49 protein-coding genes and 1 riboswitch (1 of these 50 only partly in view) are annotated in these 56,607 nt (G+C 64.7%); of the genes, 32 read left to right on the top strand and 17 right to left on the bottom strand.

Annotation, left to right across the window (positions count from 1 at the left end; genetic code table 11):
* Positions 1-46: 46 nt before the first annotated feature.
* The 4 genes from ACQ4MJ_RS17200 to ACQ4MJ_RS17185 form a co-directional block, all read right to left on the bottom strand.
* On the bottom strand, positions 47-832 hold the full coding sequence (locus tag ACQ4MJ_RS17200; RefSeq protein ID WP_431151866.1) for an rRNA pseudouridine synthase: 786 nt from the start codon (positions 830-832) through the stop codon (positions 47-49).
* A gap of 172 nt (positions 833-1,004) precedes the next feature.
* Positions 1,005-2,687: an MBL fold metallo-hydrolase gene (locus tag ACQ4MJ_RS17195; RefSeq protein WP_431151867.1), complete on the bottom strand. Its 1,683-nt coding sequence runs from the start codon at positions 2,685-2,687 to the stop codon at positions 1,005-1,007.
* 95 nt (positions 2,688-2,782) lie between these two features.
* Positions 2,783-2,980 (bottom strand): hypothetical protein, encoded by a 198-nt coding sequence (locus ACQ4MJ_RS17190; protein WP_055399614.1) that lies wholly within the window; start codon positions 2,978-2,980, stop codon positions 2,783-2,785.
* A 126-nt stretch (positions 2,981-3,106) separates the two neighbouring features.
* The gene (locus ACQ4MJ_RS17185; protein WP_431151868.1) at positions 3,107-3,811 is read right to left on the bottom strand and encodes a glutathione S-transferase N-terminal domain-containing protein; all 705 of its coding nucleotides are present in this window, start codon (positions 3,809-3,811) and stop codon (positions 3,107-3,109) included.
* A 116-nt stretch (positions 3,812-3,927) separates the two neighbouring features.
* Here ACQ4MJ_RS17185 and dapF point away from each other — a divergent pair, with 116 nt between their 5' ends.
* The 5 genes from dapF to ACQ4MJ_RS17160 all read left to right on the top strand — a co-directional run bounded on the left by dapF (position 3,928) and on the right by ACQ4MJ_RS17160 (position 9,361).
* Positions 3,928-4,809 carry a diaminopimelate epimerase gene (gene dapF, locus ACQ4MJ_RS17180; RefSeq protein ID WP_431151869.1) on the top strand — a complete coding sequence of 294 codons (882 nt, stop codon included), beginning with the start codon at positions 3,928-3,930 and terminating at the stop codon, positions 4,807-4,809.
* On the top strand, positions 4,806-5,495 hold the full coding sequence (locus ACQ4MJ_RS17175; protein WP_055399608.1) for a DUF484 family protein: 690 nt from the start codon (positions 4,806-4,808) through the stop codon (positions 5,493-5,495). Before dapF ends, ACQ4MJ_RS17175 begins: the two co-directional genes overlap by 4 nt.
* Positions 5,496-5,540: 45 nt before the next feature.
* Positions 5,541-6,518, top strand: a complete 978-nt coding sequence (locus ACQ4MJ_RS17170; RefSeq protein ID WP_431151870.1) for a tyrosine recombinase XerC — start codon at positions 5,541-5,543, stop codon at positions 6,516-6,518.
* 192 nt (positions 6,519-6,710) lie between these two features.
* Entirely contained in the window at positions 6,711-7,382 is a 672-nt protein-coding gene (lepB, locus tag ACQ4MJ_RS17165) for a signal peptidase I (RefSeq protein ID WP_431151871.1), read from the top strand.
* A gap of 299 nt (positions 7,383-7,681) precedes the next feature.
* Complete coding sequence (locus ACQ4MJ_RS17160; protein ID WP_431173655.1) at positions 7,682-9,361, top strand: IPTL-CTERM sorting domain-containing protein; 1,680 nt, start codon at positions 7,682-7,684, stop codon at positions 9,359-9,361.
* 62 nt (positions 9,362-9,423) lie between these two features.
* On the opposite strand, the gene ACQ4MJ_RS17155 is transcribed toward ACQ4MJ_RS17160, so the two are convergent.
* From ACQ4MJ_RS17155 to ACQ4MJ_RS17135, 5 genes are read right to left on the bottom strand one after another with little or no spacing between them, the layout of a single operon-like run.
* Positions 9,424-11,193 (bottom strand): sensor histidine kinase, encoded by a 1,770-nt coding sequence (locus tag ACQ4MJ_RS17155; protein WP_431151872.1) that lies wholly within the window; start codon positions 11,191-11,193, stop codon positions 9,424-9,426.
* Positions 11,190-13,685, bottom strand: a complete 2,496-nt coding sequence (locus tag ACQ4MJ_RS17150) for a PAS domain-containing sensor histidine kinase (RefSeq protein ID WP_431151873.1) — start codon at positions 13,683-13,685, stop codon at positions 11,190-11,192. Before ACQ4MJ_RS17150 ends, ACQ4MJ_RS17155 begins: the two co-directional genes overlap by 4 nt.
* Before the next feature lie 10 nt (positions 13,686-13,695).
* Entirely contained in the window at positions 13,696-14,499 is an 804-nt protein-coding gene (locus ACQ4MJ_RS17145) for an ABC transporter substrate-binding protein (protein ID WP_431151874.1), read from the bottom strand.
* Positions 14,496-15,263, bottom strand: coding sequence for an HD-GYP domain-containing protein (locus ACQ4MJ_RS17140; RefSeq protein WP_431151875.1), 768 nt, complete (start codon positions 15,261-15,263; stop codon positions 14,496-14,498). Before ACQ4MJ_RS17140 ends, ACQ4MJ_RS17145 begins: the two co-directional genes overlap by 4 nt.
* Entirely contained in the window at positions 15,260-15,646 is a 387-nt protein-coding gene (locus ACQ4MJ_RS17135) for a response regulator transcription factor (RefSeq protein ID WP_055399596.1), read from the bottom strand. The genes ACQ4MJ_RS17140 and ACQ4MJ_RS17135 overlap by 4 nt, the downstream gene beginning before the upstream one ends.
* Before the next feature lie 76 nt (positions 15,647-15,722).
* On the opposite strand from ACQ4MJ_RS17135, the gene ACQ4MJ_RS17130 reads away from it, so the two are divergent.
* Both ACQ4MJ_RS17130 and ACQ4MJ_RS17125 read left to right on the top strand, forming a co-directional pair.
* Positions 15,723-16,448 (top strand): response regulator, encoded by a 726-nt coding sequence (locus ACQ4MJ_RS17130; RefSeq protein ID WP_431151876.1) that lies wholly within the window; start codon positions 15,723-15,725, stop codon positions 16,446-16,448.
* The gene (locus tag ACQ4MJ_RS17125; protein ID WP_431151877.1) at positions 16,445-17,182 is read left to right on the top strand and encodes a response regulator; all 738 of its coding nucleotides are present in this window, start codon (positions 16,445-16,447) and stop codon (positions 17,180-17,182) included. Before ACQ4MJ_RS17130 ends, ACQ4MJ_RS17125 begins: the two co-directional genes overlap by 4 nt.
* A 393-nt stretch (positions 17,183-17,575) precedes the next feature.
* On the opposite strand, the gene istB is transcribed toward ACQ4MJ_RS17125, so the two are convergent.
* The 4 genes from istB to ACQ4MJ_RS17105 all read right to left on the bottom strand — a co-directional run bounded on the left by istB (position 17,576) and on the right by ACQ4MJ_RS17105 (position 22,326).
* On the bottom strand, positions 17,576-18,361 hold the full coding sequence (gene istB, locus ACQ4MJ_RS17120) for an IS21-like element helper ATPase IstB (protein WP_024815605.1): 786 nt from the start codon (positions 18,359-18,361) through the stop codon (positions 17,576-17,578).
* The gene (gene istA / locus ACQ4MJ_RS17115; RefSeq protein WP_056637686.1) at positions 18,354-19,880 is read right to left on the bottom strand and encodes an IS21 family transposase; all 1,527 of its coding nucleotides are present in this window, start codon (positions 19,878-19,880) and stop codon (positions 18,354-18,356) included. The genes istB and istA overlap by 8 nt, the downstream gene beginning before the upstream one ends.
* Before the next feature lie 159 nt (positions 19,881-20,039).
* Positions 20,040-21,824: a methyl-accepting chemotaxis protein gene (locus ACQ4MJ_RS17110; RefSeq protein WP_431151878.1), complete on the bottom strand. Its 1,785-nt coding sequence runs from the start codon at positions 21,822-21,824 to the stop codon at positions 20,040-20,042.
* A gap of 49 nt (positions 21,825-21,873) precedes the next feature.
* On the bottom strand, positions 21,874-22,326 hold the full coding sequence (locus ACQ4MJ_RS17105) for a chemotaxis protein CheW (RefSeq protein WP_228897342.1): 453 nt from the start codon (positions 22,324-22,326) through the stop codon (positions 21,874-21,876).
* Between the two features lie 45 nt (positions 22,327-22,371).
* On the opposite strand from ACQ4MJ_RS17105, the gene ACQ4MJ_RS17100 reads away from it, so the two are divergent.
* A complete protein-coding gene (locus ACQ4MJ_RS17100) occupies positions 22,372-22,584 on the top strand; it encodes a hypothetical protein (protein ID WP_431151879.1) in 213 nt (70 codons plus the stop codon).
* An 18-nt stretch (positions 22,585-22,602) separates the two neighbouring features.
* The gene (locus ACQ4MJ_RS17095) at positions 22,603-23,838 is read left to right on the top strand and encodes a class I SAM-dependent rRNA methyltransferase (protein ID WP_431151880.1); all 1,236 of its coding nucleotides are present in this window, start codon (positions 22,603-22,605) and stop codon (positions 23,836-23,838) included.
* 43 nt (positions 23,839-23,881) lie between these two features.
* Here the strand turns inward: ACQ4MJ_RS17095 and ACQ4MJ_RS17090 are convergent, their stop codons facing one another.
* The 3 genes from ACQ4MJ_RS17090 to ACQ4MJ_RS17080 all read right to left on the bottom strand — a co-directional run bounded on the left by ACQ4MJ_RS17090 (position 23,882) and on the right by ACQ4MJ_RS17080 (position 28,089).
* Positions 23,882-25,987: an acetoacetate--CoA ligase gene (locus ACQ4MJ_RS17090; protein ID WP_431151881.1), complete on the bottom strand. Its 2,106-nt coding sequence runs from the start codon at positions 25,985-25,987 to the stop codon at positions 23,882-23,884.
* Positions 25,988-26,007: 20 nt separating this feature from the next.
* Positions 26,008-26,991, bottom strand: coding sequence for a Bug family tripartite tricarboxylate transporter substrate binding protein (locus ACQ4MJ_RS17085; protein ID WP_431151882.1), 984 nt, complete (start codon positions 26,989-26,991; stop codon positions 26,008-26,010).
* 174 nt (positions 26,992-27,165) lie between these two features.
* Positions 27,166-28,089, bottom strand: coding sequence for a helix-turn-helix domain-containing protein (locus ACQ4MJ_RS17080; protein ID WP_431151883.1), 924 nt, complete (start codon positions 28,087-28,089; stop codon positions 27,166-27,168).
* 220 nt (positions 28,090-28,309) lie between these two features.
* On the opposite strand from ACQ4MJ_RS17080, the gene ACQ4MJ_RS17075 reads away from it, so the two are divergent.
* The 20 genes from ACQ4MJ_RS17075 (at position 28,310) to ftsZ (ending at position 52,644) form a co-directional block, all read left to right on the top strand.
* Complete coding sequence (locus tag ACQ4MJ_RS17075) at positions 28,310-29,371, top strand: CobW family GTP-binding protein (protein ID WP_055399582.1); 1,062 nt, start codon at positions 28,310-28,312, stop codon at positions 29,369-29,371.
* A gap of 181 nt (positions 29,372-29,552) precedes the next feature.
* Complete coding sequence (gene dksA, locus ACQ4MJ_RS17070) at positions 29,553-30,350, top strand: RNA polymerase-binding protein DksA (protein WP_082437502.1); 798 nt, start codon at positions 29,553-29,555, stop codon at positions 30,348-30,350.
* Between the two features lie 42 nt (positions 30,351-30,392).
* Positions 30,393-32,156 carry an STAS domain-containing protein gene (locus ACQ4MJ_RS17065; protein WP_218298804.1) on the top strand — a complete coding sequence of 588 codons (1,764 nt, stop codon included), beginning with the start codon at positions 30,393-30,395 and terminating at the stop codon, positions 32,154-32,156.
* A gap of 181 nt (positions 32,157-32,337) precedes the next feature.
* On the top strand, positions 32,338-32,904 hold the full coding sequence (hslV, locus tag ACQ4MJ_RS17060) for an ATP-dependent protease subunit HslV (RefSeq protein WP_055399580.1): 567 nt from the start codon (positions 32,338-32,340) through the stop codon (positions 32,902-32,904).
* A 107-nt stretch (positions 32,905-33,011) separates the two neighbouring features.
* Entirely contained in the window at positions 33,012-34,337 is a 1,326-nt protein-coding gene (gene hslU, locus ACQ4MJ_RS17055; protein ID WP_431151884.1) for an ATP-dependent protease ATPase subunit HslU, read from the top strand.
* Between the two features lie 253 nt (positions 34,338-34,590).
* The gene (gene mraZ / locus ACQ4MJ_RS17050; RefSeq protein ID WP_008903734.1) at positions 34,591-35,019 is read left to right on the top strand and encodes a division/cell wall cluster transcriptional repressor MraZ; all 429 of its coding nucleotides are present in this window, start codon (positions 34,591-34,593) and stop codon (positions 35,017-35,019) included.
* 8 nt (positions 35,020-35,027) lie between these two features.
* Complete coding sequence (gene rsmH, locus ACQ4MJ_RS17045) at positions 35,028-35,954, top strand: 16S rRNA (cytosine(1402)-N(4))-methyltransferase RsmH (RefSeq protein ID WP_055399576.1); 927 nt, start codon at positions 35,028-35,030, stop codon at positions 35,952-35,954.
* A gap of 1 nt (position 35,955) precedes the next feature.
* Positions 35,956-36,276 (top strand): cell division protein FtsL, encoded by a 321-nt coding sequence (gene ftsL / locus ACQ4MJ_RS17040; RefSeq protein ID WP_055399574.1) that lies wholly within the window; start codon positions 35,956-35,958, stop codon positions 36,274-36,276.
* A complete protein-coding gene (locus ACQ4MJ_RS17035) occupies positions 36,273-38,018 on the top strand; it encodes a peptidoglycan D,D-transpeptidase FtsI family protein (RefSeq protein WP_176888333.1) in 1,746 nt (581 codons plus the stop codon). The genes ftsL and ACQ4MJ_RS17035 overlap by 4 nt, the downstream gene beginning before the upstream one ends.
* Positions 38,015-39,520, top strand: a complete 1,506-nt coding sequence (locus ACQ4MJ_RS17030; protein ID WP_431151885.1) for a UDP-N-acetylmuramoyl-L-alanyl-D-glutamate--2,6-diaminopimelate ligase — start codon at positions 38,015-38,017, stop codon at positions 39,518-39,520. The genes ACQ4MJ_RS17035 and ACQ4MJ_RS17030 overlap by 4 nt, the downstream gene beginning before the upstream one ends.
* Positions 39,517-40,980, top strand: coding sequence for a UDP-N-acetylmuramoyl-tripeptide--D-alanyl-D-alanine ligase (locus tag ACQ4MJ_RS17025; RefSeq protein ID WP_431151886.1), 1,464 nt, complete (start codon positions 39,517-39,519; stop codon positions 40,978-40,980). The genes ACQ4MJ_RS17030 and ACQ4MJ_RS17025 overlap by 4 nt, the downstream gene beginning before the upstream one ends.
* 51 nt (positions 40,981-41,031) lie before the next feature.
* Complete coding sequence (mraY, locus tag ACQ4MJ_RS17020; protein ID WP_121507542.1) at positions 41,032-42,210, top strand: phospho-N-acetylmuramoyl-pentapeptide-transferase; 1,179 nt, start codon at positions 41,032-41,034, stop codon at positions 42,208-42,210.
* A 290-nt stretch (positions 42,211-42,500) separates the two neighbouring features.
* Positions 42,501-44,267 carry a UDP-N-acetylmuramoyl-L-alanine--D-glutamate ligase gene (gene murD / locus ACQ4MJ_RS17015; RefSeq protein ID WP_431153054.1) on the top strand — a complete coding sequence of 589 codons (1,767 nt, stop codon included), beginning with the start codon at positions 42,501-42,503 and terminating at the stop codon, positions 44,265-44,267.
* Positions 44,264-45,538 carry a putative lipid II flippase FtsW gene (gene ftsW / locus ACQ4MJ_RS17010; RefSeq protein WP_055399564.1) on the top strand — a complete coding sequence of 425 codons (1,275 nt, stop codon included), beginning with the start codon at positions 44,264-44,266 and terminating at the stop codon, positions 45,536-45,538. The genes murD and ftsW overlap by 4 nt, the downstream gene beginning before the upstream one ends.
* Entirely contained in the window at positions 45,535-46,599 is a 1,065-nt protein-coding gene (gene murG, locus ACQ4MJ_RS17005; RefSeq protein WP_431151887.1) for an undecaprenyldiphospho-muramoylpentapeptide beta-N-acetylglucosaminyltransferase, read from the top strand. Before ftsW ends, murG begins: the two co-directional genes overlap by 4 nt.
* Positions 46,596-48,029, top strand: a complete 1,434-nt coding sequence (gene murC / locus ACQ4MJ_RS17000; RefSeq protein ID WP_431151888.1) for a UDP-N-acetylmuramate--L-alanine ligase — start codon at positions 46,596-46,598, stop codon at positions 48,027-48,029. The genes murG and murC overlap by 4 nt, the downstream gene beginning before the upstream one ends.
* Positions 48,026-49,015, top strand: coding sequence for a D-alanine--D-alanine ligase (locus ACQ4MJ_RS16995; RefSeq protein WP_055399558.1), 990 nt, complete (start codon positions 48,026-48,028; stop codon positions 49,013-49,015). The genes murC and ACQ4MJ_RS16995 overlap by 4 nt, the downstream gene beginning before the upstream one ends.
* Positions 49,015-49,830 carry a cell division protein FtsQ/DivIB gene (locus ACQ4MJ_RS16990; RefSeq protein ID WP_431151889.1) on the top strand — a complete coding sequence of 272 codons (816 nt, stop codon included), beginning with the start codon at positions 49,015-49,017 and terminating at the stop codon, positions 49,828-49,830. Before ACQ4MJ_RS16995 ends, ACQ4MJ_RS16990 begins: the two co-directional genes overlap by 1 nt.
* Before the next feature lie 107 nt (positions 49,831-49,937).
* A complete protein-coding gene (ftsA, locus tag ACQ4MJ_RS16985) occupies positions 49,938-51,167 on the top strand; it encodes a cell division protein FtsA (protein WP_008903721.1) in 1,230 nt (409 codons plus the stop codon).
* A gap of 235 nt (positions 51,168-51,402) precedes the next feature.
* Entirely contained in the window at positions 51,403-52,644 is a 1,242-nt protein-coding gene (ftsZ, locus tag ACQ4MJ_RS16980; RefSeq protein WP_431151890.1) for a cell division protein FtsZ, read from the top strand.
* Positions 52,645-52,766: 122 nt separating this feature from the next.
* Here the strand turns inward: ftsZ and ACQ4MJ_RS16975 are convergent, their stop codons facing one another.
* Positions 52,767-54,554: a methyl-accepting chemotaxis protein gene (locus ACQ4MJ_RS16975; protein WP_431151891.1), complete on the bottom strand. Its 1,788-nt coding sequence runs from the start codon at positions 54,552-54,554 to the stop codon at positions 52,767-52,769.
* A 215-nt stretch (positions 54,555-54,769) separates the two neighbouring features.
* Between ACQ4MJ_RS16975 and lpxC the strand changes: the two genes are divergently transcribed.
* From lpxC to thiC, 3 genes are all read left to right on the top strand, one after another.
* Positions 54,770-55,693, top strand: a complete 924-nt coding sequence (lpxC, locus tag ACQ4MJ_RS16970) for a UDP-3-O-acyl-N-acetylglucosamine deacetylase (RefSeq protein ID WP_121422316.1) — start codon at positions 54,770-54,772, stop codon at positions 55,691-55,693.
* Positions 55,694-55,700: 7 nt separating this feature from the next.
* The gene (locus tag ACQ4MJ_RS16965) at positions 55,701-55,877 is read left to right on the top strand and encodes a hypothetical protein (RefSeq protein WP_176888338.1); all 177 of its coding nucleotides are present in this window, start codon (positions 55,701-55,703) and stop codon (positions 55,875-55,877) included.
* A 42-nt stretch (positions 55,878-55,919) separates the two neighbouring features.
* Positions 55,920-56,043, top strand: a riboswitch (TPP riboswitch).
* 115 nt (positions 56,044-56,158) lie between these two features.
* Positions 56,159-56,607: the beginning of a phosphomethylpyrimidine synthase ThiC gene (gene thiC, locus ACQ4MJ_RS16960; protein ID WP_431151892.1), read on the top strand. The gene runs 1,444 nt beyond the window's last position; 449 of the gene's 1,893 nt are visible here — the first part of the coding sequence; its start codon is at positions 56,159-56,161; its stop codon lies beyond the right edge, outside the window.

Here is a 56,607-nt window from a genome sequence, read left to right as displayed (position 1 = left end):
GGCGTCCCCCCGGGGGGGACGGCGCCGAAGGCGACTCAGGGGGGATTCAAAATCTTTCCCAAGGCTGCAAATACCGCCACTGCCCTTCAGGCACCTTCGCCAGCGGCACGCGGCCGATGCGGATGCGCTTCAAGGCCACCACGGCCAGGCCCACGGCCTCGCACATGGCCGGGATCTGGCCGGGGCGGATGCCCTTGAGGGCAAAGCGCAGCTTGGTCTCGTTTTGCCAGCTCACCTTGATGGGCGGCAGCGGGCGGTCGTTGAACGAGAGGCCGTGGCACAGGCGCTGCAGCCCGTTCGGTGCAATGTCGCCTTTCACCTCCACGATGCATTCCTGCTCCAGCGACTCGATGTCTTCCGCCAGCTTGCGCGCGATGCGCTTGTCCTGCGTATAGACCACCAAGCCACTGGCCTCGGTGGGCAGCGGGGTGAAACATTCCAGCTGCTTGAAGTGGCGCTGCAGCACGCGGATGCCTGAGGCGTCCTCAGGCAGGTGGGATGCCGGGCCCAGCAGGGTGGTGGCCGCAGTGGCGCCCTGGCTGCGGCTGGCGTGGGCCGCCTGCCCGGCGGGCAGACCCAGGCCCGCTTCAAACCCCACTGGCTTGTGTAGCAGCAAGGTCACCGGGGTCAACTCCAGCAGGCTGGCGTCTGGCGCCACCGTCACGGCCTGGTCGGGGCGCACGCGTGCGCCGGGGGCTTCCACCACCTGGCCGTCCACGCTCACAAAGCCGCCTTCGACGAACTGCTCGGCCGTGCTGCGCGAGCAGTTCAGTTGGTCGGCCACACGCTTGGCCAGGCGGATGTGGGAGGGGTCGGGGTTCTTGTCGGTCATGGGGTGAGGAAGGTAGGCATTCGCCTATGGGAATCGAAGGGACAAATGCGTGATTGTCGGCGGTGCCTTCAATACGGGTGCTGCCGCATGCCAGTGCCTTGGTGGAACAGGCTTTGCCGGGCCACTGGTGGCGTCCCCCTGAGGGGGAAGGCGCGTAGCGACTCAGGGGGCATCAATTGTTCCCGGGCTGTTGTGCTCGAATGCGCTCCACATGCGCCAGGAGCGAGCGCTGCGCAACGGGCCACATGCGCGGCGGCACGTCGGCGTAGGCGTGCCGCACCCAGTCTTCCATGCTGCCCTGGGGCAGCGCCTGCATGGCGGCCAGCACCTTGGCCTCGCGTGCCAGGCGGTGGGACTTGAGCTTGGCGATGGCGCCACGGGCATTGCCCAGAACATAACCGTGCGCAGGCAGGATGAACTCCACGCCATGCTCGGCGCACACGGCGTCGAGCTTGTCCAGCGAATCGAGGTAGTCGGCCATGTTGCCGTCAGGTGGGTCCACCACCGTGGTGCTGCCGTTCAGGATATGGTCGCCGCTGAAGAGCAGGGCGTCTTCCACCAGCAGCAGGCACAGGTGGTTGGCGGCGTGGCCCGGGGTGTGGATGACCTGCAAAGTATGGGTAATATTGCCCTCTGGCGCTTGTCCATCAAGCGCGAGTAGCTCATTATTTTGTAGCGATCTGTCGGGTGTGAATGTGCTGGCCGTGCGCGCGGTGGGCGCCGAGGGCAGGCCCAGGATGGGGGGCCGGGCTTTGCCCGCCTGCACACACAGTGCCTGCAGCGGCGCGGCGCCCGGCGAGTGGTCGGGGTGCGAATGGGTGCACGCGATCATGCGGATGTCACCGCCCGCGGCGCGCCAGAGCTTGTCTAGGTGTTCGGGGTCTGCCGGGCCGGGGTCGATGGCGATGTAACCCGTGGCCGGGTCGCCCACCAGGTAGCTGTTGGTGCCGGGGCCGGTCATCACGCCGGGGTTGGGGGCGGTCAACCGCTGTACGTTGCGCAGCAGCGGCACGGGGCGCTCGGTTTGCCAGTCCAGCGGATGCACGATCTGGCCGTCGGGGCACACCAGGGCCAGTTCGCCGTAGGGCTGGTCGCTTTCCATGTACCGCGCTTCCTTGCCCGCCAGCGTGCCCGCGCGCGGGCAACTGGTCCACAGGGGCAGCTCGTGGGCCAGCATGTCAAACACGGCCTGGGTGGTGGCAAACGTGGCCAGCCGCTGCAGTGTGCGGATGGTCGGAAAGATCATGAAGAACTGCCCCGCCTCATGCCGCGCCAGCGCATCGGCCGGGCGCACCCAGACGGGCTCGAACTGCTCGGCCTCGTCAGCCACAGGCTCCTGGCCCTCGGGCATGCGAGCGACGAGAAATGGCACGTCGAAGCGGCGCGGCAGGTCGCGGTCGGTGATCCAGTGGGCCAGCATGAAAACGCTGTCGGCCGCCAGCCGCAGGCCGCGCGCGGTGCATTGCGCCACAAACGGCTGGTGGCGGTCGATGGCGGCGATGTCCTGCGCATCGGCCATCAACCCCTTGCGGGGGCCGTCGGCATGGCGGGCCAGCAGCACACCCAGTTCTTCAAAACTCTCACGGATGGCGGCGATGGCCTGGGTGAGGTGCAGATCGCTTTGTGTGGGGCGGCGGTCGGCGGCGGTGTGTGATTGCGCATCCAGCGCATCGATGCCCCCGCCCGGGAACACATAGGCACCCGGTGCAAAGCTGGCCTTGTCGGAGCGCCGGGTCATGAGGACTTCGATGCCTCCCGCATTGCCGGGTGCATCGCGCAGCAGCAGCACAGTGGCGGCCAGGCGGGTGGCTACAGGTTCGCGGTAGGGGTGCAGTTGTTGGCTGGTGCGGGGCATCGGGCCATTATCGAGGGGAGGCGCGCCGTGTGCACACGTCCCACTTCGGTACGGCCCATGGGCCGTACTACGGCGGATGTGCTGGGTTTGACCACTCAGCGCAACGCCCGCAGCTGCTGCAGGCGCAGCAGCACCGCATCAATGACGGCGTTGGCGCCTTCCACGTCGCAGCTCCACAGCATCTCCAGCAGTTCGATCAGCGCGATGGCGTTGGTCTCCTGCAGTGCCGCCTGGGCAGCTGCCTGAAGGTTGTGCGCGCCCAGATCGTCCAGAACGTTGACGGTTAATCCCATGAGGTACTCCCTGTTTTTTTAAGGAGGTCCATCGTAGGTGCGCGGCGGCCGTGCGGCGGGCTGGTCGGCATGATCAATATCAAGGGCGGGCGAGAAAGAAAGCGACAGTGCGCACCCCCTCCTCGCTCAACCGCGTGCCGGAATTGCCAGACCCCTGATCACCGGAGGGCGTGCCACAAACACGTCCAGCACGCGCTGCACGTCGGTGAACTGGCCAAACTCCACGAGGTCGCCCGCGCCGTAGAAACCAATCAGGTTGCGCACCCAGGGCAGGATGGCGATGTCGGCAATGGTGTACTGGTCGCCCATCACCCACTGGCGGCCTGTCAGGCGCTGGTTCAGCACGCCCAGCAGGCGCTTGGATTCGGCCACGTAGCGGTCACGCGGGCGCTTGTCTTCATAGTCCTTGCCCGCAAACTTGTGGAAGAAGCCGAGCTGGCCGAACATCGGGCCCAGGCCGCCCATCTGCCACATCACCCACTGGATGGTTTCGTAGCGCGCAGCGGCCTCCTGCGGGATCAGCTGGCCGGTTTTCTCGGCCAAGTACAACAGGATGGCGCCGGATTCGAACAATGCCAGCGGCTGGCCGTCCGGGCCGTTGGGGTCCAGGATGGCGGGGATCTTGTTGTTGGGGTTGAGCGACAGGAACTCGGGCGAGGTCTGGTCGTTGGTGTCAAAGCTCACCAGGTGGGGTTCATAAGGCAGGCCCAGCTCTTCGAGCGCAATCGACACCTTCACGCCGTTGGGCGTGGGCAGCGAATACAGCTGGAGGCGGTCGGGGTGCTGGGAGGGCCATTTGTGGGTGATGGCGAAGGCGGAAAGATCGGGCATCAAAGAGTCCTTGGCGGGTGGCAGCCAGTGCGGCGCCCAAAGAGCGCAAGCCTAATGGGGCCGTGAAACCGGCGCTGCCTGAGGTTATTGGCGGCCCACCGACGATAATCTGACGGATGCAGATTCGCTTTACCAAAATGCAGGGCGCGGGCAACGATTTCGTGGTGCTCGACGAAACGCAGGGCCGCCTGGGGCTCAGCACCGCCCAATACCGTTTTCTGGCCGACCGCCACTTCGGCGTGGGGGCCGACCAGATCCTCACCGTGCGTCCTTCGCCCGCTGACGGTATCGACTTCGAATACGTGATCCACAACGCCGATGGCGGGGAGGTGGAGCAGTGTGGCAACGGCGCCCGCTGCTTTGCGCGCTTTGTGCACGACAAAGGCCTGTCGGGCAAAGACACCCTGCGGGTGCAGACCCAAAGCGGCGTGATTGCCCCCCGTCTCACGCCCGATGGCCGTGTCACCGTGGACATGGGTCGCCCGCAGTTCGATCCCGCGCAGGTACCGTTCGATGCCAGCGGCCTGAGCCCTGTAGAGCAAGGATCAGGGAAAAAATGGCCTCTAGCGCTGGATGGTAAAGCGCTAGCAGCTACTGTTTTGATAGCAGTTGTCTCCATGGGCAACCCCCACGCCGTGCAACTGGTGGACAACGTGGATACCGCCCCCGTCGCCGAAGCGGGCCCTTTGATCGAGCGCCACGCGCGTTTTCCGCAGCGCGTGAACGCAGGCTTTTTGCAGATCGTGGACCGTACCCACGTGCGGCTGCGCGTGTTCGAGCGCGGTGCTGGTGAGACCCTGGCCTGCGGCACGGGCGCCTGCGCCGCCGTGTCGGCCGGCATCCGCCTCGGCCTGCTCGATAACGAGGTGCATGTGGACACGCGCGGCGGCCGCCTCACCATTGCCTGGAGCGGTGCCGACACCGATTCCGTTTTCATGACAGGCCCCGCCACCACGGTGTTCGAAGGCCAGATCGATATTCCTGACACCCTCCTATGACGTCCCACATCCCACCGATCACCGAAGACGACATCGCCCAGTTCCTCACCAACACGCCGGGCTTTTTCGAACGCCATGCCGAGGTGCTGGCTAGCGTGCAGATCACCAGCCCCCACGGCGCGCGCGCCGTGAGCCTGCAGGAGCGCCAGGCCGAAATGCTGCGTGAAAAGATCAAGGGCCTGGAGCAGCGCATCATGGAAATGGTGCGTAACAGCACCGAAAACGCTGCCATTGCCAACAAGGTCCACCAATGGACCGGCAGCCTGCTGCAGGTGCGCGACCCGTTCGACCTGCCCCAGGCCGTGGTGGATGGTGTGCGCACCCTTTTCGACGTGCCCCAGGCGGCGGTCCGCGTGTGGGAGGTGGCCGCGCCGTACATCGACGCCGACTTCACCCAGGGCGCCAGCGAAGACGCCCGCGCGTTCGCCTCGTCGCTCACCATGCCGTTCTGCGGCCCCAACCTGGGTTTCGAGCCCGCCGCCTGGCTGGCCAACGAGGCGGGCGAGCCCGCCCAGTCGCTGGCTCTGCTGCCGCTGCGCGCAGGCGCCATCGACAGCGCCACGCCCGCCTTTGGCCTGCTGGTGCTGGGCTCGCAAGACCCGCAGCGTTTTGATGCCACGATGGGCACCGAATTTCTGTCGCGCATGGCAGAACTCGCCAGCGCCGCATTGCTTCGTCTGAAGTAGCCAGACGGCCAGCGGCCGCTCTGCGGCGGCTCAGCCACGGTCACCATGTCTGACACGCCCACTGCGCCCACCACGCTCGACCCCCACGTCCTGCGCTACCTGGAGCACGTGCGCGTCGAAAAGCGGCTGGCAGCGCGCACGCTCACGCTCTACACCCTGGACCTTGAAAAGCTCGCGCAGTTTGCGGCGGCGGTCAGCGTGCCGCTGCTGCAGCTGCAGACCGCACACATCCGCCGTTTTGTCGCGCAGATGCACAGCGGCGGGCGCAGCGGGCGCGGCATTGCGCTCATCCTCTCGGGCTGGCGCGGTTTTTTCATCTGGGCTGGGCGGCAGGGGCTGATTCCGCACAACCCGGTGCAGGACGTGCGCGCCCCCAAGGCGCCCAAGCCACTGCCCAAGGCGCTGGGCGTCGATGACGCCGTCCGGCTGGCCGAATTCGACAACACCGGCGCCGACCCCTGGCTGGAGGCGCGCGATGCGGCGATGGTCGAGCTGCTCTACGGCTGCGGCCTGCGCGTGGGTGAACTGGCGGGGCTCGACGCCATCCCCAATGCCGACACCCAGCGCCAGGGCCGGGGCTGGGTCGATCTGCAAGCGGGTGAGGCCCATGTGTTCGGCAAAGGCAGCAAGCGCCGCAGCGTGCCCGTGGGGCGCGCGGCCACCGCAGCGCTGCAGACTTGGCTGCTACTGCGGGCCACGCCCTTCGGCGGTGAAGGATCGGCGAGGCTTGACACCGCACTGTTCGTCGGCCAGCGCGGCAAGCGGCTCACGGCACAGTCGATCTGGTTGCGCCTGCGCCAGCGCAGCCAGCAGGCGGGGCTGACCACGCCGGTGCACCCGCACATGCTGCGCCACTCCTTTGCCAGCCACCTGCTGCAAAGCAGCGGCGACCTGCGTGCGGTGCAGGAGCTGCTGGGCCACGCCAACATCACGACCACGCAGGTCTACACGCGCCTCGATTTTCAGCACCTGGCCAAGGTGTATGACGCGGCGCATCCCCGAGCTAGAAAAAAGCCCCCCTGAGCGGCTGCGCTGCTTCCCCCAAGGGGGACGCACCTGGTGGCCCGGCAAAGCCGGTTCCACGGGTGCACTGGAATTGGCTGCGCTCAAAGCAAGCGTTGGGGGAGATCCGCAATGGCCGGTCTCACGGAACCAAGTTGCAACAGGGCGCATCCGAGCAGAGCGCTTGCTTTGAAGCTACTTGGAGTTGTCGTCATGCTGCTGAAATGGATCAAATCGAACCGTGGGTTCATCGTGCTGCTGCTGTGTTTCGGCATCTTCCGCACGGCGGTGGCCGACTGGAACCCCATCCCTTCGGGGTCCATGCGCCCCACGCTGCTCGAAGGCGACGTCGTTTTTGTCAACCGCCTGGCCTACGATCTGAAGCTGCCGCTGACCAATGTGGTGCTCGCCCGCCTGGGCGAGCCCGAGCGGGGCGATGTGGTCACCTTCTCGTCGCCGCGCGATGGCACGCGGCTCATCAAGCGCATTGCGGCGTTGCCCGGCGACACTGTGGAAATGCGCGACGAGGTGCTGTACCTCAACGGCGAGGCGGCGCGCTATGACGCGCCCGAGGCGGTGACCGAAACCCTGCTGGAATGGGGCGCCCAGGTGCCAGCCACCCGCTGGACGGAGCACCTGCAGGGCCACGAGCGCCGTGTGCAGTGGCTGCAGGGCGTGACCGCGCACCGCAGCTTCGGCCCGGTGACGGTGCCCGAGGGCGAATACCTGGTGCTGGGCGACAACCGCGACAACAGCGCCGACTCACGCTACATCGGGTTTGTGCCGCGCCACCTGCTCATCGGCCAGGCGCGCCGGGTGCTGGTGTCGGCCGACATCCTTGACAATTGGGCCCCGCGCCTGGGGCGTTTCGGTCACGCGCTTTGATTCGGCGTGAGCGCTGAACCGCGTTGTGCGGTGGGCGCTGAGAGGCATCGTGGCCACGTCCGCTACTCGGGCAGCGCTTCACTTTCGCCTTGATTGGTCGCATGCAAGCATGGGGTAGAGCTCGCTGGAGGCGTGAGGGACGGGGGCTGCTGACCCCGCATTCAGAGGGAATAACTCTGGAGCTTGCGGCCGCCTTAGGTAGCAGATTGTCAACAAGTGTTGCATTTTGGTGGCTATTGTCGCTTTGCGTAACGCCTCCCCCTATGATCGCGGCCACACTTTTGAGCCTGCCCCGATCTATGCGCTTCCCCGGTTCTCTGCTGCGTCCCCCGACCTTGTCTGCCGTGCTGATGGGTGCGGCTTCTTTGCTGAGCGGCTTTAACGCTGGCGCTCAGACTCTGGACGTATACCTTTCACCGCCCGGTGAACAGAACACGACGCGATCGGGCGCCATTGTTGAAACCTTCTCGGATGCAGCGGGGGCAATTGGTGCGACGGGGAGTTTTGCCATCGGGGCTTGGACGGGTGCCACCGGGGGTGTCAACCGCACTGCGGCTGACCAGTATGGTGGCGCAGATGGGACAGGGAACTACCTTGCTATAGGAAACGGCAACCAAGTCACCATCACCCTGATTGGCGACCGGAAGTACGTTGGATTCTGGTGGTCGGCGGGCAACGCCGGCAACACCATCGAGTTCTATGACGACACCAACACCTTGTTGGCGCAGTTCACGACGAACTCGCTGACAACGCTGCTGGGTGGGGGCGGCAACATCACGGCGATCGATGGCAATTCGTACGCCAAGGCGGACTACTTTGGCAACCCCAATCCGCCTGCGGGTCGCAATACAGGAGAGCCCTATGGCTACATCAACCTGTTGCTGCGGGGGGCCAGCGTCAATTTCAGAACCATCGTTGTCCGCCACGCTGGAGGAGGGGGCTTCGAGCTGGACAACCTGGCCGTGACCGATGCAGCCACGGTGCCAGGCACCTGGGTGGATGTTGGAACCGTGACGGTGACCTTGCCGCCTGGAGCCATCGGCGCTGTGGACGACACGGCCACCACCCCGTTCAACACCCCTGTGCCGGGCAATGTGGCCACCAACGACACGACCGTGGCTGGCTCCACTTTTGCCGTGGTTGCGACACCCGCCAACGGCTCTGTGGTGCTCGATCCATCCACGGGGGCCTACACCTACACGCCGCAACCTGGTTTTTCAGGCCAGGATACGTTCACCTATCAACAGTGCAAGCCAGCACCTGATCAGGCAACCTGCGTCCCCGCTACGGTCACAGTGACCGTCGGCCCGAATGCGGTAGATGACAATGCAGGCCCCGCCACCCAAGGGGTGCCGTTCAATGCTTCGGTCACGGGCAATGATTCCGCCCCGGTGGGTTCCACGTACGCGGTGCTCGCGAGCACCGCCAACGGCACCCTGAATCTGAACAGCGCGACGGGTGCCTATACCTACACGCCGAATGCTGGCTTCAGCGGGACCGACACATTCACCTACCGGGTGTGCCTGCCTGCTCCGAACGCGGCTCTTTGTGACGATGCGACGGTGCAAATCTCGGTGGTTGCGCAGGTGCCCCCCGTGGCCCTGTCCGTGTCCGTTGCGGGCGTGCCGACCATTGGGCAACCCGCCACAGGCAACTACACCTACACGGACGCCAATGCAGACGTGCAGGGTGCGTCCACCTTCCGCTGGGTGCGTAGCCCCAGCAACAGCGTGGCGGCAGGAACGAATGTCGCCACAACGATGGGGTATACCCCGGTGGCAGGCGATATGGGCAACTTCCTGTTTTTCTGTGTGACGCCAGTGGCCGCTACCGGGGCCACGCCGGGTCTGGAAGTGTGTTCGCCGGCAAGCCAGATCGGGTTTGCGTCACCCATTCCTACGCTGTCCCAGTGGGGGATGATCATTTTGTCGATTCTGATGGGCTGTTTCACCACGGCCTTTGCACGCCGTCGCCGCTGATGCATAACCAATGAACTACTGCGGTGTCGGTGTATCGGCCCCGCAGTGGTAAGCAATGCGGCTTATACGAACGGCGGGGCGGCTTTCGGCGGAATTTGCAGAGGCAGCGACAGCGTAAATGTGGAGCCCTCGCCCACCCGGGACTTGACGGTTAACGTGCCGCCCAGCAGTTGGGCAAGCGCACGAGACAGCGACAGCCCCAGTCCGGTGCCCCCGTGTTGGTAGCTGACGCGGGCGTGGCCCTGGCTGAACTTTTCGAAAATGACCTCGTGCAGGTTTTCCGGGATACCCGGGCCTGTGTCTGTGACATGGAACTGCACATGGTGACCGTCTGCGCTGGTATCCACGGCCAGGCACACGGTGCCCGACGGGGTGAATTTGATGGCATTGGACAAGAGATTGTTCAGGATCTGCTTGAGCTTGAGGCGGTCGGTTAGCAGAGAGTTCGGGACGTTGGCGGCCGTGGTCGCCGTGAGCGCCAGCGATTTGGCCACGGCACTGACACGGAACAGCTCGATCACATCGTGCAGCAGACCGGGCAGTTCCACGGACTCGGGGTGCGTTGGCATGGCACCCGCTTCAATTCGCGCCAGATCGAGGATTTCCGTCAGCAGAGCGTTCAGGTGTTCTGCGCCCTGGCGGATAAGGCTCGATTGCTCCCGGGTCTGTGGATCGTTGCTGCGCAGCTCCATGAGTTCAGCAAAGCCGCGGATGCTCGTCAGCGGAGTACGCAGCTCGTGCGACATGGCGGCCAGGAATTCGCTTTTGGCCTGGTTGGCGCGTTGGGCTTCGGCCTCGCTGCGGGTCAGGGCCGCGTGGCTGACCGCCAGCCTGCGTATGCTTCCCAGAAATACGGCGACAAAGGCCACAACCGCCAGGCTCAACAGTGCCGTCAACCACAGGATCGTGTCGCGTGTGGTGCGCCAGCGGGCGAAAGAGTGTTCTTCTGAGGTGCCGCTGAGTACGGCAAGCGGGTAACTTCCGACACGGCTGAAACCAATAATGCGCAGTCTGGCGTCGGACGATGGCGACAACATGGCCCCGCTGTCCTGGCTGCGCAGTGCTTGCAGGAGGGGCGCGGGCAGTTGCATCCCAACCTCTGTGCTGACACCTCCCAACACGCGCACACGGATCACTCCGTCAAGCCCCGCAAGTCCCACACCGCCGTCGCTGCCCAGTTGCACGCCCCGGTACACGTCGGCGAAATGGCGTGGATTGAGTGACGCCACCACCACCCCCAGGACGCGCCCATCCGCGGCCGTGACTTTGCGTGAGAGCTGGATGGTCGATACCCCCGACACCTTGCCCAGCAGGGACTTGCTGATGAAAAGGCCGTTGTGCAGCATGCCAGAGCTGGGCGGGGCCGCTTCGGCGGGCAGCAAGTGCACCCGGATATGGTCGCGGTCCATCAGGCTCACATGGTTGCTGCGCGAGCCGTCGGGGTCGAGGTTGCTGCCCTGAAAGCGGCCATCAGGGCCCACGAAGGACAACTGCGTCAGGATGTGCGGCACCATGCCGGTTTCATTGGCGATGGTTGCCAGGTCCTCGCCGTTGAGTGGTCCGTCTTCGGCGGTATGCTGCAAACGCCACATGGCCTGGTCCACCGTGTCCAGGATGCGCAGCGTGTGCTCCTTCAGTGCCAGGGCGGTGTTGGTGTTCTGGCGCATCTCGGCGTCCAGGGTTTCCTTCCACTGCCAGCGCAGCATGGCGGCCATAGTGGCCCAGGCACCCAGCAGCACTACAGCGCTGAAAACGCAGGCCACCACAAAGTACATCAGCGCCGGGCTGCTGCGCCAGTCGGAGGATTGGGGCTTGCTGGGCTTCCTGTTCATGTGAGCGGGGCTGGCATCGTGTCCGTGTAGCCTGCGGTGAGCAGCATGATATGGAAGATGGTACCGCCGTCGGGCCCGTTGGTGGCATGGATGCGCCCCCCATGTGCTTCGACGATCTTGCGGCATATCGCCAGGCCCAGGCCCGTTCCGCCGGAGCCATCGCGCGTCTTGCTCGATTGCACGAAGGCCTGGAACACGGTCTCCAGCTCTGCGGGAGGTATGCCCGGGCCTTGATCGCGCACCTGAATGTGGATGCTGTGGTCGTCCGAGACTCCGGCGGTGATGTCGATGATGCTGTCTTCGGGCGAGAACTTGATGGCGTTGCTCAAGACATTGCGCACCACTTGCTGAAAGCGCGATGGATCCACTTTGGCGATCAAAGGCATGCGGCCCAGTCGCAAGCCCAGGCCCAGGCGTTTGCGGTCCAGCAGCAACTCCATCTCTGCCGCCACTTCCTCGATGAGATCGCGCACGTCGGCGCGCTCGAATTGGAAGGCTCCAACCGTGCTCTCGATCTTTGCGATGTCGAGCAGGTCATTGACCAGCACCAGCATGCGCTGGCCCGCGTCGTGGATGTCGCTGAACATGGACGCCAGCTTGGATTGATGGCGGCCCCGCGCCAGTCCGAGTTCGGAGAAGCCCAGGATGGATTGCAGGGGCGTGCGCAACTCGTGGCTGATGTTGGCCACAAATTCCGACTTGGAGCGCGACGCCTCTTCGGCCAGATCGCGTGCGGCCCGGAATTCCGTGATGTCCATCTTGGCGGTCAGGATGCCGATGGGCTGCTTGCCATTGGTGGTGACGAGCACCTTGGTGACCTGCACGTCCCGGAAGCTACCATCGGGCCGGCGCATGCGCTCTTCGTAGCGTACACGACCGCCCTCGCGCAACAGTTGTTCTTGGTGTGCGCAGTACGCCTGCGCCTCCTGCGTGGGCAGAAAGTCGATGTTGCGCATCCCCAGGACGCTTTTGCGCGACAGCCCCATGAAACTTTCCCAGGCCTGATTGACCGAGAGAAGACGTCCTTCAGTGTCGGTCATGCAGATGGGCAACGGGTTGCATTCGAGCACCTGGCTTGTGAGGGCCAGCTGCTCTTGCAGGCTTTGCTGGGCGGCCAGCAGGGCTGTCACATCCACCGCGCTGCCCGCAAAGCCGCGCAACTGACCCGACCGGTCACGCAGCGGAACCACCGAGATGTCCAGCGCGCGCGTTTCTCCAGCGGGCCCCGTGAGGCGGACCTGCGCCATGCGCACGCCCGGGGGCTGGGTGGCGTCGAACAGGGCATCCACGCCATCGCGGCACTCGGGGTGGACGACGTCCCGCAGACGCTGGCCTCGGGCCATTTCAGCGGGCTGGTTGGTAATGGCATGCCAGCGGGGATTGACGAACCGGATGGTCCCTTGGGCATCGGTGCGGAAGATCAGCTCCTGAACACTTCGGAACAGGACCGACAGCTCTTGTTCGCGCCGTGCGGTTTCTTGCTGGGCCTCATCGCGTTCACGTTGCGCAACTTCTTTTGCGCGGGCATTGCGCCAGGACGCATGCGTGAGAAGTCCTATCAGCGCCAAGGCCACCCCCATGAACAGCAGCGGTCCTCGCATTGCGTCCAGCCACTGCTGGGTCGTGGCTTCATAGGGTTGCTCTACAAAAGCCACCAGAGGCTGGTTATTGGAGCTGCGCCAGGCGCCCAGGCTACGGGCCTGAAAGGTTTGCAGCGGGCCGTAAGTTCCTTTGTGCGCAGGCAGCAAACCCTGGAACAAAGGGTGGGTGCCCAGGCTGCTTCCAAGATTCAAGGTGTCGTTGCCCACCTGGGTGAGCAAGGTCCCGTTGTCCAATGCCAGCATGACCTGTGTGCCAGGGTGGCCTGCCTCCATCAACTGCCGCTGGTAGGTGGCCAGGGCGTCGGGATTGATCTGTGCCACCAACGTCACCACAGCGTTCGATGGCAGGCGAACCAGGCGCACCATGGGAATGTAGCCAAGGCCAGCTGGCACGGTTGCATTGCGCATATCTTGGGTGAGTGTGCGGCCATGCACCCAGGCTCCAATGACCACCCGCTCATCGGTCGCTGGTGAAGGAGGCAGGCGCTGCAGATCCACCCGGCCACCCCGGTCCGAGGCGGTCGTGGAGGCCAGCACCAGCCCTTCGGAGCTGACGATGGCGATGCTGCGCAGAAAAGGCAGGCCTTGCAAGCGGTAAGACTGCTGTGCTTCGAGCTGCGCGGGAGTGTGGTTTTCGGTGGTCAGGTTTTTCGCAAGGCTGTCGAGGGTGAGCTTGGTGTTGTCGAAAACCTGGCTGGCGTGCGACTCCATGACGCTGGCCAGTAATTCGAGCTGCTTGCGGTCCTGAGCTTCTGTGCGGCGGAACTCCAGCCACATCAGCGATGCGGTGCCGATGAGTACGGCCAGCATGAGAAGCGTGCCCCCGAAGAGCGCCCTGCTGCTGGCAACTTCCAGCAAGCTGAGCTTGGCAAAGGGAATAGATCGTTTCATGGCAGGGGCATCAGTTCAGAAGGATGCTTTCGAGTCCGTGGCGCCGTGCCGCCGTTTCCAGGCGGCCGTCCTGCCGAATCCGGGCGACAAAAGCGTTGAGCACGGCTCGCCATTCGACGTCGCCCGGTTTGCTGGCATGGGCGTAGGGGAGCGTATAGAACGGCTTGGGGGGTGCCACCAGTGCGGCCCATTCCGTGCTTTCGATCAGTGCGCGACCGTAGGGGTAATCGGTCATGAAGACGTCCACGCGGCCGGCAATGAGTTCACGTTCCCGTGTCTGCGGCAGGTGGATGGAGACGAGACCTGCATGCTTGAGGCGTTGCCGCATGACGGGCTCCATGAACGTTCCGGCCTGCACGCCTACCTGCACGCCCGGCTGGTCGATGTCACTCCATTGCCGCACGATGCGGCTGGTGCGTGTGGTTACGGCATAGATGTCGCTTTGCAGATAGGGCGTGGAAAACTGGAGTTGTTCCATGCGCTGGGGCAGCATGGCGATGCCGAACATCGCTACATCGCAGGTGTTCGCCTGCAGGTCCTGCACCAAGGTGACAAAGGACGAGTCCACGAAGCGCAGCTTGACGCGCAGATCAGACGCCAGTGCCGTAGCCAGATCGATGTCCAGGCCGCTGAGCTGGCCGGAGCGCGGGTCCCGAAACGAGATGCGCTGGTACGCGGGCCAGATGCAGACCCTGACTTCACCCCGGGCCTGAACGCGGTCCTGAACCTCACCTGCTGTGGCGCCCCAGGAGGCCAGAGCGGTAGCCAGGAGCATGAGCACCGCAGCCTGCACTCGGTATGTACGGAAGATCATGGTGCCTCCTGCTTGCGGTTGATCAGGTCGGCGAAGGTCATGCGCCCGACCGTGACTTGCTCACGCAAGGCCGAAATGGCGGCGCTGTTGCGCAGGAAGCAGTCCACGATATCCGGGTCGAAGGCTTTGCCCCGTTCGGCCAGGAGCATCTCCAGCGCTTTTTCGTGGCTGAAGGCCGGGCGGTAGACGCGGTCCATGGTCAGGGCGTCGTAGAAGTCCACGATGGTCACAATGCGCCCCGACAGGGGGATGGCTTGGCCTGCCAACTGGTTCGGGTAACCCTTGCCATCCCAGCGTTCATGGTGTGCAAGCGCAATTTCGGCGGCCACCTGGAACAGCGCGATGCGCGATTTTCCCAGGATGTCTGCCCCGATGGCAGGGTGCCGGTTCATGATCATGCGCTCCTGAGGCGTGAAGGCACCAGGTTTCTTCAGCACGTCGTCAGGAATGCCGATCTTGCCAATGTCATGCATGGGGGCCGCCTTGCGCAGCATCAGGGCGTAGTCCTTGGACTCGCCCAGAAAAAGTGCCAGGGCCTCGGCCAGGAATCCGATGCGCACGATGTGGATGCCTGTGTCATCGTCTTTGTATTCCGCCGCCATGGACAGCAGAAACAGTGCCTCATGGTGGGCGCGGGCCACTTCCTGCAACGCCTCGTTGCGTTCCTGGTACATGCGCCCCAGATCGAAGACGATCTTCTCCATCTGGTCGGCCGCCGCAGGGCTGAACTGGGTATTTTCGCGTGCAGCTGCAACCATGCTCATGGCGCCTCGCCGGGGGTTGTGCCCAGGTGGTTGATGGTTTCGATCAGTTTGAGGGGGCTGAAGGGCTTGAGCAGATAGGCGTCGGCCCCGGCCATCATCCCCGCCTCGATATCCTGGCTTTGCCCGCGAGCCGTCAGCAGCACCACCCAGGGTTTGCCCAGCGATGGGTCGCTTTTGACAAGGCGGCACAGATCGAGTCCGTCCATGCTTCCGGGCATCATGATGTCCAGCAACAGTAACTGGGGGCGCAGCGTTCGCACGGCCTCCAGGCCCTCGTCGGCGTTGACGGCTTCATGGATGTCGTGGTCTTCGAACTCCAGGGTCATGCGGATCAGTCGGCGGATATCCGCATGGTCTTCGATGATCAGAATGCGTTTGTTCATGGTTGGGCACTTGCTGTAACTAGTTTTATCAATTTTATCATAAAAGTGATTTCTCGAAGTGATAAAATTCGCCACTATGGAACTCAGTCTTCTCTCTTCGCTGCCGGTGGATTGCAGTACCCGTGATGTGGCGCGGGTGCTGGGTATGGCGGTTCGTTCTGTTCAGCTGATGGTGGACCGGGGTGAGCTGGAGGCCTGGAAAACACCAGGAGGTCATCGGCGCATCGCGAAGGCATCGGTCGAGCGCTGGCTGGCCCAGCGGCAGGGTCAGGGCCAGCCCGTTGTACCGGTTGCCGAAGTTGCCGTGTCTGGTGCGGTGGTAGCGCCAGACGATGGGGTGGTTAAAGCTGCACCCAGGCGCGCCGAGCAGGTCGGCGCTTCTCGCGAACCAGTGGGTACACACGGCCAGCGGGTGTTGCTGATCGAGGATTCCGCACATTTCCAGACCCTGGTGAAGCTGTTGATGGCGCACGATTTCCCGCAAGTGGAACTGCATGTGGCAGACGACGGCATCGTTGGCTTGGCGATGGCGGGCGAACTGCAGCCGGATGTGCTGATTGTGGACATCCTTCTTCCTGGCATTGATGGCGCAACGCTGATTGCGCGTCTGCGCTCGCATCCCCAGTTCCAGCGCAGCCGTCTGATCGTTGTGACCTCGCTCGACGAAGAGCAGCGCAGTCCCTACGCCTTTGCGCTGGCCGGGCTGCCTGTGGTGCACAAGCCCCGCTTGGTGCAGGAGCTGCCTGCGTTGCTGACGGGGTTCCTGCGTCCTGTGGCCGAGAAGGCCCGAGCGCCGTCGTGACGCAGCCGCGCGTGCTGTTGGTAGAGGACGATCCGTCAGTGCGCCGGTTTGTCCAGATGGCGCTCGATCCCCTCGGCGTGAATCTGGTGCCATGCGCCACTCTCGCCGAGGCGAAGCAGGCGCTGACCACCGAAGTGGCACCCCTGGTCCTCACGGATCTGACCCTGCCCGATGGCTCCGGCCTTGATCTACTGGTTTGGATGCAGACAAATCTTTCGCCTCAGGGAGTGGCCTGCCGCACCGTGGTGTTCAGTGGTGGGATTGACCCAGCCACGCAGCGCAGGTTGGAGTCGCTCAACGTCTGGCGCGTTCTGCACAAACCCGCCTCCGTGGGGGCGCTGATGGCTTGTGTTTCTGAGACTCTGGCCAGCCTCGACTTGGGGGCTCAGGCCGATTCCGCCGTCGTCACCGTTGCTCAACACAATCCAGTGGCCGATTTTTTCGGCGGCAACCGAGCGCTTTACGAAGCTTATCGACAGGCATGCCTGGCCCGGTTTCCTCAAGATGTGATGGAAGGCGATCTGGCCGTGGCGGCGCAAGATGCACAGGCGCTGCGGCGCGTGGCGCACAACCTCAAGTCAGTGTTGACGATGCTGGGTGAGGCGCCAGCTGCCCAGTGTGCGCGAAGCACCGAGGAGTGGGCTGCAGGGGGCCATTCTGACCTTATGCAACAGGGATGGCGACAGTTGCGGCAGCAGGTGCTGCGTGTGGTTTCTGTTCAAGGCGAAAGTTGAATTCTTTGCATCTCGCAAACGGCAGCCTATTGCCGGTACGTGGATCATTTCACAGCTTCTGAACAATAGAAAAACCACCCGAAGGTGGTGATTCCAAGGGGACTTCAACAGCTGACGCCTGGCGTCTGGCGTCTGGCCTTGAGGCTGTCGGGCTTGGAGTGTCGATAGCGAAAGTTGCCCCTGGGGGGGGGGCAATGTTGGCGCCGATTCAAAATTGAGCCACCGTGCCGATTGAATTTTGAGCCAGGGCTAATGGCCAACCTGTGAAGGTCGGCTGTGGATAAGTGTAGTGCCTTGGGTCGGTTTTGGTCTCCTTGGTGATCGAGCTCGGTGGTCGTCCGTTGAGGGTAAGCCGCGCAGGGCGAAGCCCGTAGCGGCTTGCCCTTGAGCCGCTCAGAACGGCTCAGCCTTCTTGGCCTGTTCGCGTGCCTTGATGCGTTTCTTGGCCACGGCTGTGCTGTGCATGAACCTGTGGGACTCGTTGCCCGTCTCGACGATGTGGCAGTGGTGCGTGAGTCGATCCAGCAGTGCCGTGGTCATCTTGGCATCGCCGAACACGCTGGACCATTCCTTGAAGTCCAGGTTGGTGGTGATCATCACGCTGGTCTGCTCGTAGAGCTTGCTCAGCAGGTGGAACAGCAAGGCGCCGCCTGCCTGGCTGAAGGGCAGGTAGCCCAGCTCATCAAGGATGACCAGGTCCATGCGCTGCAAGCTCGCTGCGATGCGGCCTGCCTTGCCTTGGGCCTTCTCCTGCTCCAGTGCGTTGACCAGGTCCACCGTGGAGTAAAACCGCACGCGTGAGCCATGGCGCGTGATGCCCGCCACGCCGATGGCCGTGGCCAGATGCGTCTTGCCCGTGCCGGGGCCACCCACCAGCACCACGTTGTGCGCCTGCTCGGTGAACGCCATGCTGGCCAACTGCTCGATGAGCTTTTTGTCCACGGGCGAGCATTCGAAGTCGAAGCCCGCCAGGTCGCGGTGCACGGGGAACTTCGCCGTGTGCATCTGGTAGCTCACTGAGCGCATGGCTCTGTCCGTGACTTCCGCTTGCAGCAGGTGCTCCAGCAGCCAGCGCGAGCTCTCCAGCGTGGCGTGGCCGCCTTGCTTGACCAGGTCCTCCCAGGCCCCGGCCATGCCGTACAGGCGCAGCTCTTTGAACTCCTTGTCCAGCTCACGCATGATCGGCCTCCTGCATGTCGCTGCCAGCGCGCAGGCTGTCATAGCGCGCCGTGTCGGCCAGGGGTGTCTGGCTCACTTGCAGGTTGGTCGCAACCGTCTCGGGCAGGGGCTGCGCTTGCAGGCGGCCGAGCACGTTGATGACGTGCTCGGTGCTCACCCGCCCCGATGGCGGCGCACTCTCCAGGGCCAACTCCACCGCCACCAGCACGGCGTCCAGCCCTTGCTTGGGCACCTCGGCCAGTACCTGCGCCATCACCCTGTCGCCCCCCTCCTGGTGCAGCAAGCCTTTGCGCATGCGCTGCAATGGCTCGGGCAGGTCTGCAAAGGGCGCGCCGTTGCGCAGCGCGCCCGGCTTGCGCTCGATCAGCGGCACGTAATGCTGCCAGTCGTAGCGGGTCTGGTTGCGATCGCTCAGGCGCTCGTGCGTGGCCACCATAGCATCGCCGGCCACCACCACGATCTGCGCCGGGTACAGGTGTGTGCTGACCATTTGCCCCGCCCATTCGCAGGGCACCGAGTAGCGGTTGCGCGCCACCGTCACCAGGCAGGTGCTGCTCACCTTGGCCGGGTTCTCAACATAGCCATCAAAGGCCACCGGCATCGGCATCAGGTGGCTTTGCTCCAGCTCCAGCATCTCGGCGATGCTGAACGCTTTGTGCTGCGGGTGGCGCAGCTCTCGCCACAGAGCCCGGCAGCGCTCGCCCAGCCACGCATTGAGCTCGGTAAAGCTGCCAAAGCGCCGTTGCCCCGCCTCCACCCAGATGCGACGGCGGCTGTCTTGCACATCCTTCTCCACGCGCCCCTTCTCCCAGCCGCTGGCACGGTTGCAAAAATCAGGGTCGAACAGATAGTGCGCGCACATGGCTGCAAAGCGCGCATTGACCACGCGGCCTTTGCCCTTCTTGACTTTGTCGACCGCCGTCTTCATGTTGTCGTAGATGCCACGGCGTGCCACGCCACCCAGCGCTGCAAAGCTGCGGGTGTGCGCATCGAACAGCATCTCGTGGCCTTGGCTGGGGTAGGCCACCAGCCAGAAGGCCCCACTGGCACACAGCTTCATGTGCGAGACCTGCATGCGGTAGTACACCCCGCCCACCAGCAAGCCGTCTTCGCTCCAGTCGAACTGGAAGGCCTCGCCAAGCTCGAAAGTCAATGGCACGAAGGCCTTGCAGGCCGCCTGTTGGCCTTCACCTTGGCGCCACTTGCGGATGAAGTCCGTCACCCGCGTGTAGCCACCTTCGTAGCCCGCTGCCTTGATCTGCGTGAACAAGGCCTTGGCCGTGCGCCGCTCCTTCTTGGGCCGCTTGGCATCGGCCTTCAAGGCTTGCTTGAGCTCCGCCTCGTGCGCCGACAGCTTGGTCGCCTTCGCCGCCTCCCGGCGGTACTTGGGCTCGACCGGCTGCGCCTCGTCCAGCCACTTGGCCACCGTGTTGCGCGACAGGCCCGTGGCCCTCGATATCTCCCGCTTCGTCTTCTTGTCCCGGCGGTGCATCCGCCGTATCTTGCCAATCATGTCCATGGTGATCACCCTCTTCATTCCCTTGCTGCACAAAACAGCAGGGTAGGTAAAACACCTGGCTCAGTTTTAGGTCGGCATCACACCAAAAAGTGGCTCAGTTTTCGGTCGGCGTCAACAGGGGGCAACTTGCAACAGACGTTTTCCAAGTCCGGCGGGTTCCTAGAAGTTTTCCCACTCTTTCTCTGCATGTGGAGCGGCAGTCACGAGTTTTGCCGAAGGCAGATGCGCCACGCCCGATTTCGCCATTGCGACACTTCGGACAGCCGCCTTGATGGCGGAGGTCGCTGATCGCTGGTTTGGGGCTTTCCGGGCCATCGGCGGCCGTGAAGCGTATGTGGTGGATGTGCTGAGCGCTCCTTGTGCGGGCACCAACGCAGGGCGCTCTTCCAAAGCCAAGGGCGAAATCTTGAAGGAGGAAACCACGTTGACCAGCTCCGCTGCCTGGGTGTTGAGGCTGCTGGCTGCTGCTGCCATTTCCTCCACCAGTGCCGCGTTCTGCTGGGTGGCCTGGTCCATCTGGGTGACGGCTTCGTTCACCTGGTCCACGCCCTGGCTCTGCTCGGAACTGGCTGCGCTGATCTCCGCCATGATGTCGGTAACGCGGCCAATCGCCGAGACCACATCGCTCATGGTCTGGCCTGCCCGGTCCACGAGGGCGGAGCCGGCTTCTACCCGCTCCACGCTGGCGCCGATCAACACTTTGATTTCGCGCGCGGCGTCTGCGGATCGGCTTGCCAGGTTGCGAACCTCGCTCGCAACCACTGCAAAGCCACGGCCTTGTTCACCCGCTCGGGCGGCCTCCACGGCGGCGTTCAGGGCCAGGATGTTCGTCTGGAAGGCGATGCCGTCAATGACACCGATGATGTCCGAGATCTTGCGGGAGCTGTCGTTGATGTCTTTCATCGTGCGGACCACGTCTGCGACAACCTCGCCGCCTTGGCTTGCCACGTTCGACGCGTTCTGCGCGAGCTGATTGGCTTGCCGGGCGTTCTCGGCGTTCTGGCGAACCGTCGAATTCAGCTCCTCCATCGATGCTGCGGTTTCTTCCAGTGCACTGGCCTGGTTTTCGGTGCGTGCCGAGAGATCGCTGTTGCCCGCCGATATCTCCGCGCTGGCAGTGGCCACGCTGTCGGAGCCTTGGCGTACCTGCGAGACAACCTGTGTCAGCGATGTCTGCATGTCGGAGAGCGCTTGCAGCAGCGGACTGAATTCATCGTTGGCGTTGTCAATGACCTCTCCGGTCAGGTCGCCATCGCGCACGCGGGCTGCGATCACTTGCGCTTCTGACACCCGGCGCTGAAGGACGCTGCCGACATACCAGGAAAACACCATCAAACCGGCTGCAATCGCCGCGACGGCTGCCACCAGGCTGTAAAGCGTTTGTTTCGCATCTGACTCGATCTTTCCAATGCTCTCGGTCAGCGATGTGTTCTGGCGCTGCTTTTGTTGGCTCAGCATCTCGAGCACCACGTTCCGGGCAGGAATCGTCTTGGCGACCAGAAAGTCGAAGCCTTCTTCCTTGTTACCTTGCTCAATCAACTGGATGTTTTGCCCTGCGATCTGCCAGAACGTGCCCAGCGCCTGAACGAGTGCAGCGTACTCAGTCTTTTCGGTCGTGGTGACAGCAGTTTTTTCCAGTGCCAACTGGTCGGTGTCGATCAGCTTCTTTTTCTCCGCAATGTCTGCCAAGGTGGCCTTCACGTCGCTGGGTGTCCTGACCAGCAGCGCATGGCGCAACTGGAGAGATGATCGTGTGACGTTGAGCTCCATGGCTGCCAGCCGCAACTGGTGGGGAACGGACTCTGTGGCGACTTTTCGGGTTTGGGCGGTGACCTCGGAGAGGTTGAACCATGCGAGAAGCGCGACCAGGGTCAGGCCACTGATGAGTGCGAAGGACAGCAGGTGCAGGCGTTTCGCAATGCCGAATGCTCTGAAGAAGTTCATAGGGATTCCGTGTAGGTGTGTTTGTGTTTCGTGGCAATGCGACAGCGTGTCATTGCACGGTGAGGGGCGATGGCAACGAGGGTGCCAAGAGCTTTTCGATGTCGAGCAGGATGAGCATCCGGTCATCGACCGATCCGATGGCCAGCAGGTGGTCCCGATCCACGTCCATGTCGAGTGCGGGGACAGGGCGCAATTGCTCTCTCTCCAGCGTGAGCACATCAGACACGCCATCCACCACAACGCCCACGACGCGCTGACCAATGTTGAGCACGATCACCACGGTCAGATGGTCATAGCGAGCCTCTGGCAAGCCCAGTTTCAGGCGCAGGTCGATGATGGGCACGATCACGCCGCGCAGGTTGACCACGCCCTTCAGGTCGGCGGCGGCATTGGCGATGGTGGTGGGCTTTTCGTACGAACGGATCTCCTGCACCCGCAGGATATCTACGCCGTACTCCTCGTTGCCGATCTTGAATGCCAGGAACTCGCGAAGATCGGTCAAGACCGTTGGGGCTGCATCAGGGATAGAACCCAGGCTGGATAGGGTGTGAAGATTCGCTGGCATGTCTTTTTGATAAAAATGATAGTTTTGCGAATTCTAAGAAGATTTAATCACATTTGTCAAATAAATGATTTCAAAAATGATAAATATGCTTTCATCACCAGCGCTGTGGTGCGTTCTTCTGTGCAAATGGGCGGGCTTGCTGCGTGGTCCGCGCATGCTGTTTTTCAAGGGATGATGGTTAGACAGCAGCGGTGAGCCCGCACAATCCGGGGCATGAAAACCCTTCGCCTTCGCCCTGGCAAAGAGCGCTCGCTCCTGCGCCGCCACCCCTGGATCTTCGAATCGGCCATTGCCAAGGGCGGTGGCGACAGCGGCGAGACCGTGCGCGTGGAGTCGCACGAGGGCCAGTTCCTGGCCTGGGCCGCCTTCAGCCCCAGCTCGCGCATTCGCGCACGGGTCTGGAGCTTTGATGAGGCGCAACGCATTGATGCTCCGTTTTTCATAGCTTCCTGCGCACGCTCCATCATCGCCAGAGCCCGATTTGACTTGCAAAGCGACGGTGTGCGCCTGGTGCACGGCGAATCCGATGGCTTGCCTGGCCTCATCGTGGACCGCTATGGCGACACGCTGGTGGCGCAGTTCACCAGCGCCGGCACCGAGCGCTGGAAAGGCGTGATCGCGGACGCGTTGCTGCGCGAGACAGGCTTGACCAAGCTGTACGAGCGCTCGGATGCCAGCGTGCGTTCGCTGGAGGGCCTGGAGCCCGCCACGGGCTGGCTGCGCGGCGGGCCCACGGGCACGCCGGGCGACGGCGAAGGCCCGCCGCTCGAGCTCACCATCCACGAACACCAGTGGAATTTGACGCTGAACATCGCCGAGGGCCACAAGACGGGCTTCTATCTGGACCAGCGCGACAGCCGCAAGCGTTTTGCCGACTACACCCAGCGCCTGGGCTTCAAGCATGTGCTCAACTGCTTTTGCTACACCGGCGGCTTCAGCGTGGCAGCACTGGCGGGCATGCGTGCAGCGGGCACCGTAGCCGACGGGCACGTGACCTCCATCGATTCTTCGGGCCCGGCCCTGGAACGCGCCCGCGCCCACGTGGCGCTCAACGGGTTCGATCCGAACCGGGCCACCTTCCTCGATGCCGATGTGAACGCCTCGCTGCGCCAGTTCCTCAAGGAAGGCCAGCGCTTTGACGCCATCATTCTCGACCCGCCCAAGTTCGCCCCCACGGCGGCCCACGCCGAGCGGGCCGCTCGGGCCTACAAGGACATCAACCGGCTGGCGTTGCAACTGCTGACCCCGGGCGGGGTGCTGTTTACCTTCTCGTGTTCGGGCGGCATCAGCGCCGACCTGTTCCACAAGATCGTGGCGTCGGCGGGCGCGGATGCAGGGGTGGACGGCTACATCCTGGAGCGCCTGGGCGGCGCGCCCGACCACCCGATGACCCTGGAATTCCCGGAAGGGGAGTACCTCAAGGGCCTGGTGGTGATGCGGAAATCTTGATGTTTTTGGCCTCTAGCGCTTATCTCTTATGCGCTACTAGCTATTAAATTGATAGCTCATCTGGTGCAGTGCGTGCCAGGTAGTCTGAGGCGAACTGCACAAACCAGTCGATGCTCTCGGGCTGCGCCAGCGCGTCGCGGTTGAGCACCCGCTCGGCCGGGTGACCCAGAAGCAGCTTTTTGATGGGCAGCTCCAGCTTCTTGCCTGTCACGGTCTTGGGGATGACCGGCACCTGCAGGATTTCGTCGGGCACGTGGCGCACCGACAGCGCGGTGCGCAGCGCCTGGCGGATGCGCTGGCGCAGCGGCTCGTCGAGTGTGGTGCCTGCGCGCAACTGCACGAATAGCGCCAGGTAGGACGGGCGGCCCAGGTATTCCAGATCCGTCACCAGGCTGTCGAGCACGTCGTCCAGCCCCTCGACCACGCGGTACAGCTCGGCCGTGCCCATGCGCACGCCCTGGCGGTTGATGGTGGCATCCGAGCGGCCGTAGATGATGCCGCCCACAGCCTCGGGCCGGGCCACCAATCGCAGCCAGTCGCCCTGGCGCCACACGGGGCGCTGCTCGGCGTCGTAGAAGGTGTCGAAGTAGCTCTCCTTGTAGCGTGTGCCGTCGGCGTCGCCCCAGAAGTACAGCGGCATCGACGGAATGGGCCGGGTACAGACCAGCTCGCCCACCTCGTCGATGACCGGCTGGCCCGCGTCGTTCCAGGCCTGCACGCTGGCGCCCAGCGCACGGCATTGCATCTCGCCCAGGTGCACGGGCAGCGTGGGCAGGCCCACCAGGAAACCCCCTGCGATGTCGGTGCCGCCAGAGACCACGTTGAGCCAGAAGTCGTCCTTGACATCGTAGTAGAGCCAGCGGTAGGCCTCGGGCGACAACGGTGATCCGGTGGAGCACACGGTGTGCAGGGCCGACAGATCTGCCACCTGCCGGGGCACCACACCGGCCTTCAGGCAGGCGTGGTGGATGGCGGCTCCCACGCCGAAGGTGGTCACGCGAAGGCGGCTTACCAGGCGCCACAGATAGGCCCAGTCGGGGTCGGCGCCCCCGCCGGCCGCACCGGTGACGGAGCCGTCGTATAGCACGATGGTGGCGCCGCCCAGCAGTCCCATCACATGCGCGTTCCACACCATCCACGAGGTGTTGACCGCCCACAGCACCCGGTCGCCGGGGTGCAGGTCGTTGTGCAGCACCATGGCCACCAGGCTGTTGGCCAGCACGCCACCGTGGCCGTGCACGATGGCCTTGGGCAGGCCCGTGGTGCCGGATGAATACAGCGTCCACAGCGGGTGGTCGGGTGCGAGTGCGAGCGGCTCAAGCGGTGCGTTGCCCGCCACGGCATCGGCCCAGTGCACCACGGTGCGCGCCTGCGCCTGCGCGGGGGGCGCAGGCGCCGGGTCGAGGCAGGGTACCCAGACCACGTGGCTCACCGTGGGCAATTGGTCCAGGATGTCGCCCAGCGCAGCGCGGCGGTCAAACGGTTTGCCCGCGTAACGGTAGCCATCCACCGCGACCAGCACCTTGGGCTCGATCTGGCGGTAGCGATCGCTCACGCTTACGGGGCCCATGTCGGGCGCACACAGTGCCCACACCGCACCAATGCTGGCGGCCGCGAGGAAGGCCACCACCGCTTGCGGGATGTTGGGCAGGTAGCCCACCACGCGGTCGCCCGGCTGCACGCCCAATGTGCGCAGCGTGTGCGCCAGCGCGCCCACCTGGCGGCGCAGCTCGGGCCACGAGATTTCACCCGCGCCACCGGACTCGTCCTCGAACACGATGGCCGGTGTATGGGGCTGCGTGCCTCCGGGCGTGTGGCGCAAAAGGGTGTCCACCAGGTTCAGCCGCGCGCCTTCGAACCATTGGGTGGCGGGCATGGGGTCGTCCGAGCGCATGCGGCGCGGGGCTTGCGCCATGGGCACGTCGAAGAAGGCCAGCAGCGCGCTCCAGAACGCTTCGGGTTCGTCCACCGACCACTGCCACAGGGCTTCGTAGCCGTCAAAGCGCAGGCCGCGTTCGCGCGCAAGCAAGGCCTCGAAGGCCGTGATGAGAGCGCGTTCGCGGCGGGCAGCGCTGGGTTGCCAGAGCGGGATGTCCGGGGTTTCGGTGGAGGCTGAGGCTGTCTGGGGCAAGGCTGTCAGGGTGGTCATGAAACGGTTCTTTCGCCTTCTCAGGTGTCCGCTGTGAAGCCGATGTTCTTGACGTGCACGCGCCACTGCTCGAACTCGGCACGCAGCCGCGTGGCCAGCTCTTGCGGCGTGGACGAGCGCGCCGTCATGCCGAACTCCGCCAGGCCGCGCACAAAGTCCGGCTGCGCCACGGCAGCGCGCACGGCATCGGTCACGCGCTGCACGGTGGCAGCGGGCGTGCGCGCGGGCACGAACACTCCGAACCACTCGGTCATGTCCAGCGCAAAGCCCTGCTCGCGGTAGGTGGGCAGATCGGGGGCGAAGCTGCTGCGCTCGGTGCCCGAGACCGCCAGCAAGCGCAGGCGGCCGGACTTGAGGTGCGGCAGGTAGCTGCCCAGCACCGTCGAATACGCTGCCACCTGGCCGCCCATCAGGTCCTGCAGCCCAGGCGCATCGCCCCGGTAGGCGACGTGGGTGAACTCCATGCCCGCCATCTTGCCCAGCACGCTGCCCACCAGGTGGGGCGTGGAGCCTGCGGCTGGCGAGCCGAAGTGGGCCTTGCCGGGGTTGGCCTTGGCCCAGGCGACAAAATCCTGCAGCGTGCGCACGCTGTCAGGCACGGCGGGGCCGATCGCCAGCGCGAACGGGAAGGTGCAGACCATGGACGTGGGGGCCACGTCTTCCACCGCGTAGGGGAGCTTGCTGTAGGTGTGCGGGTAGACGCTGAACGGAGCGGGCGGCGAGAGCAGCAGCGTGGTGCCGTCGGGCGCGGCGTCCTTGAGCGCGCTGACGGCAATCTGGGTGCCCGCGCCGGGCTTGTTCTCCACGAGCACGTTGGCGGCATAGGTGCCGCGCAGCCTCTCGGCCAGGCGCCGGGCTACGTTGTCGGTGCTGCCCCCGGGCGGAAAACCCACCAGCAGGCGGGCCAGCTCGGGTGTTTGTTGTGCCTGTGCGGCAGAGAAGATGCCGGTGCCCAGCGCGGCCAAGCCGGTGAGTTGGACAGCGAACTGTCGGCGGGTTGTCATGGGTTGTCTCCTGGGTTTTTGGTGTGCCACCGCGGTGGTGCGGTGCCACTGTGCCGCAGGGGCGCCTTGGCTGCTTTCCAATTGCTGCGGTGGGTATCGCAAAGCTGCGGACCTAGGGGAAAACCTGGGCGTCGCGCGGTAGGGTGATACCTACCTCCAGGGCGACCGGGCGCGCTACGAACGGCGGTAGTCCGAAGGTGTTACGCCCCAGTGGCGGCGAAACGCGTGGCTGAAGTGGGCCGCCGAGGGGTGGCCGGTGAGCAAGGCGATCTCCAGCAGGGGCTTGCGCGTATCGCGCACCAGCCGTGCGGCCAGCTCCATGCGCTGAAAGTGCACCCAGGCGTGGGGCGTGGCGCCAAACGACATTTTGAAGGCGCGCGCAAAGTGAAACGGGCTGAGCCCCGCGATGTCCGCCAGGCGTGCCACCGGCCAGGGTTCGTGCAAGCCGGCCATCACGGCCTCGGTCAGCTGGCGCATCTGCCGCGAGGTGAGTGTGGCGCCGGTGCGCGGGCGCTCGCCGGGCAGTGCGTAGTTTTCCACGAGGTGGATGGCAATGCCCATCGCGATGTGTTCGCCAAACGCGGGTTGCAGTGAGGCGTTGTTGTCCAGCGACGCCAGAAGCAGGTCGGCAAAGGCCGCGAGCACCGGGTCCTTGCGGCCAAAACACTGGCCCAGCGCCACATCGCCGCCTGCGGCACGCTGCAGCCAGGCGGGGGCCAGGTCGATGTGGATGTTGTCGCGAACAGCCGAGCTGCGCCAAAAACTCGGGGTATCGCCGGGCAGGATCACCGCCTCTCCACGCTGCCACAGCGTCTGCCCCACCTGGTCTCCATGGCGCTGCAGCAGCCGGGTGGGGGTGCCCCTGCGCACGAGGATGACGCAGTTGCTGTGGGCGGGCACATACAGGTCGCCTACGGGGCCGACTTGGTGCCACACCGTCAGGCCCTGCCAGGGGCGCCCGGCGCTGGAGCGGTGAACGTGGTCCGGCAGCGCCTGCCAGGGGTGGTCCAGGCGGTTGTCCGCCAGTGCCTGCCAGCGCACTGTGTCAAAACCTTCGATGGCAAGCGGAATGTGGCGGGCGGTTAGAGGCGGCGTCATGGTGAGGTTGGGCAATGGAGTGCCACCAGCGGCCTATCGTAGAGGGTTCCAGGTTCTGGGTACCTGTGTTTCCCGTCGGGCTGGGCGATGGTCGGACCGCGCTCTGGTGTGGCCAGGTGCCAGCAGGGGCTTGACAGCCTCGGTACACTGAAAAACATGCCCCTGGGTGGGGCACTGCGCCATGCAGCGCAAGTATTTGATTCCCTTGAAAGACAGATTTATGGCACTGATCCCCGTCACTATCCTCACCGGCTTCCTGGGCTCGGGCAAAACCACGCTGCTCAAGCGCCTGCTCTCCGAAGCCCATGGCCAGAAGATCGCCGTGATCGAGAACGAATTCGGCGAAGAGAACATTGACAACGACATCCTCGTGACCGAGTCCAAGGAGCAGATCGTGCAGATGAGCAACGGCTGCATCTGCTGCACCATCCGCGAAGACCTGCGCGAGACGCTGCAGCTACTGGCCGCCAAAAAGCGCAAGAACCTGCTGGAGTTCGACCGCATCGTGATCGAGACCACCGGCGTGGCTGACCCGGGGCCGGTGGCGCAAACCTTCTTCATGGACGAAGAAATTGCCGAGACCTACCTCATCGACTCCATCATCACCCTGGTGGACGCCAAGCACGCACCCCAGCAGCTCAATGACCGCCAGGAGGCGCGCCGCCAGGTGGGTTTTGCGGACCAGATATTCCTGTCCAAGACCGACCTAGTGTCCAAGGACGAGACCGAGGCGCTGATCCATCGCCTCAAGCACATGAACCCGCGCGCGCCCATCAAGGCCGTGCATTTTGGCGAGGTACCGCTCAAAGAGGTGTTGGACCTGCGCGGCTTCAACCTCAATGCCAAGCTGGATATCGACCCAGACTTCCTGAAGGAAGAAGGGGACGGGCACGACCACCATGATCATGACCACGAACATGGCGAGCACTGCAGCCACCCCTCGCACCAGCATGAACATGGCCATGGTCACCACCATCACCACGACGATGATGTGAAGAGTTTTGTGTACCGCTCCGACCGGCCGTTCGACCCGGCCAAGCTGGAGGACTTCCTGGGGGCCATCGTGAATATTTACGGCCCGCGCATGCTGCGCTACAAAGGTGTGCTTAATATGAAGGGCACTGAACGCAAGGTGATCTTCCAGGGGGTGCACCAGCTCATGGGAAGCGATCTGGGCCCCCAATGGGCCGAGGGTGAGACGCGCACGAGCAAGATGGTCTTTATTGGCATTGACCTGCCCAAGGACATCTTCCTGCAGGGGCTGGAACAAAGCCTGGTCTGACCCTCACCGGGGCCTGTGCCGCCCAGGGGAGAACGGCGTGTTTGTGTTGTATCTGCAACGTTTTCGTTTGCGTCAGCCCAGGTCGATACAATCGCGCCCCGGTAAAACCCCGGAAGGCTTGCCACCCGCCCTTGGCTGCGAATGCAGCTAGGGCCCGCCCGTACTGCGAGGAGACCAGGAAGTGAAAGCCGACACCAGCAAATCCAAGGGGGCCACCAAGGCAACCCCTGCCGCGGCGAAAAGCGCCGCCGCCCCAGCGGCACCCAAAGTTGCTGCGAAGGCCACTGCCAAGGCTGCTGCGGCGCCCAAGGTGGCCGCACCCCCCGCCGTGGCGGCTCCTGCTCCGGCACCCGTGCTGCAAGCAGGCTCGCAGGTACCCGTGCGCACAACCCGGCCTTCTTCACGATTGGCCCAATTGACCGTACCATCCATGGCACAGACAGTGGCTTCGACCGCTGCCAAAGCCAGTTATCTACATACCATGCCCACGACCGCGCAAGCACAGCCTACATATACGGCTGCCAAAAAAGACCCCAAGCTGGCGAACAACTGGAAAACCAAGTCCGCCGCTGAGTTGACCGATGCCGAAGTCATGGCCATGCCTGACGACGAGTACATGAACGACAAGCAGATGGCCTTCTTCCGACTGAAGCTGGTGCAGCTCAAGCAGGAGATCCACAACAGCGCTGGTGAAACCACCGAACACCTTCGTGAAGACACCGTGGTGGTGCCCGATCCGGCCGACCGCGCGACGATCGAAGAGGAACATGCCCTGGAGCTGCGCACCCGCGACCGCGAGCGCAAGCTGCTCAAGAAGATCGAGCAGTCCATTGCCCGCATCGACGCAGGTGACTATGGCTATTGCGACGAAACCGGCGAACCCATTGGTGTGGGCCGCCTGATCGCGCGTCCTACTGCCACGTTGTCCCTCGAAGCACAACAGCGCCGCGAACTCAAGCAGAAGATGTTTGGTGATTGACCGGGCCGTCTGGCCTGATCAACCCCAAGCGCACCCTGAGCCATGAGCAAGGAAGAAACCACCCCCGGAGGCCTGCTGTCGAAGGTGGTTCGGTTCGTGAAGAACCCGACGGTGAACTGGACCGAGCTGGACTCCATCCAGGACGACCGGGAGAGCCAGTACAGCAAGCAGATGCTCAAGGAGATGATCGAGCGCAAGCGCCGCAACGATTTCGTGCGGCGCCGCGAGTTCGATCAGTTGCGCAAGCTGCGTCAGCGCGAGGTGCTGCAAGGCCAGCGTGTGGAAGACGCCGCAGGGCGCCCCTCGTTCTTTCAGAGCAGCATGGCTTCGCCCGACGAGCGGGCCGTCACGCTCAAGAAGATCGACGAGATCGAAGCGCAGATGTCGCAGCAGTGGTGGAAGAGTAAGCAAGGTGCAGAGGCTCCCACGCAACCCGGCGCCATGCCTGTTGCTGCCGACGCAGCTGCGTCCTCTGATTCCGCCCACGCAAGGGCGTATGCGCCCACGGCACCCGGCAGCCTGCCAGCGCCCCTCGAAAACAAGGCCGGTGTCCAGCCGCTGTTTGCCGATGACAGCATGGCGATTGGCCGGTTTGGCGGCACCGATGCGCAAATGCTCGCGGGCGCAGGTCCTGGCGAAGCGTCCTTCAGCCTTGCGGCAGCTACTGCGGTAACGCCAGCGCCCGCATCCGAACCGGAGGAATTCGTGCACGAACCCGATTTAGAAGAAGCTGCCATCCGGTTTGCCAATGGCGACCATGCCGGGGCTGAGTCCGGCCTGCTCGATGTGCTGGCCCAGCACCAGCAGGATGCGCCCGACGACCAGCTCGAAATCTGGATGACACTGTTCGACCTGTACCGTGCAACGGGCCAGCACGACCGGTTTGACACCCTGGCCATCGACTTCGCCGCCCAGTACAGCCGCTCCGCTCCGCTGTGGTTTTCCATGCCCGAGCAATTGGGCATGGCACCACCCGCCGCAGCAGCTGCGCCTGGAACGGCTGCAGCCGCACCGGCAGGCGCGGTGCGCCGCGATTTCAGCTGGAACGCGCCGCCCACGCTGGCTGTGTCTTCGGTGGCCGCACTCCAGGCCTCGCTGGCACGCGCCGCGTCGCCCTGGACCCTGTCCTGGGCCCGCTTGGGCGCTATCGATGACGCTGCCGTGCCTTTGCTGGCGGACCAGTTCACCCAGTGGGCCGAGCGTGATGTTCAGCTGGTGTTCTCCGGGGTAGAAAAGCTCAACGCCCTGCTGGATGCCAAAACCCAGTCTGGCGACCGCGCCACCAGCCCCGAGTGGTGGCGCCTGCGCATGGCGGCACTGCGGCTCATGGGCAAGCCGGATGAGTTCGAGCTGGTTGCGCTGGATTACTGCGTGACCTACGAGGTCTCTCCGCCGTCGTGGGCGTCGCCGCGCTGCGGGTATTCGGACAACGAAGGTGTGTCTTCGGGCTCGGCGCCTCTGGCGGCCGACAGTGACTTCATGGCCTCCGACCTGGGTGAGTTGTCCGCCCCCGCTCCGCTGGAGGCGGGCCCCGTGGCGCAGCTCAGCGGCTATATCGATGGTGATGCCACGCCATTGCTGGAGCCTTTCCAGGCCTTCCTGCGCCCGGGTGTGCCGCTGACCATTGCCTGCGACAAGCTCATTCGTGTGGACTTCGCGGCTGCGGGCTCGGTGCTCAACTGGGCGGCCGAGCAGCAGGGCCATGGCCATGTGATCCAGTTCCAGAACCTGCAGCGGCTGGTGGCAATTTTCTTCAACGTGATCGGTATCAACGAGCACGCTTGGGTGGTACCCAGAAAGAACTGAAACCTCCATGGGGCGCACCACCAGTGCGGCGGAGCAACCCTTGCGCGTCGGCTGGGTGCGGGCCGTGATCGTTGCATAGTTTTTGGGTGGGCTGCAGGGCCACAGATTCGGTGGCTGCTCGTGGCAGTTAGCGTTCGGCTTCGCCTTGAAAGCGCTGCCCGTGCCCTCAACTGCCGCAGCTATGGACTCATCAAACGACAACCACCCGGTGTTCCACGGCACCACCATCCTGAGCGTACGCCGCCAGACGCCCCAGGGCGTTCAAGTGGCCATTGGCGGGGATGGCCAGGTCACCCTGGGCAACATCGTGGTCAAGGGCACGGCGCGCAAGGTGCGCAAGCTGCACCACGGCAAGGTGCTGGCCGGTTTTGCGGGCGCCACGGCCGATGCCTTCACCCTGTTTGAGCGCTTTGAAGCCAAGCTCGAAAAACACCAGGGCCACCTGGTGCGGGCAGCCATTGAACTCACCAAGGACTGGCGCACCGATCGCGTGCTGCGCCGCCTCGAAGCCATGCTCGCCGTGGCCGATCTGGAGGCCTCGCTCATCATCACCGGCAATGGCGACGTGCTGGAGCCCGAGCAGGGCATCGTGGCCATTGGATCGGGCGGGGCCTACGCGCACTCGGCCGCCAAGGCGTTGCTCAACCACACCGACCTCTCTGCGCAGGACATCGTCAAGAAGTCGCTGGAGATTGCCGGCGAGTTGTGCATCTACACCAACATGAACCACACCATCGAGACCTTGTAGGTCGGGTGTTTTTTGCAGGGCGGTCTTGACCGCATTTGATGCGTTTTTGATAGCTGCTAGCGCTTGATAGATAAGCGATAGAGCCCAATTTGACTGGAATTTTCGCCATGTCGTCCATGACCCCCCAGGAAATCGTCTCCGAGCTGGACCACCATATCGTGGGCCAGGCTAGCGCCAAGCGTGCCGTGGCCATTGCGCTGCGCAACCGCTGGCGCCGCCAGCAGGTCGAAGGCAGCCTGCGCCAGGAGATCACACCCAAGAACATCCTCATGATCGGCCCCACCGGCGTGGGCAAGACCGAGATTGCGCGCCGCCTCGCCAAGCTGGCCGATGCGCCCTTCATCAAGGTCGAAGCCACCAAGTTCACGGAGGTCGGCTATGTCGGCAAGGACGTGGATTCCATCATCCGCGACCTGGCGGAGATGGCCGTCAAGCAGACGCGCGAATCCGAGATGAAAAAGGTGCGCGCCCGCGCCGAAGATGCTGCCGAGGAGCGCATCCTGGACGTGCTGATTCCCCCGGCCCGCGCAGCCGCAGGCACCGAGCCCACGGCTGACAACACGGCCCGCCAAGTCTTTCGCAAGAAACTGCGCGAAGGCGCGCTGGCCGACAAGGAGATCGAGATCGATGTCGCCGAAGGCCGCCCGCAACTCGAAATCATGGGCCCCCAGGGCATGGAAGAAATGGCCGAGCAGTTGCGTGGCATGTTCAGCCAGATGGGCCAGGACAAACGCAAAACCCGCAAGCTCAAGATCGCTGAGGCCCTGAAGCTCATCACCGACGAAGAGGCCGGAAAGCTGGTCAACGAGGAAGAGATCAAGACCCGCGCCGTTGCCAATGCCGAGCAGAACGGCATCGTCTTCATCGATGAGATCGACAAGGTGGCCGCGCGCCAGGAAACCAGTGGTGCCGACGTGTCGCGCCAGGGCGTGCAGCGCGACCTGCTGCCGCTGGTGGAGGGCACCACGGTGTCCACCAAGTACGGCATGATCAAGACGGACCACATCCTGTTCATCGCGTCCGGGGCGTTCCACCTGTCCAAGCCCAGCGACCTGATCCCGGAGCTGCAGGGGCGCTTCCCCATCCGGGTCGAGCTGGAGTCGCTGTCGGTGAAGGACTTCGAGGCCATCCTCACGCAGACCCATGCGTCCCTGGTCAAGCAGTACCAGGCCCTGCTGGCCACCGAAGGCGTCACGCTCGAATTTGCGCCCGAGGGCATCACGCGCCTGGCGCACATCGCCTTTGATGTGAACGAACGCACCGAAAACATCGGTGCACGCCGCCTGTCCACGGTGATGGAGCGCTTGCTGGACGAGGTGAGTTTTGATGCGACCCGCCTATCGGGTCAGACCATCACCATTGACGCTGCCTATGTGGACGCCCGCCTGCAGACACTGAGCCAGGACGAGGACCTTTCGCGCTACATCCTGTGACCACTCGGTCAAGCCTTGAGAGGTCACTTTCATAGGCCTCTCTAAGTGCTTATTTTTCAACGACTTTTGGCTTTTTAATCTCTGCAAAGTCGCGTCTAAGTCGTTGATTTCATTACAAAAGTTTGTTGGGCACCCTCTTGTTCGGTGTGCTTTTCCTGCTACAGTGCAAAAAAGTGCAATTAAGTGGTGAAAAGTGCCCTCAAGGTCCATTGCACGGACCCCCGAGGCGCAAAACCGAATTGGAAATCTGTCCGTGTTTCAAGGTGCCTCGTCGCTGAGTCTCGATGCGAAGGGTCGGCTGTCTGTGCCGACCCGGCATCGTGACGTCTTGGCGGCCACGGCATCCGGTCAGCTCACCATCACCAAACACCCGCACGGCTGCCTGATGGTGTTTCCCCGCCCCGAGTGGGAGAAGTTCCGCGAGCGCATTGCCCAGCTGCCCATGTCCGCCCAGTGGTGGAAGCGCATTTTTCTGGGCAACGCCATGGATGTGGACATGGACGCCACGGGCCGCGTGCTGGTTTCGCCCGAGCTGCGTGAAGCAGCCGGTATCTCCAAAGACACCATGCTGTTGGGCATGGGCAACCATTTCGAACTTTGGGACAAGGCCACCTACGACGAGCAGGAGGCCAAGGCCATGCAGGGCGAGATGCCGGATGTCTTCAAGGACTTTTCCTTCTAAGGCGCGCTGTGACATCCCCCCTGCAACACACCACCGTCCTGCTCAATGAGGCCGTGGATTCTCTCTTGGGCGGCGCAAGCCCTGAGCCTGCGGGCACCTGGGTCGATGCGACCTTTGGGCGCGGTGGGCACTCTCGCCTCATCCTCCTTCGGCTGGGGCCGCAGGGGCGCCTTGTGGCCTTCGACAAGGACCCCGAAGCCATCGCCGAAGCAACGCGCATCACCGATGCGCGTTTTTCCATTCGGCACGAGGGTTTCCGCCATCTGGCCGATCTGCCGCCCGCCAGTGCTGCGGGCGTGCTGATGGACCTGGGGGTGAGCTCGCCCCAGATCGACAGCCCCGAGCGGGGCTTCAGTTTCCGTTTTGACGGCCCGCTGGACATGCGCATGGATACCACGCGCGGCGAAAGCGTGGCCGATTGGTTGGCCACGGCCGAAGTTGGTCAGATTGCGGAGGTGATACGTGACTACGGTGAAGAACGGTTTGCTGGCCCCATTGCAAAGGCGATTGTTGCTCGGCGCGAAGAACGGGGTCCTCTTTCAACCACCGCAGAACTTGCCGATCTCGTGGCTGGCGCGGTCAAAACCCGCGAAGCGGGCCAGAACCCTGCAACGCGCACATTTCAAGCTCTTCGGATTTTCATCAACGCCGAGCTTGAAGAGCTGCAACAGGCGCTAGAGGCCAGCCTCTCGGTGCTGCAGCCGGGCGGGCGGCTGGTAGTCATCAGCTTTCACTCGCTCGAAGACCGCATCGTCAAACAGTTCATCGCCAAACACTCCAAGGAGGTCTACGACCGCCGTGCGCCGTTTGCCGCACCCCAGGCCATGAAGCTCATCGCGCTGGACCGCATCAAGCCCAGTGCTGCCGAAGTGGCCGCCAACCCCCGCTCACGCAGCGCCATCATGCGCGTGGCCGAGCGCACGGCGGTCGTCTGACATGACCAGGCTCAACGTGGTCCTGTTGCTGGCGGTGCTGGCCAGCGCGATCTATCTGGTGCACACCCAGTATGAATCGCGCCGCCTGTTCACCGAGCTGGACCGCGCTGTGGCCGAGGCCCGTCGTCTGGAAACCGAGCACCAGCGCCTGCAGGTGGAAAAGCGCGCCCAGGCCACGCCGCTGCGGGTGGAGAAGATCGCGCGTGCCCAGCTGAACATGCGCACGGCCACGCCGGCCATCACGCAGTATGTATCTGACCCACAGGGTGTTGCGGCGGCGGCTGCAGCGGCCGCATCGCAACCGGCAGGGGTGCAGCCATGAGCCGCAGCGTGCTCTACACCTCCAGCCCGCTGCTGGCCAGCAAGACACCGGTCTGGCGCAGCAAGTTCATCGTGGCGATGATTGCGCTGGGTTTTCTGGGGCTGGCGGGGCGCGCTGCCTATGTGCAGGTGTTTGGCAACGCGTTTTTTCAGCGCCAGGGCGAAGTGCGTTTTGCGCGCACGCTGGAGCTGCCCGCCAACCGCGGCAAGATTGTGGACCGCAACGGATTGATCCTCGCCTCCAGCGTGCCGGCGGCCAGCATCTGGGCCATCCCTGAAGACGTGGACCAGGACAGGCCCGAGGTGCGCGCCAAGCTCAAGCAGTTGGCCAAACTGCTCGACATGCCGCAGGCCGAGCTGCAGAAAAAGCTGGCGGATGAAGACAAGACCTTTGTCTGGATCAAGCGCCAGCTCGACTGGGATGTGGGCCAGCAGATTGCTGCGCTCGACATCAAGGGCATCTACCAGCGCAAGGAATACAAACGCCAGTACCCCGAGGGTGAAGCCGCTGCGCACGTGGTGGGCTTCACCAACGTGGAAGACCATGGCCAGGAAGGCATGGAACTGGCGTTCGACAAGGAGCTCGCGGGCAAGCCGGGCTCGCGCCGCGTGATCAAGGACCGCCTGGGCCGCGTGGTCGAAAGCGTGGGCGAAACCGTGCCGCCGGTCGATGGCAAGGACATGCAGCTGTCCATCGACAGCAAGGTGCAGTTCTTTGCCTACCAGAAGCTGCGCGACCAGGTGGCCGCGCACAAGGCCAAGGCGGGCAGTGTGGTGGTGCTCGATGCGCACACAGGCGAGCTGCTGGCGCTGGCCAACTACCCGAGCTACGTGCCCGACAGGCGCCAGAACCTCACGGGCGAACAGCTGCGCAACCGCGCACTGACCGACGTGTTCGAGCCCGGTTCGACCATGAAGCCCTTCACCATCGGCCTGGCACTGGAGACGGGCCGCGTGCGTCCCGAAACCATCGTGGACACCACACCGGGGCGCATCAACATTACCGGCTCCACCATCTCCGACACGCACAACTACGGTGTGCTGACGGTGGAAGGCGTGATCCAGAAGTCCAGCAACGTGGGCACCACCAAGCTGGCCATGCAGATGCCTGCACGCGAAATGTGGGAGACCTTCTCAGCCGCTGGTTTTGGCCAGAAGCCGCAACTGCATTTCCCCGGTGTGGTGACGGGTCGTCTGCGCCCGTACAAGACCTGGCGCCCGGTGGAGCAGGCCACCATGTCGTATGGCTACGGCCTGTCGGCCAGCCTGTTCCAGATGGCGCGCTCGTACACGGTGTTTGCCAACGGTGGCCGGGTGATTCCCGCCACCATGCTCAAGACGGCCGAGCCCGCCGTGGGCGTGCCGGTATTTTCCGAGCGCACGGCCGACCAGGTGCGCAAGATGCTGCAGATGGCTGCAGGCCCTGGTGGCACCGGCCAGAAGGCCCAGACCGTGGGCTACTCGGTGGGCGGCAAGTCGGGCACGGCGCGCAAGCAGGTGGGCAAGAACTACGCTTCGGGCAAGTACCGCGCGTGGTTCACCGGCATGGCGCCCATCGACAAGCCCCGCATCATCGTGGCCGTGATGATTGACGAGCCCAGCAATGGCGTGTTCTACGGCGGTGCCGTGGCTGCACCGGTGTTCAGCGAAGTCGTGCAGCAGACGCTGCGCATGATGGGCGTGCAGCCCGACATGGCGGTCAAGCCACAGATCGTGGCCAACGCGGTGGAGGAATCGCTATGACGACGGTGCCTTTGCTCCAATCGGTGCACGATGCCGTGGCCTGGCTGCGCGAGCGGGTGACCGGCACCCTGCAGACCGACAGCCGCCAGATCCGTCCCGGCGATGGTTTCATCGCCTGGCCTGGTGCCGCTACCGACGGCCGCGCCCACATCGGGGATGCGCTGTCGCGCGGCGCTGTGGCTTGCCTGGTGGAGCACGAGGGTGTCGAGGCCTTTGCGCTGCAAGGTTTGCCCGTGGCGGCACTCCATGGCCTGAAGGCCGCCACCGGCCTGATTGCGGCCGACTGGTTCGACCAGCCCACTCAGCGCTTGGACGTGCTGGCCGTGACGGGCACCAACGGCAAGACCAGCACCAGCTGGTGGCTGGCCGAAGCCCTCAATGTGCTATCAAAAAATGAGCTTACTGCGCAAGGTGGATGCGCGCTGGTAGGCACTTTGGGCATGGGAACGCCACCGGCACTCACCAGCACGGGCATGACCACCCCCGACCCGGTGCGCTTGCAGCGCGCGTTCCAACAGTTCGCCGATGCGGGCCGCACGGCCTGCGCCATTGAGGCCTCTTCCATCGGCCTGGCCGAGCACCGCATGGCAGGCACGCGCATCCGTGTTGCCTTGTTCACCAACTTCACGCAGGACCATCTGGACTACCACCCCGGCATGGCGGCCTACTGGCAGGCCAAGAGCGTGCTCTTTGACTGGCCGGGCCTGCAGGCTGCGGTGGTCAACATCGACGATGCACGCGGCGCCGAGCTGCATGCCACGTTGGCAGACCGGCTGCTGGACCTGTGGAGTGTGTCCGTCACCGGCCCCGCCCGTCTGGCGGCGCGCGACATCAGCATGGGCGAAGGCGGGCTGCGCTTCACCGTGGCCGAAGGTGTGCACACGCATGTGCTGCAGACCCGTGTGATCGGGCAGTACAACGTCTCCAACCTGCTGGGCGTGCTGGCCGGGCTGCGCGCGCTGGGCGTGCCGCTGCAGCACGCGCTGTATGCCTGCGCCCAGCTTTCCCCGGTGCCGGGCCGCATGGAGCAGATCCACCACCCTGGCCAACCCCTTGTGGCCGTGGACTATGCCCATACGCCCGATGCGCTGGACAAGGCGTTGCAAGCCCTTCGCCCGATCGCGCAGGAGCGCGGCGGCCAGCTCTGGTGCGTTTTTGGCTGTGGCGGCGACCGCGACGCAGGCAAGCGCCCGCTGATGGGCGCGGTGGCGCAGCACCATGCCGACCGGGTGGTGGTGACCAGCGACAACCCGCGCAGCGAAGACCCTGCGGCCATCCTGCACCAGATTCTGCAAGGCACCATTGCTGGCAACACCGTGCAGGCCGAGCCCGACCGCGCCGCCGCTATTGCGCTGGCCATTGCCGAGGCAGCGCCCGCCGATGTGGTGCTGATCGCCGGCAAGGGCCACGAAGACACCCAGGAGACGGCCGGTGTGCGCCTGCCGTTCTCCGACATGGCCCATGCGCAGACCGCGCTGCAGGCCCGAGGAGCCCGTCCATGACCGCCACCCCTGGGGTGATGATGACCCTGGCGCAGGCGTTTGCGCTGCTTCAGCCGCGCATTCCCGCCGCCCGCCTGGTGGGCGATGGCTCTACGCCGCTCGCACGCGTGCACACCGACACGCGCACGCTGCAGGCGGGCGACCTGTTTGTGGCGCTCAAGGGCGAGCGGTTTGACGCCAATGCGTTCTTACCCGACGCCCGCGCTGGTGGCGCCGCCGCTGCCATCGCCCATGGCGGCCTTGCCGCCGCAGGCTTGCCCGGCATCGAGGTGCCGGACAGCCTGGCAGCGCTGGGCGCGCTGGCTGCAGCGTGGCGGGCGCAGTTCAGCCTTCCGTTGGTCGGCGTGACGGGCAGCAACGGCAAAACCACGGTGACGCAGATGATTGCGTCCATCCTGCGCGCCTGGAAGGGTGACGCTGCCTTTGCCACGCAGGGCAATTTCAACAACGACATCGGCGTGCCGCTGATGCTTTTGCGCCTGCAGGCCAGCCACGCCGCCGCCGTGATCGAAATGGGCATGAACCACCCGGGCGAGATCGCCACGCTGGCCGCCATGGCGCAGCCCACGGTGGCGCTGGTCAACAACGCGCAGCGTGAGCACCTGGAGTTCATGCACACGGTGGAAGCCGTGGCCCGCGAGAACGGCTCGGTGTTCGCCAGTCTGCCTTCCGACGGTGTGGCCGTGTTCCCTGCGGGGGATGCCTACACGGGCCTCTGGCGCTCGTTGGCGGCAGGGCGCCGCGTTGTCACTTTTGGCGACGGTGGCGATGTGGCCTGCACGCGGGCTGCGTGGGGCCAGGGCGCTTGGGCCGTCACACTGGCCACGCCACAAGGCGAAGTGGCCACCCACCTGCACATTGCGGGGCGCCACAACGTGATCAATGCACTGGCAGCCGCTGCCTGCACGCTGGCGGCGGGGGCGCCCCTGGCCGCCATCGCCCAAGGGCTGAATGACTTTGTGCCAGTCAAGGGCCGCTCGCGCGCTTTCAGCGTGCACTGCGCGGGCTGCGACATCACCGTGGTGGACGACACCTACAACGCCAACCCCGACTCCATGCGTGCCGCCATCGACGTGCTGGCCGAGCTGCCCGGCCCGCAACTGCTGGTGCTGGGCGACATGGGCGAGGTGGGCGACCAGGGCCCGCAGTTCCACGCCGAGGCCGGTGCCCATGCGCGTGCGGCAGGCATCCCCCTGCTGTTCGCGCTGGGCGCGCAGTCGGTGCACGCCGCCACGGCCTATGGAGGTGCCCGGCATTTCAACGATATGAGTGCGCTGCTGGTGGCAGTGCGCGATGCCCTGTCCACCGTGGGCAGTGTGCTGGTCAAGGGATCGAGATTCATGAAGATGGAACAGGTGGTGGAGGCGATTGCCGCCACTGCAGCCGCCGCAGCGCAGCCGCAAGAACAACAACAAAAGCAGAACCGGGCACTGGAGGGACACCATGGCGCAACACTCTAAAGTCACCCGTGTGGTGGCGGCACCCAAGGCCGTGCGAGCGGGGGAGGCCACATGCTGCTGATGTTGTCGCAATGGCTGCAGGGTCTGTCGCCCGAGTTCGGCTTTTTCCGCGTGTTCCAGTACCTCACGTTCCGCGCGGTGATGGCCGCCATGACGGCGCTGCTCATCGGCCTGATTGCGGGCCCCAAGGTGATCCGTGTGCTCACCTCGCTCAAGATCGGCCAGCCCATCCGGGGCTATGCCATGCAGACGCACCTGTCCAAGAGCGGAACGCCCACGATGGGTGGCGTGCTGATCCTGCTGTCGATTGCGATTTCCACGTTGTTGTGGTTCGACCTGTCCAACCGCTTTGTGTGGATCGTGCTCATCGTCACGCTGGGTTTTGGCGCCATCGGCTGGGTGGACGACTGGCGCAAGGTGGTCAACAAGGACCCCGAAGGCATGCGCTCGCGCGAGAAGTATTTCTGGCAGTCGGTGATCGGCTTGATTGCTGCGCTGTATCTGGTGTTCAGCATTTCCGAAAGCTCCAACGCCAAGGTGTGGGAGCTGTTCGTGGGCTGGGTGCAGTCGGGCTTCTCGCTGGACCTGCCGCCCAAGGCAGGCTTGCAACTGCCGTTTTTCAAGGAGATCAGCTACCCGCTGGGCGTGCTGGGCTTCGTGATCCTGACCTACCTCGTCATCGTCGGCTCCAGCAATGCCGTGAACCTGACAGACGGCCTGGACGGCCTGGCCATCATGCCGGTGGTGATGGTGGGTTCGGCCCTGGGCGTGTTTGCCTATGTCACGGGCAGCTCGGTGTACTCCAAGTACCTGTTTTTCCCGCACATTCCGGGAGCGGGCGAACTGTTGATCTTCTGCGCCGCCATGGCGGGGGCGGGCCTTGCCTTCCTGTGGTTCAACGCGCATCCAGCCCAGGTGTTCATGGGCGACGTGGGCGCACTGGCGCTGGGTGCTGCGCTGGGCACCATCGCCATCATCGTGCGGCAGGAAATCGTGCTGGCCATCATGGGCGGCATCTTCGTGGTTGAAGCACTGTCGGTGATGCTGCAGGTGACCTGGTTCAAGTTCACCAAGAAGCGCTACGGAGAAGGCCGCCGCCTGCTCAAGATGGCGCCCCTGCACCACCACTTTGAAAAGAGCGGCTGGAAGGAAACGCAGGTGGTCGTGCGCTTCTGGATCATCACCATGCTGCTGTGCCTCATCGGCCTGTCCACCTTGAAACTGCGATGAACGCTGACGAGCCTCTCATCCGCCCCACGCCCGCCGAACCCGGGGCGCCCGATGCCGCGCGGCCGTTGGCAGGGCCGGGCGCGGACGCCGACGTGAACGCGCCCGCCGGTGACGACTTTTTTGCACCGGACCCCACGGAAACTGTCGATACCGATACCGATACCGATACCGATACCGATACCGATACCGATACCGAGGCGCTGAACACCGATGCGCAGCAGCCCAGCGTGGGCATTGCGGCTGAGCCGTCGTCCCGAGCTGGCGAACCCGTCGCCGCAGTGCCGCCTGAAATGGCCGCGCCGGACGTAACCCCTGCGGCCGGGAACGCACCCGCCAAGGGCCATAACTGGGACCCTGAAGCCGTGCCCGCCATCTCGGCTGCCAAGGCTGCCGCCGATTTCGTGGCGCAGATCTTTGCCGACGTATCGGCGCCCGAGGCCGCGCCCGTCGAGCACAGTGTCGACGTTGAAGGCGTTGACGCCCCGGGTGCATCCGGCGCAGAGGCCGAGCCGCAGGTCGCGCCGCGCGAAGCCATGGCCCAACTGCTGCAAGGTCAGAACATCCTTATCCTGGGGCTGGGCGCCTCGGGCCTGGCCATGGCCCGCTGGTGCGTGCGCTGCGGGGCCGAGGTCACCGTGGCCGACACCCGCGCTGCGCCGCCACAGCTGCCCCTGCTGCAGCAGGAGCTGCCCCAGGTGCGTTTTGTCGCCGGTGCCTTTGATGCCAGCCTGGTGGAAGGCCAAGGCCTGAACGCGGTCTACCGTTCTCCCGGTTTGAGTCCTGAGGCAATAGCTCCTGTTTTGATAGCTGCTGGTGCTTGTGGAATAAGCGCTGGGGGCGAACTAAGTTTGTATTCCATGGCGCTGAACGCGCTGCGGGCATCCCACGGCTACGCACCGGCGGTGCTGGCGATCACCGGTACCAACGGCAAAACCACGGTCACATCGCTCACGGGCCAGCTCGTGGAGCGTTCGGGCAAGAGCGTGGCCGTGGCTGGCAACATCGGCCCTACGCTGCTCGATACCCTGGCGGGCCACATCGACGCGGGCACGCTGCCCGAGGTGTGGGTGCTGGAGTTGTCGAGCTTCCAGCTCGATGGTGTGACCAACTTTGAGCCCACTGCGGCGACCGTGCTCAACATCACGCAGGACCACCTGGACTGGCACGGTGACATGGCGGCCTACGCGGCGGCCAAGGCGCGCATCTTTGGCCAGACGGGGCTCATGATTTTGAACCGCGAAGACGTGGCCGTGATGCAGATGCTGCCGCCTCCGGTCAAGGTCAAGCTGCAAAAGCCCCAGGTGCGTGAGCACCTGACCTTTGGCGCCGACATGCCCCGGCGCCCCGGCGACTTTGGCATTGAGGTCGTGAGCGGCATGCCCTGGCTGGTACGCGCGATGGACGCGGATGAAACCCGCAAGCGCGGCCGCAACGAAGTGGCGGAAGACCTGCACATCCAGCGCCTGATGCCCGCCGATGCGCTGCGCATCCGGGGTCGTCACAACGCGGTGAACGCGCTGGCTGCGCTGGCCCTGGCCTCGGCCGCAGGCTGCACCTTGGCCCCGCTGCTGTACGGGCTGCGCGAATACCGGGGTGAGCCGCACCGTGTGGAGCCCGTGGCCATCATCAACGGCATTGAGTACTTTGACGACAGCAAGGGCACCAACGTGGGTGCCACGGTGGCGGCCCTTACGGGCCTGGGCGCAGAGCGCCGCATCGTGGTCATCCTGGGTGGCGAAGGCAAGGGGCAGGACTTCTCGCCGCTCGCAGCGCCGGTGTCGCGCTATGCGCGCGCTGCGGTGCTCATCGGGCGCGATGCGCCACAGATCCGCGCTGCGCTGCAGGACTGCGGTGTGGTACTGCTGGATGCCGAGACGTTGCCTCAGGCGGTGGCTCTGGCCACGCAGCGGGCCCATGCGGGCGATGCCGTGCTGATGTCGCCCGCCTGCGCCAGCTTTGACATGTTCAAGGACTACGAACATCGCGCACAGGTCTTCTGCGACGCGGTGCGCACGCTGGCAGACGATGCCGGGCAATCCCTGGAGGGCATGGCATGACGGCCGATGTGCGCAACTCCACATTGCTGCAGCGGGTGACCGGCTGGTTTGGCGGCCTGCCCGGCAAGGCGGCCGACGTATTGCCGGTGCGCGTGGGTGGCACCGAGTACCGCCAGTCGTCGAGCACACCGGCCAGCGTGCTGGGCTTCGACCAGGCCCTGCTGTGGGTGGTGGTCGCGTTGCTGGCCTGGGGGCTGGTGATGGTGTATTCGGCCTCGATTGCCATGCCGGACAACCCGCGTTTTGCCAACTATGCCTCCACCCATTTTCTGACCCGCCACGCGATGTATCTGGTGATCGGGTTTGTGGTGGCCTTGCTGGCCTTCCAGGTGCCGATGGCGCTGTGGGAGCGTGCGGCGCCGTGGTTGTTCGTGGTCGCATTGCTGCTGCTGATCGCGGTGCTGATCCCCGGCGTGGGCAAGGTCGTCAACGGTGCGCGGCGCTGGTTGTCCATCGGACCCATTGGCTTTCAGCCCTCTGAAGTGGCCAAGTTTGCCGTGCTCATCTATGCGGCCGACTACATGGTGCGCAAGATGGAAGTGAAGGAGCGGTTTTTCCGCGCCGTGCTGCCCATGGGCGCTGCCGTGGGCATTGTGGGCGTGCTGCTGCTGGCCGAACCCGACATGGGCGCGTTCATGGTGGTGGCGGTCATCGCCATGGGCATTCTGTTTCTGGGGGGCGTCAACGCCCGCATGTTCTTTCTCATCGCCGGGGTGCTGGTGGCGGCTTTTGGCGTGATGATCGCCAGCTCGCCTTGGCGCCGCGAACGCGTGTTTGCCTACCTCGACCCCTTCAGCGAGGAGCACGCTCTGGGCAAGGGCTACCAGCTCTCGCACTCGCTCATCGCCATCGGGCGCGGCGAGATTTTTGGTGTGGGCCTGGGCGGCAGCGTGGAAAAGCTGCACTGGCTGCCCGAAGCGCACACCGACTTTTTGCTCGCCGTGATCGGCGAGGAGTTTGGCCTGGTGGGCGTGGTCACGCTCATCGTGCTGTTCTTGTGGATGACGCGCCGCATCATGCACATCGGCCGCCAGGCGATTGCCCTGGACCGCGTGTTCGCTGGATTGGTGGCGCAGGGCGTGGCGATCTGGATCGGCTTTCAGGCCTTCATCAACATGGGCGTGAACCTGGGCGCGTTGCCCACCAAGGGGCTCACGCTGCCGTTGATGAGCTTTGGGGGGTCTGCGATTTTGATGAACCTGGTGGCGCTTGCGGTGGTATTGCGGGTCGACTACGAGAACAAGCTCCTCATGAGAGGGGGCCGCGTATGAGCGCGCAGAAGACTGCTCTGATCATGGCCGGTGGCACCGGTGGCCACATCTTTCCGGGCCTTGCGGTGGCCGAAGAGCTGCGCACGCGTGGCTGGCGTGTGCACTGGCTGGGCGCGCCCGGCAGCATGGAGGCGCGCATCGTGCCCACGCACGGCTTCGCCCTCGAACTGATTGACTTCTCGGGCGTGCGCGGCAAAGGCATCGTGACGCTGGCCCTGCTGCCGCTGCGCCTGTTGCGTGCCTTCTGGCAAGCCCTGCAGGTGGTGCGGCGCGTCAAGCCCGATGTGGTGGTGGGCCTGGGCGGATACATCACCTTTCCGGGCGGCATGATGGGGGTGCTGGCAGGCAAGCCGCTGGTGCTGCACGAGCAGAACTCGGTGGCGGGCATGGCCAACAAGGTGCTGGCCGGAGTGGCCGACCGGGTGTTCACCGCCTTCCCCAACGTGTTCAAACAAGGCCAGTGGGTGGGCAACCCCCTGCGCACGCCGTTCACGCAGCAGCCCGGCCCGGCCGAGCGGTTTGCGGGGCGCGTCGGTCCGCTGCGCCTGCTGGTGGTGGGTGGCAGCCTGGGGGCGCGCGCACTCAACGAGATCGTGCCAAAGGCTATTGCCCTGATGCCTGCCGACCAGCGCCCGCAGGTGATTCACCAGAGCGGCGCCACGCAGATCGACGCCCTGCGGGCCAACTATGCGGCTGCAGGGGTCGAGGCGGAGTGCACGCCCTTCATCGATGACACCGCCAGCGCGTTTGCGGCGGCCGACATCATCGTCTGCCGCTCTGGCGCGAGCACGGTCACCGAGATCGCTGCCGTGGGCGCTGCTGCCTTGTTTGTGCCGTTCCCGTCAGCGGTGGACGACCACCAGACCACCAATGCCAGGTTCCTCATGGATGCCGGTGGCGGCTGGCTGGTGCAGCAGCGCGACCTGACGCCCGAAGGGCTGTCGCAGATGCTATTGAAATTGGAGCGCCCTGCGCTTGTAGATATTGCGCTGAAGGCCAAAAACATGCAAAAAATCAACGCCACCCGCGAAGTGGTGACTGCCTGCGAGGAGTTGGCATGAAACACGCGATTCGCCATATCCATTTTGTGGGCCTGGGCGGCGCGGGCATGAGCGGCATCGCCGAGGTGCTGTTCAACCTGGGCTACCGCATCTCGGGCTCGGACCTGGCCGACAGCGCCACGCTGCGCCGCTTGGAGGGGCTGGGCATCAAGACCTGCCTGGGCCATGCGGCTGCGCACATTGACGGTGCCGATGCGGTGGTCACCTCCACCGCCGTCACGCCCGACAACCCCGAGGTGCTGGCAGCGCGCGAGAAAAAAATTCCCGTGGTGCCCCGCGCGCTGATGCTCGCCGAGCTGATGCGCCTGAAGCAGGGCATCGCCATTGCAGGCACCCACGGCAAGACGACCACCACCAGCCTCGTGACCAGCGTGCTGGCCGAGGCGGGCCTGGACCCGACCTTTGTGATCGGCGGCAAGCTCAACAGCGCAGGCGCCAATGCCAAGCTGGGCAGCGGCGACTACATCGTGGTCGAGGCCGATGAGTCCGACGCGTCGTTCCTGAACCTGCTGCCCGTGATGGCCGTGGTGACCAACATCGACGCCGACCACATGGAGACCTACGGCCACGACTTCGGCCGGCTCAAGGGCGCGTTTGTCGATTTCCTGCACCGCATGCCGTTCTACGGCACGGCCATCCTGTGTGTGGACAGTCCCGCCGTGCGCGACATCCTGCAAAGCGTGACCTGCCCCATCACCAGCTACGGCTTTTCGGAAGACGCGCAGGTGCGCGCCATCAACGTGCGCGCCGAGGCGGGCCAGATGCGCTTTACCGTGCAGCGGCGCAACGGCGTCACGCTGCCCGACATGGAGATCGTGCTCAACCTCGCGGGCGAGCACAACGTGCTCAACGCGCTGTCGGCCATTGCCGTGGCCGTGGAGCTGAACATTCCGGACGAAGCCGTACAGCGTGCGCTGGCGGGCTTCAAGGGCGTGGGCCGGCGCTTCCAGCGTTATGGTGACCTGCCCGCCAAAGACGGCGGCCGGTTCACCGTGATCGACGACTACGGCCACCACCCGGTGGAGATGGCGGCCACCTTGGCTGCCGCACGGGGAGCCTTCCCGGGGCGCCGCTTGGTGCTGGCTTTCCAGCCACACCGCTACAGCCGCACGCGCGATTGCTTCGAGGATTTTGTGAAGGTCATTGGCAATGCCGATGCCGTGCTGCTCACTGAGGTGTATGCCGCTGGGGAGGCGCCTGTGGTGGCCGCCGATGGTCGATCGCTGGCCCGTGCGCTGCGCGTGGCGGGCCGCGTGGAGCCGGTGTTCATCGACAACGTGGCCGACCTGCCGCAAGCCATTGCCGACAACGCGAAGGACGGCGACGTGGTGATGTGCATGGGCGCAGGGTCGATTGGCGCCGTACCTGGCAAGGTGGTGGAGATGCTACAAAATAGTGAGCTTTCAGCGCTTGAAGGGAGCGCGCTATGACCGTTTTTGATTCCAATTTTGATGTGAAATCCCTGGGCAAGGTTGCCGTACTGATGGGCGGTGACTCGGCCGAGCGCGAGGTCTCGCTGATGTCTGGCAGCGGGGTGCTGCAGGCGCTGCGTTCGCGCGGGGTGGATGCCCATGCCTTCGACCCCGCGCAGAACGCGCTGGGCGACCTGAAGCGCGACGGCTATGCACGCTGTTTCATCGCGCTGCACGGCCGCCATGGCGAGGACGGTACGGTGCAGGGCGCATTGGAGCTGCTGCGCATCCCGTACACCGGCCCCGGCGTGATGGCCTCGGCCATCGCGATGGACAAGGTCATGACCAAGCGCGTGTGGCTGGCCGAGGGCCTGCCCACACCGCGCTATGTGTGGCTGGCACCCGACCGCCAGCAGCGCGAGGTGGTGCGCACCGTGCCCGATGAGCTGGGCCTGCCCCTCATCGTGAAGCCGCCGCGCGAAGGCTCCTCCATCGGCGTGACCAAGGTGCGTGGCTACTCGGACATGCAGGAGGCCGTGCAGCTGTCTGCCCAGTACGACCCCGATGTGTTGTGCGAAGAGTTCATCGAAGGCGAAGAAGTGACCTGCCCCGTGCTGGGCCAGGGCGCCAGTGCCCGTGCGCTGCCAGTGATCCGCATCGTGGCGCCCGACGGTGCCTACGACTACCAGAACAAGTATTTCACCGATGACGTGAAGTACCAGTGCCCGAGCGGCCTGCCCGAGGCTGAGGAGCGCGAGATCCAGCGCATCGTGCTGGAGGCTTACCGCACCCTGGGCTGCCGGGGCTGGGGCCGTGCCGACTTGATGATCCGCGCCAGCGATCGCAAGCCCTTCCTGCTGGAGATGAACACGTCCCCCGGCATGACCGGGCATTCGCTGGTGCCGATGTCCGCACGGGCTTCGGGCATCAGCTACGAAGAGCTGTGCCTGCGCATCCTGGCCGATGCCGCCTTGGACACACCGACAAGGTCGAAGGCCGACTGATGACCCAAACGTTGCCCGCACCGCTGGACGTCAAGCTCATGAACCTGACCGCATCGGTCTTGTTCGTGGGCTGCGTCCTGCTTGTGCTGGCGGCGGGGGCCTGGTGGGTGCTGCGCTACCCGGGCTTTGCGATTGCGCGCATCGTGGTGCAGGGCGAGCTGGTGCACAACAACGCGGTGACCTTGCGGGCCAATGTCGCGCCGCACCTGGTGGGCAATTTCTTCACGGTGGATTTGCGTGCCGCGCGCGAGGCCTTCGAGCAAGTGCCCTGGGTGCGCCGCGCCCAGGTGCGGCGGGTGTACCCCGGCAGCCTGCGCGTAGAGCTGCAGGAGCATGACGCCGTGGCGTACTGGGGGCCGGACACCGGCTCTGCACTGGTCAACAGCCAGGGCGAAGTGTTCGAGGCCAACGTGGGTGATGTGGAACAGGACGGCCTGCCGCGCCTGCTGGGACCTGCGGGCAGCTCCCCCGAGGTGCTGCAGATGTTTGGACTGCTGCAGCCGGTGTTCAAACCGCTCGGGCTGGAGGTGGAAACGCTGGAGCTGACGGGGCGGGGCGGTTGGCGGGCCACGCTGGACAGCGACGCCGTGGTGGAGCTGGGCGGCGGCACACCGCAGGAGGTGGTGCAGCGCACGCAACGCTTCACGCGCACCCTGACACAGGTGGCTGCGCAGTACGGGCGGCGTGTGGATGCCCTGGAGTCCGCCGACCTGCGGCATGCCGGGGGCTACGCCCTGCGCATGCGCGGTGTGACCACGGTGGTGACCGATACCGCAGCGGCGACTGCTTCGGCAAGTGCTGTGCGCAGGAGGTAATGGCATGCAGCAACAGCAACAGCGCTGGTATGTGGAGCGGGACGCAGGTGGGTTCGTGAATGGGGCCGTGGGGCGGCGGGACAGAACAGAGAAGGGCAGAGACTGATATGGCAAGAGAATACAAAGACGTTGTGGTGGGGCTGGATATCGGCACCGCCAAGGTCATGGCCGTGGTGGCCGAGGTCCTGCCCAATGGCGAGCTCAAGCTTGCAGGCTTGGGCGTGGCCCCGAGCAATGGCCTCAAGCGCGGTGTGGTGGTGAACATCGACGCTACCGTGCAAAGCATCCAGCAGGCCCTGAAAGAGGCCGAGCTGATGGCCGACTGCAAGATCCAGCGTGTGTACACCGGCATCACCGGCAGCCATATCCGGGGGCTCAACTCCAGCGGCATGGTGGCCGTGAAGGACAAGGAAGTCACCTCGGCCGACGTGGCGCGCGTGGTCGAGACGGCCAAGGCCATCAACATCAGCAGCGACCAGCGCCTGCTGCTGGTGGAGCCGCAAGAGTTTGTGATCGACGGGCAGGATGTGAAAGAGCCCATCGGCATGAGCGGCATCCGCCTGGAGGCCAAGATCCACATCGTGACCGGTGCGCAGAGCGCGGCCGAAAACATCATCAAGTGCGTACGCCGTTGCGGCCTGGAGGTCGAGCAGCTCATGCTGAACCCGCTGGCCAGCAGCCAGGCCGTGCTGACCGACGATGAGCGCGAGCTGGGTGTGGTGGTGGTGGACATTGGCGCGGGCACGACGGATGTGGCCATCTTCACCGGCGGCGCGATCCGCCACACTGCAGTGATTCCGATTGCGGGCGACCTCATCACCAGCGACATCGCCATGGCGCTGCGCACGCCCACCAAGGACGCTGAAGACATCAAGGTGGAAAGCGGCTACGCCAAACAACTGCTGGCCGACCCCGAGGCGCAGGTGGAGGTGCCGGGCCTGGGCGACCGCAGCCCGCGCATGCTGAGCAAGCAGGCGCTGGCCGGTGTGATCGAGCCGCGGGTGGAAGAAATTTTCTCGCTCGTGCAGCAGGTGGTGCGCGAGTCGGGCTATGAAGAAGTGCTGTCGTCGGGCATCGTGCTCACAGGCGGCAGCTCGGTGATGCCCGGCATGATCGAGCTGGGCGAAGACATCTTCCTCAAGCCCGTGCGCCGAGGCATTCCCAAGTATTCCAGCGCGTTGTCTGACATGGTGGCCCAGCCCCGTGCTGCTACTGTCATGGGGCTTCTCGAAGAGGCCCGGCTGGCCCGTTTGCGCGGCTTCAAGGTGGCGCAAAAGAGCGGGTCCATGAAGACGGCGTTCGGCCGTTTCAAAGATTTCATCGTGGGGAATTTCTGACCATGAAATACCCAGGAATGAGCGCCGCCGGGCCGCCCCAAGGTGCGAAGGCCCCCTTGGGGGGCAGCGCAGCACACGCAGTGGCAAGCGTGGGGGCCTTGTGGTTAGCCCGTGGTAGCCCGCACGGCACTGCGCGAGAGCGATGGCGATGTACAGGACCGCCTCGTTCTCCAGCCACCAGTACCCCCTTCCCCATATGGCAATTGCCTACGAATTTAGAAACAGGAGCTCCAAGATGACCATCGAAATGATCGAAGCCGAAGAATTCAACCAGGGCACCCAGATCAAGGTGATCGGTGTGGGCGGTGGCGGCAGCAATGCCGTCGAGCACATGATTTCCCGCAGCGTGCAGGGCGTGGAGTTTGTCAGCGCCAATACCGACGCGCAGGCGCTCACGCGCAGTTCGGCCCACCGTGTCATCCAGCTGGGTGGCAGTGGTCTGGGGGCAGGCGGCAAGCCTGAAAAGGCGCGCGATGCAGCCGAAGCGGCAGTTGAAGACATCCGCGACGCCATCCAGGGCGCGCACATGCTGTTCATCACGGCCGGCATGGGCGGCGGCACGGGCACGGGGGCTGCCCCGGTGATCGCGCGCATCGCCAAGGAGATGGGTATTCTGACCGTGGGTGTGGTGACCAAGCCTTTCGACTGGGAAGGTGGCCGCCGCATGAAGAACGCCGACGAAGGCCTGGCCGAGCTGGAAGCCAATGTGGATTCGCTGATCGTGGTGCTCAACGAAAAGCTGCTCGATGTGCTGGGCGATGACATCACCCAGGACGAAGCCTTTGCACACGCCAACGATGTGCTCAAGAACGCCGTGGGCGGTATCGCTGAAATCATCAACGAGTACGGCCAGGTGAACGTGGACTTCGAAGACGTGCGCACCGTGATGGGCGAGCCCGGCAAGGCCATGATGGGCACGGCCACTGCCAGCGGCCCCGACCGCGCCCGCATCGCTGCCGAGCAGGCCATTGCCTGCCCGCTGCTCGAAGGCATCGACCTGTCGGGAGCCAAGGGCGTGCTGGTGCTGGTCACCGCGAGCAAGGGCAGCCTCAAGCTGTCCGAGTCGCGCCAGGCCATGAACACCATCAATGCCTACGCATCGACCGACGCTCATGTGATCTTCGGCGCTGCCTACGACGAAACCCTGGGCGAAGAGATCCGCGTGACCGTGGTGGCCACAGGCCTGTCGCGTGCCAACGCACGCCGCCAGCCCATCTCGGTGGTGCAAGGTGGCCTGCGCACGGGCACGGACAATATGGCCTACCAGATGCCCATGGCCGGTGTGGGAACGCTCGGGGGGGCTGTGGGTGTGCAAGGCGGCCACACGGGCAGCGCGCAAGCCGACTACGGCAGCATGTCGGTGCCCAGCGTGTGGCGCACCAACCGCACCCAGGCTGCGGCCCGTGTGGACGCGCTGTCCTCGGGTGGCATGGATGACCTGGAGATCCCGGCTTTCCTGCGCAAGCAAGCCGACTGATCGACAACAGGCTCTTCCATGGGCCGCAAGACAAGAAGCCCTGCCAGCACAAGCTGGCAGGGCTTCTTTTTTGGCAGCGAGGTTTGCTTGCGCTGTGCTTGTGCTGCTTCAGGTCCTTGGGGTCAGAAGGACTCCCAGTCGTCGTTGTTGTTGTCCGCTGCAGGTTTGGGGCTGCTGGCCTTGGGCGGCAGCGCCGCTGCCGGGGCCTTGGCGGGTGACGCGGGGCGGGGTGCAGCGGCCTTGGCCAGTGCGGGGCGCGGTGCGGCAGCGCGTACGGGAGCGGGTGTGGGGCGGGGTGTGGCCGCAGGGGCGGGCCGGTTTGCCGGGGACGGTGCTGGGGCATTGCTGCCATTGACCCGGAACAGCGCGACCACCTGGGTGAGCTTCATGGCCTGCTCGCGCAGACTGTCTGCGGCGGCAGTGGATTGCTCCACCAAGGCCGAGTTCTGCTGCGTCATCTGGTCGAGCTGGTTCATGGCCGTGTTGACCTGGGCAATGCCCTGGCTCTGCTCGGACGTGGCCGAGCGGATTTCGCCAATGATGTCGGTCACGCGCTGAACGCTTTCCACGATCTCGGTCATGGTGGCGCCCGCATTGCCCACCAGCTGCGTGCCCGACTCCACCTTTTCGACCGACGCGCCAATCAAGGCCTTGATCTCCTTGGCGGCTTCGGCACTGCGTCCGGCCAGGCTGCGCACCTCGCTGGCCACCACGGCAAAGCCCCGGCCTTGCTCGCCCGCGCGGGCCGCCTCGACGGCGGCATTCAAGGCCAGGATATTGGTCTGGAAGGCGATGCCATCGATCACGCCGATGATGTCGCTGATCTTGTTGCTGCTGGCGTTGATGTCCTGCATGGTGGCCACCACCCGCGACACCACTTCACCCCCACGTGCCGCTACTGCAGCGGCCGATGTGGCCATCTGGTTGGCCGTCTGCGCGGAGTCCGAGGTCTGCTTGACGGTGCTGGTCAGTTCCTCCATGCTGCTGGCCGTGCTTTGCAGGTTGCTGGCGGTGTCTTCGGTGCGGTGGGCAAGGTCGTTGTTGCCCTGCGCGATTTCGCTCGACGCGGTGGCGATGCTGTCGGTGGCGGCGCGCACGTCGGTGACCAGCTTGCGCAGCGAAGTGACCATGTGGGCGAGCCCGTCAAGCATCGAGCCTGGGTGGGCCGTGGGGATGTGTGTATCGAGATTGCCTTCGGCCACTTCCGACATGATCGCGATGGCGTCAGTGGGCTCTCCCCCGATCTGGCGCAGCACGGAGCGCGATACGAACAGGCCGATGGCCCCCACCACAAGAATCACCACCACCACCATGGCAAGGCTCGACAGCAGGGCCTTGCGCAGCAGCATGTCTACGTCATCGGTATACAGCCCCGAGCCCACCATCCAGTTCCAGCCGTCTACACGGACGATGTACTGGAGCTTGGGCACCGGGGTGGTCTGGTTGGGGCGGGCAAACATGGTGGGGACAAACGCCTTGCCATCCTTGCTGCTGCGCATGCCGTTCACCAGCAGGGCGATGATGTCCACCCCCGAGCCGTCCTTGACCTTGCCCAGCATGTTCTGCCCATCCCACTCGGGTTTGAAGGGGTGCATCACCCCCACGCCCTCGGTGGTCCAGATGTAGAAATACTCGGTCTTGCCCTCGGGGCCGCCATAGCGCGCAATGCGCAGGGCGTCCTTGGCGGCCTTTTGGGCCTCCTCCTGGGGCATGGCGCCGCTGGCGGCCTTGGCCTGGTAAGCGGCCACAATGCTGTGGGCGGACTGGACGGCGGTGGTCAGCAGCTCTTTTCGGGACTCGGTGATGAGTCGTCGCTCCTGCAGGAGGGAGGTGACGGCCATGATCAGCAGCGCGACAAGCGCAGTGCCGATCATGAGCATGATTTTCATTTTGAAGCTGAGCTTGCTCATGGGAGTCTCCTGGGGGGCATTTGTGGTGTGTTCATGTTGTATCTTTTCAAGGCCCTCTGGCCCCAAATTGTGCGGCGAACCCGGGGGCCTGCGCAGTAGGTGAAAACGCGGCGGTAGCTCTACGTACGGGCCCCAAGCGCTCCGGGCATGGCGTCTGCAAGGCAGGCAAGACCTCAGCCCGTGCGGGACAGGGCGCCAGAAACTAAAATGGCGGGATGCTCCAGCAACGCACCCTCAAGACACTGACCCGCGCCGTAGGCGTCGGGCTGCACAGCGGCCAGCGGGTCGAGTTGACGCTGCGGCCCGCGCAGCCGGACACGGGGATTGTCTTTCGGCGGGTGGATCTGCCACAGCCCGTGGACATCCCGATCCGCGCCGAGGCCGTGACGGACACCCGGCTGGCATCCACCATCGCGGTCGGCAATGCCAAGGTGCACACGGTGGAACACCTGATGTCGGCCTGTGCGGGGCTGGGGCTGGATAACCTTTATGTGGACATCACGGCCGAAGAGGTGCCTATCCTCGACGGATCTTCCGCATCTTTCGTTTTCCTGCTCCAGAGCGCAGGGGTCGAGCTGCAAAACGCGCCCAAGCGCTTCATCCGCGTCCTGCGGCCGGTGGAGGTCCGCGAGGGCGAGGGCGCCAATGCCAAATGGGCACGTTTGACGCCTTACCACGGCTACAAGCTCAGTTTCGAGATCGACTTTGACCACCCGGCCGTGGACTCCACCGGCCAGCGTGTGGAGTTTGACCTGGGGCAAGGCAACTACAGCCGCGACATTGCCCGCGCCCGCACCTTCGGCTTTACCCGCGATGTGGAGATGATGCGCTCCAACGGCCTGGCGCTGGGCGGCGGGCTGGACAACGCCATCGTGATGGACGACTACAAGGTGCTCAACAGCGACGGCCTGCGCTACGACGACGAGTTCGTGAAGCACAAGATCCTGGATGCCATGGGCGACCTGTACCTCATTGGCAAGCCCCTGCTGGCTGCGTACAGCGCTTTCCGCTCGGGCCACGCCATGAATAACCTCTTGCTGCGCGAGCTGTTGGCCCAGCGTGATGCCTGGGAGGTGGTCACCTTCGAGGATGAGCGCCAGGCCCCCACCGGCTTCGCGCAACCTGCGCGCGCCTGGTAGCACGCACATGTTGATCTTTCGCTGGCTGGCCATGCTGCTGCTTCTGGCGGCTGCCGTGTCGTTTGCGTTTTATGCCGGTACGGGGCAGGCGCGCTACAAGCGCCTGGGGCTCATCATCCTCAAGTGGACGGTGATTGCCGCCGTCTTTTTCTTTGCGGTGATCCTCATTGGCCGACTCGCGTGATGCGCGGGCTCTGCAACGCAGTATTTTCTCTGGCCTATACTCGCGCCTGCTCCGGGGTGTGCTGATGCGCTGAGATGCAAGAGGCCTGAAGAAATTCAGACCAGCTTGCGAACCCGACGAACTTGATCCGGTTCATACCGGCGGAAGAAGAGCCGACCTCCTTGTCCCCGTGCCCCCAGTCCCTGTGGGCACGTCATGCCCCAGGCGCTGCCGCCCCTGGGGGGCGCACAGGTCCATTCCGGAGCAGACCCCACCGCCCACCGGAACCAGGAGACCTGCCCATGAACGCCCCCGATCCCATCGCTCGCGAGAAATTTGCTGAATTGCTGGCGCTGACGCGCGAGCCCTTCCCCGCATCGCGCAAAGCCTATATTCCCGGCCAACTGCACACCGACCTGCGTGTGCCCGTGCGCGACATCGCGTTGACCAACGGCGAGCTGGTCAGCGTGTACGACACCTCCGGCCCTTACACCGACCCTGAAGCCGTGATCGACGTGCGCAAGGGCCTGGCCAGCGTGCGCGGGGGCTGGATCACCGGCCGTGGCGATGTCGAGCACTACGAAGGCCGCGCGCCCGTGGCGCTGGACGATGGGCAAAAGACCGAAGACGCCACGCGCCTGGCCCAGCTGCGCGCCGAGGCCGCCGCCCTGCAGCGCAAGCCCCTGCGCGCCAAGGCCGGTGCCAACGTCACGCAGATGCACTACGCCAAGAAAGGCATCATCACGCCCGA

The sequence above is a fragment of the Acidovorax facilis genome (assembly GCF_050626955.1).
Taxonomy (GTDB): Bacteria; Pseudomonadota; Gammaproteobacteria; order Burkholderiales; family Burkholderiaceae_C; genus Acidovorax; species Acidovorax facilis.
The sequence above is the reverse complement of the archived record's forward strand: the minus strand, read 5'-3'. Positions and strand labels throughout refer to the sequence as shown.

Bases quoted from the DNA above. Each gene is read 5' to 3' on its own strand.
- ACQ4MJ_RS17145 (WP_431151874.1), bottom strand. From the start codon at position 14,499: ATGATCTTCCGTACATACCGAGTGCAGGCTGCGGTGCTCATGCTCCTG.
- murD (WP_431153054.1), top strand. From the start codon at position 42,501: ATGGCCGCGCCGGACGTAACCCCTGCGGCCGGGAACGCACCCGCCAAG.
- ACQ4MJ_RS16995 (WP_055399558.1), top strand. From the start codon at position 48,026: ATGACCGTTTTTGATTCCAATTTTGATGTGAAATCCCTGGGCAAGGTT.
- ACQ4MJ_RS17195 (WP_431151867.1), bottom strand. From the start codon at position 2,687: ATGCCCCGCACCAGCCAACAACTGCACCCCTACCGCGAACCTGTAGCC.
- ACQ4MJ_RS17135 (WP_055399596.1), bottom strand. From the start codon at position 15,646: ATGAACAAACGCATTCTGATCATCGAAGACCATGCGGATATCCGCCGA.
- ACQ4MJ_RS17160 (WP_431173655.1), top strand. From the start codon at position 7,682: ATGCGCTTCCCCGGTTCTCTGCTGCGTCCCCCGACCTTGTCTGCCGTG.
- hslU (WP_431151884.1), top strand. From the start codon at position 33,012: ATGTCGTCCATGACCCCCCAGGAAATCGTCTCCGAGCTGGACCACCAT.
- ACQ4MJ_RS17140 (WP_431151875.1), bottom strand. From the start codon at position 15,263: ATGAGCATGGTTGCAGCTGCACGCGAAAATACCCAGTTCAGCCCTGCG.
- ACQ4MJ_RS17150 (WP_431151873.1), bottom strand. From the start codon at position 13,685: ATGAAACGATCTATTCCCTTTGCCAAGCTCAGCTTGCTGGAAGTTGCC.
- ACQ4MJ_RS17190 (WP_055399614.1), bottom strand. From the start codon at position 2,980: ATGGGATTAACCGTCAACGTTCTGGACGATCTGGGCGCGCACAACCTT.
- ACQ4MJ_RS17110 (WP_431151878.1), bottom strand. From the start codon at position 21,824: ATGAACTTCTTCAGAGCATTCGGCATTGCGAAACGCCTGCACCTGCTG.
- ACQ4MJ_RS17080 (WP_431151883.1), bottom strand. From the start codon at position 28,089: ATGACGCCGCCTCTAACCGCCCGCCACATTCCGCTTGCCATCGAAGGT.
- ACQ4MJ_RS17075 (WP_055399582.1), top strand. From the start codon at position 28,310: ATGGCACTGATCCCCGTCACTATCCTCACCGGCTTCCTGGGCTCGGGC.
- ACQ4MJ_RS17025 (WP_431151886.1), top strand. From the start codon at position 39,517: ATGACCGCCACCCCTGGGGTGATGATGACCCTGGCGCAGGCGTTTGCG.
- murG (WP_431151887.1), top strand. From the start codon at position 45,535: ATGAGCGCGCAGAAGACTGCTCTGATCATGGCCGGTGGCACCGGTGGC.
- ACQ4MJ_RS17085 (WP_431151882.1), bottom strand. From the start codon at position 26,991: ATGACAACCCGCCGACAGTTCGCTGTCCAACTCACCGGCTTGGCCGCG.
- hslV (WP_055399580.1), top strand. From the start codon at position 32,338: ATGGACTCATCAAACGACAACCACCCGGTGTTCCACGGCACCACCATC.
- istA (WP_056637686.1), bottom strand. From the start codon at position 19,880: ATGGACATGATTGGCAAGATACGGCGGATGCACCGCCGGGACAAGAAG.
- istB (WP_024815605.1), bottom strand. From the start codon at position 18,361: ATGCGTGAGCTGGACAAGGAGTTCAAAGAGCTGCGCCTGTACGGCATG.
- ACQ4MJ_RS17155 (WP_431151872.1), bottom strand. From the start codon at position 11,193: ATGAACAGGAAGCCCAGCAAGCCCCAATCCTCCGACTGGCGCAGCAGC.
- ACQ4MJ_RS17030 (WP_431151885.1), top strand. From the start codon at position 38,015: ATGACGACGGTGCCTTTGCTCCAATCGGTGCACGATGCCGTGGCCTGG.
- ftsW (WP_055399564.1), top strand. From the start codon at position 44,264: ATGACGGCCGATGTGCGCAACTCCACATTGCTGCAGCGGGTGACCGGC.
- ACQ4MJ_RS17035 (WP_176888333.1), top strand. From the start codon at position 36,273: ATGAGCCGCAGCGTGCTCTACACCTCCAGCCCGCTGCTGGCCAGCAAG.
- lpxC (WP_121422316.1), top strand. From the start codon at position 54,770: ATGCTCCAGCAACGCACCCTCAAGACACTGACCCGCGCCGTAGGCGTC.
- ACQ4MJ_RS17095 (WP_431151880.1), top strand. From the start codon at position 22,603: ATGAAAACCCTTCGCCTTCGCCCTGGCAAAGAGCGCTCGCTCCTGCGC.
- ftsL (WP_055399574.1), top strand. From the start codon at position 35,956: ATGACCAGGCTCAACGTGGTCCTGTTGCTGGCGGTGCTGGCCAGCGCG.
- ACQ4MJ_RS17065 (WP_218298804.1), top strand. From the start codon at position 30,393: ATGAGCAAGGAAGAAACCACCCCCGGAGGCCTGCTGTCGAAGGTGGTT.
- ACQ4MJ_RS16990 (WP_431151889.1), top strand. From the start codon at position 49,015: ATGACCCAAACGTTGCCCGCACCGCTGGACGTCAAGCTCATGAACCTG.
- ftsZ (WP_431151890.1), top strand. From the start codon at position 51,403: ATGACCATCGAAATGATCGAAGCCGAAGAATTCAACCAGGGCACCCAG.
- ACQ4MJ_RS16965 (WP_176888338.1), top strand. From the start codon at position 55,701: ATGTTGATCTTTCGCTGGCTGGCCATGCTGCTGCTTCTGGCGGCTGCC.
- ftsA (WP_008903721.1), top strand. From the start codon at position 49,938: ATGGCAAGAGAATACAAAGACGTTGTGGTGGGGCTGGATATCGGCACC.
- ACQ4MJ_RS17130 (WP_431151876.1), top strand. From the start codon at position 15,723: ATGGAACTCAGTCTTCTCTCTTCGCTGCCGGTGGATTGCAGTACCCGT.
- dapF (WP_431151869.1), top strand. From the start codon at position 3,928: ATGCAGATTCGCTTTACCAAAATGCAGGGCGCGGGCAACGATTTCGTG.
- ACQ4MJ_RS16975 (WP_431151891.1), bottom strand. From the start codon at position 54,554: ATGAGCAAGCTCAGCTTCAAAATGAAAATCATGCTCATGATCGGCACT.
- ACQ4MJ_RS17090 (WP_431151881.1), bottom strand. From the start codon at position 25,987: ATGACCACCCTGACAGCCTTGCCCCAGACAGCCTCAGCCTCCACCGAA.
- murC (WP_431151888.1), top strand. From the start codon at position 46,596: ATGAAACACGCGATTCGCCATATCCATTTTGTGGGCCTGGGCGGCGCG.
- mraY (WP_121507542.1), top strand. From the start codon at position 41,032: ATGCTGCTGATGTTGTCGCAATGGCTGCAGGGTCTGTCGCCCGAGTTC.
- lepB (WP_431151871.1), top strand. From the start codon at position 6,711: ATGCTGCTGAAATGGATCAAATCGAACCGTGGGTTCATCGTGCTGCTG.
- ACQ4MJ_RS17170 (WP_431151870.1), top strand. From the start codon at position 5,541: ATGTCTGACACGCCCACTGCGCCCACCACGCTCGACCCCCACGTCCTG.
- ACQ4MJ_RS17200 (WP_431151866.1), bottom strand. From the start codon at position 832: ATGACCGACAAGAACCCCGACCCCTCCCACATCCGCCTGGCCAAGCGT.
- ACQ4MJ_RS17185 (WP_431151868.1), bottom strand. From the start codon at position 3,811: ATGCCCGATCTTTCCGCCTTCGCCATCACCCACAAATGGCCCTCCCAG.
- ACQ4MJ_RS17175 (WP_055399608.1), top strand. From the start codon at position 4,806: ATGACGTCCCACATCCCACCGATCACCGAAGACGACATCGCCCAGTTC.